50 protein-coding genes, 1 tRNA gene and 5 pseudogenes (1 of these 56 running past the window's edge) are annotated in these 56,066 nt (G+C 67.2%); 37 read left to right on the top strand and 19 right to left on the bottom strand.

Going from position 1 to position 56,066, the window contains the following annotated elements; all coding sequences use genetic code 11:
* Positions 1–990 carry the 3' portion of a GTP 3',8-cyclase MoaA gene (gene moaA / locus BLV97_RS16305; protein ID WP_035838311.1) on the top strand. The gene continues 15 nt to the left of window position 1, outside the view, so only the last 990 of its 1,005 coding nucleotides appear in the window; its start codon lies off the left edge, out of view; the stop codon is at positions 988–990.
* 262 nt (positions 991–1,252) lie between these two features.
* Here the strand turns inward: moaA and BLV97_RS16300 are convergent, their stop codons facing one another.
* Entirely contained in the window at positions 1,253–2,419 is a 1,167-nt protein-coding gene (locus tag BLV97_RS16300; protein WP_035838309.1) for a M20 aminoacylase family protein, read from the bottom strand.
* A gap of 306 nt (positions 2,420–2,725) precedes the next feature.
* Entirely contained in the window at positions 2,726–3,481 is a 756-nt protein-coding gene (locus tag BLV97_RS21655) for a VPLPA-CTERM sorting domain-containing protein (protein ID WP_051645841.1), read from the bottom strand.
* A 419-nt stretch (positions 3,482–3,900) separates the two neighbouring features.
* On the opposite strand from BLV97_RS21655, the gene BLV97_RS16290 reads away from it, so the two are divergent.
* The 11 genes and pseudogenes from BLV97_RS16290 (at position 3,901) to BLV97_RS21870 (ending at position 13,389) form a co-directional block, all read left to right on the top strand.
* Positions 3,901–5,148, top strand: coding sequence for a malonyl-CoA decarboxylase (locus BLV97_RS16290; protein WP_035838307.1), 1,248 nt, complete (start codon positions 3,901–3,903; stop codon positions 5,146–5,148).
* A 433-nt stretch (positions 5,149–5,581) separates the two neighbouring features.
* Positions 5,582–6,031, top strand: coding sequence for a hypothetical protein (locus BLV97_RS16285; protein ID WP_035838306.1), 450 nt, complete (start codon positions 5,582–5,584; stop codon positions 6,029–6,031).
* Between the two features lie 270 nt (positions 6,032–6,301).
* Entirely contained in the window at positions 6,302–7,282 is a 981-nt protein-coding gene (locus tag BLV97_RS16280; RefSeq protein WP_081824896.1) for an ABC transporter substrate-binding protein, read from the top strand.
* Positions 7,283–7,483: 201 nt separating this feature from the next.
* Positions 7,484–8,697, top strand: a pseudogene (locus BLV97_RS16275) (CmpA/NrtA family ABC transporter substrate-binding protein); the annotation flags it as partial.
* A gap of 69 nt (positions 8,698–8,766) precedes the next feature.
* On the top strand, positions 8,767–9,474 hold the full coding sequence (locus BLV97_RS21650; RefSeq protein ID WP_092164153.1) for an ABC transporter ATP-binding protein: 708 nt from the start codon (positions 8,767–8,769) through the stop codon (positions 9,472–9,474).
* Positions 9,474–11,710: pseudogene (gene nirB, locus BLV97_RS16265) on the top strand (nitrite reductase large subunit NirB). Before BLV97_RS21650 ends, nirB begins: the two are co-directional and overlap by 1 nt.
* Positions 11,707–12,024 (top strand): annotated as a pseudogene (gene nirD / locus BLV97_RS16260) (nitrite reductase small subunit NirD); the annotation flags it as partial. The pseudogenes nirB and nirD, both read left to right, overlap by 4 nt.
* Before the next feature lie 21 nt (positions 12,025–12,045).
* Positions 12,046–12,279, top strand: a complete 234-nt coding sequence (locus BLV97_RS21885; protein ID WP_308430855.1) for a hypothetical protein — start codon at positions 12,046–12,048, stop codon at positions 12,277–12,279.
* On the top strand, positions 12,228–12,521 hold the full coding sequence (locus tag BLV97_RS21880; RefSeq protein ID WP_035838304.1) for a hypothetical protein: 294 nt from the start codon (positions 12,228–12,230) through the stop codon (positions 12,519–12,521). The genes BLV97_RS21885 and BLV97_RS21880 overlap by 52 nt, the downstream gene beginning before the upstream one ends.
* Positions 12,518–13,042 carry a molybdopterin-dependent oxidoreductase gene (locus tag BLV97_RS21875; protein WP_035838301.1) on the top strand — a complete coding sequence of 175 codons (525 nt, stop codon included), beginning with the start codon at positions 12,518–12,520 and terminating at the stop codon, positions 13,040–13,042. Before BLV97_RS21880 ends, BLV97_RS21875 begins: the two co-directional genes overlap by 4 nt.
* On the top strand, positions 13,039–13,389 hold the full coding sequence (locus BLV97_RS21870) for a molybdopterin dinucleotide binding domain-containing protein (RefSeq protein WP_081824893.1): 351 nt from the start codon (positions 13,039–13,041) through the stop codon (positions 13,387–13,389). The genes BLV97_RS21875 and BLV97_RS21870 overlap by 4 nt, the downstream gene beginning before the upstream one ends.
* Here BLV97_RS21870 and BLV97_RS16250 read toward each other — a convergent pair.
* Positions 13,358–14,122 (bottom strand): SDR family NAD(P)-dependent oxidoreductase, encoded by a 765-nt coding sequence (locus BLV97_RS16250; RefSeq protein WP_035838297.1) that lies wholly within the window; start codon positions 14,120–14,122, stop codon positions 13,358–13,360. The genes BLV97_RS21870 and BLV97_RS16250 overlap by 32 nt on opposite strands.
* Before the next feature lie 110 nt (positions 14,123–14,232).
* Here BLV97_RS16250 and BLV97_RS16245 point away from each other — a divergent pair, with 110 nt between their 5' ends.
* From BLV97_RS16245 to BLV97_RS16195, 11 genes are all read left to right on the top strand, one after another.
* Positions 14,233–15,864: a long-chain fatty acid--CoA ligase gene (locus tag BLV97_RS16245; RefSeq protein WP_035838295.1), complete on the top strand. Its 1,632-nt coding sequence runs from the start codon at positions 14,233–14,235 to the stop codon at positions 15,862–15,864.
* Positions 15,854–16,759, top strand: coding sequence for an alpha/beta fold hydrolase (locus BLV97_RS16240; RefSeq protein ID WP_035838293.1), 906 nt, complete (start codon positions 15,854–15,856; stop codon positions 16,757–16,759). Before BLV97_RS16245 ends, BLV97_RS16240 begins: the two co-directional genes overlap by 11 nt.
* Positions 16,760–16,918: 159 nt before the next feature.
* On the top strand, positions 16,919–17,740 hold the full coding sequence (locus BLV97_RS16235) for an SDR family oxidoreductase (protein ID WP_035838291.1): 822 nt from the start codon (positions 16,919–16,921) through the stop codon (positions 17,738–17,740).
* Positions 17,737–18,210 carry a MaoC family dehydratase gene (locus tag BLV97_RS16230; protein ID WP_035838289.1) on the top strand — a complete coding sequence of 158 codons (474 nt, stop codon included), beginning with the start codon at positions 17,737–17,739 and terminating at the stop codon, positions 18,208–18,210. Before BLV97_RS16235 ends, BLV97_RS16230 begins: the two co-directional genes overlap by 4 nt.
* Entirely contained in the window at positions 18,207–19,091 is an 885-nt protein-coding gene (locus tag BLV97_RS16225; RefSeq protein ID WP_035838287.1) for an SDR family NAD(P)-dependent oxidoreductase, read from the top strand. The genes BLV97_RS16230 and BLV97_RS16225 overlap by 4 nt, the downstream gene beginning before the upstream one ends.
* A 21-nt stretch (positions 19,092–19,112) precedes the next feature.
* Entirely contained in the window at positions 19,113–20,111 is a 999-nt protein-coding gene (locus BLV97_RS16220; protein WP_035838286.1) for an NAD(P)H-dependent flavin oxidoreductase, read from the top strand.
* A 1-nt stretch (position 20,112) separates the two neighbouring features.
* Complete coding sequence (locus tag BLV97_RS16215) at positions 20,113–21,348, top strand: acyl-CoA dehydrogenase family protein (protein ID WP_035838284.1); 1,236 nt, start codon at positions 20,113–20,115, stop codon at positions 21,346–21,348.
* A gap of 12 nt (positions 21,349–21,360) precedes the next feature.
* On the top strand, positions 21,361–22,023 hold the full coding sequence (locus tag BLV97_RS16210) for a histidine phosphatase family protein (RefSeq protein ID WP_035838282.1): 663 nt from the start codon (positions 21,361–21,363) through the stop codon (positions 22,021–22,023).
* A gap of 8 nt (positions 22,024–22,031) precedes the next feature.
* On the top strand, positions 22,032–23,063 hold the full coding sequence (locus BLV97_RS16205) for a phosphotransferase family protein (RefSeq protein WP_035838280.1): 1,032 nt from the start codon (positions 22,032–22,034) through the stop codon (positions 23,061–23,063).
* Positions 23,056–23,835 carry an SDR family NAD(P)-dependent oxidoreductase gene (locus BLV97_RS16200; RefSeq protein WP_035838278.1) on the top strand — a complete coding sequence of 260 codons (780 nt, stop codon included), beginning with the start codon at positions 23,056–23,058 and terminating at the stop codon, positions 23,833–23,835. The genes BLV97_RS16205 and BLV97_RS16200 overlap by 8 nt, the downstream gene beginning before the upstream one ends.
* A complete protein-coding gene (locus tag BLV97_RS16195) occupies positions 23,832–24,248 on the top strand; it encodes a PaaI family thioesterase (RefSeq protein WP_035838276.1) in 417 nt (138 codons plus the stop codon). The genes BLV97_RS16200 and BLV97_RS16195 overlap by 4 nt, the downstream gene beginning before the upstream one ends.
* Positions 24,249–24,414: 166 nt before the next feature.
* On the opposite strand, the gene BLV97_RS16190 is transcribed toward BLV97_RS16195, so the two are convergent.
* The 4 genes from BLV97_RS16190 to BLV97_RS16175 all read right to left on the bottom strand — a co-directional run bounded on the left by BLV97_RS16190 (position 24,415) and on the right by BLV97_RS16175 (position 28,207).
* Complete coding sequence (locus BLV97_RS16190; RefSeq protein WP_035838274.1) at positions 24,415–25,485, bottom strand: acyl-CoA dehydrogenase family protein; 1,071 nt, start codon at positions 25,483–25,485, stop codon at positions 24,415–24,417.
* A gap of 2 nt (positions 25,486–25,487) precedes the next feature.
* Positions 25,488–26,675 carry an acyl-CoA dehydrogenase family protein gene (locus BLV97_RS16185; protein WP_035838273.1) on the bottom strand — a complete coding sequence of 396 codons (1,188 nt, stop codon included), beginning with the start codon at positions 26,673–26,675 and terminating at the stop codon, positions 25,488–25,490.
* A 146-nt stretch (positions 26,676–26,821) separates the two neighbouring features.
* A complete protein-coding gene (locus tag BLV97_RS16180) occupies positions 26,822–27,748 on the bottom strand; it encodes an acyl-CoA thioesterase (RefSeq protein ID WP_081824892.1) in 927 nt (308 codons plus the stop codon).
* A 72-nt stretch (positions 27,749–27,820) separates the two neighbouring features.
* Positions 27,821–28,207, bottom strand: coding sequence for a DUF6477 family protein (locus BLV97_RS16175; protein WP_176992663.1), 387 nt, complete (start codon positions 28,205–28,207; stop codon positions 27,821–27,823).
* A gap of 227 nt (positions 28,208–28,434) precedes the next feature.
* Here BLV97_RS16175 and BLV97_RS16170 point away from each other — a divergent pair, with 227 nt between their 5' ends.
* Complete coding sequence (locus BLV97_RS16170; protein WP_035838272.1) at positions 28,435–29,574, top strand: DUF6456 domain-containing protein; 1,140 nt, start codon at positions 28,435–28,437, stop codon at positions 29,572–29,574.
* Here the strand turns inward: BLV97_RS16170 and gluQRS are convergent.
* The 3 genes from gluQRS to gyrA form a co-directional block, all read right to left on the bottom strand.
* Entirely contained in the window at positions 29,571–30,437 is an 867-nt protein-coding gene (gene gluQRS / locus BLV97_RS16165; protein ID WP_035838270.1) for a tRNA glutamyl-Q(34) synthetase GluQRS, read from the bottom strand. The two genes, BLV97_RS16170 and gluQRS, sit on opposite strands and share 4 nt — an antisense overlap.
* Before the next feature lies 1 nt (position 30,438).
* On the bottom strand, positions 30,439–31,779 hold the full coding sequence (gene trmFO, locus BLV97_RS16160; RefSeq protein WP_035838268.1) for a methylenetetrahydrofolate--tRNA-(uracil(54)-C(5))-methyltransferase (FADH(2)-oxidizing) TrmFO: 1,341 nt from the start codon (positions 31,777–31,779) through the stop codon (positions 30,439–30,441).
* Positions 31,780–32,003: 224 nt separating this feature from the next.
* Positions 32,004–34,751, bottom strand: coding sequence for a DNA gyrase subunit A (gyrA, locus tag BLV97_RS16155; RefSeq protein WP_035838267.1), 2,748 nt, complete (start codon positions 34,749–34,751; stop codon positions 32,004–32,006).
* Positions 34,752–34,943: 192 nt separating this feature from the next.
* Here gyrA and BLV97_RS16150 point away from each other — a divergent pair, with 192 nt between their 5' ends.
* On the top strand, positions 34,944–35,213 hold the full coding sequence (locus BLV97_RS16150; protein ID WP_035838265.1) for an usg protein: 270 nt from the start codon (positions 34,944–34,946) through the stop codon (positions 35,211–35,213).
* A gap of 76 nt (positions 35,214–35,289) precedes the next feature.
* Here BLV97_RS16150 and BLV97_RS16145 read toward each other — a convergent pair whose 3' ends face one another.
* The gene (locus BLV97_RS16145; protein WP_035838263.1) at positions 35,290–35,778 is read right to left on the bottom strand and encodes a disulfide bond formation protein B; all 489 of its coding nucleotides are present in this window, start codon (positions 35,776–35,778) and stop codon (positions 35,290–35,292) included.
* Positions 35,775–36,353, bottom strand: a complete 579-nt coding sequence (locus tag BLV97_RS16140; protein ID WP_035838261.1) for a YqaA family protein — start codon at positions 36,351–36,353, stop codon at positions 35,775–35,777. Before BLV97_RS16140 ends, BLV97_RS16145 begins: the two co-directional genes overlap by 4 nt.
* 270 nt (positions 36,354–36,623) lie before the next feature.
* On the opposite strand from BLV97_RS16140, the pseudogene BLV97_RS16135 reads away from it, so the two are divergent.
* The 3 genes and pseudogenes from BLV97_RS16135 to BLV97_RS16125 form a co-directional block, all read left to right on the top strand.
* Positions 36,624–37,208, top strand: a pseudogene (locus tag BLV97_RS16135) (TRAP transporter large permease subunit); the annotation flags it as partial.
* 41 nt (positions 37,209–37,249) lie between these two features.
* A tRNA-Leu gene (locus BLV97_RS16130) sits at positions 37,250–37,333 on the top strand.
* Between the two features lie 857 nt (positions 37,334–38,190).
* On the top strand, positions 38,191–40,026 hold the full coding sequence (locus BLV97_RS16125) for a Hint domain-containing protein (RefSeq protein ID WP_092164151.1): 1,836 nt from the start codon (positions 38,191–38,193) through the stop codon (positions 40,024–40,026).
* A 219-nt stretch (positions 40,027–40,245) separates the two neighbouring features.
* Here BLV97_RS16125 and BLV97_RS16120 read toward each other — a convergent pair whose 3' ends face one another.
* The 3 genes from BLV97_RS16120 to BLV97_RS16110 all read right to left on the bottom strand — a co-directional run bounded on the left by BLV97_RS16120 (position 40,246) and on the right by BLV97_RS16110 (position 43,930).
* Positions 40,246–40,857 carry a nucleotidyltransferase family protein gene (locus tag BLV97_RS16120; protein WP_035838214.1) on the bottom strand — a complete coding sequence of 204 codons (612 nt, stop codon included), beginning with the start codon at positions 40,855–40,857 and terminating at the stop codon, positions 40,246–40,248.
* Between the two features lie 105 nt (positions 40,858–40,962).
* Positions 40,963–43,380: a GcvT family protein gene (locus BLV97_RS16115; RefSeq protein WP_035838212.1), complete on the bottom strand. Its 2,418-nt coding sequence runs from the start codon at positions 43,378–43,380 to the stop codon at positions 40,963–40,965.
* Between the two features lie 136 nt (positions 43,381–43,516).
* Positions 43,517–43,930 carry a DUF6314 family protein gene (locus BLV97_RS16110; protein ID WP_035838210.1) on the bottom strand — a complete coding sequence of 138 codons (414 nt, stop codon included), beginning with the start codon at positions 43,928–43,930 and terminating at the stop codon, positions 43,517–43,519.
* Positions 43,931–44,003: 73 nt separating this feature from the next.
* On the opposite strand from BLV97_RS16110, the gene purB reads away from it, so the two are divergent.
* From purB to BLV97_RS16095, 4 genes are all read left to right on the top strand, one after another.
* Positions 44,004–45,311, top strand: coding sequence for an adenylosuccinate lyase (gene purB, locus BLV97_RS16105; RefSeq protein ID WP_035838220.1), 1,308 nt, complete (start codon positions 44,004–44,006; stop codon positions 45,309–45,311).
* A gap of 134 nt (positions 45,312–45,445) precedes the next feature.
* On the top strand, positions 45,446–45,601 hold the full coding sequence (locus tag BLV97_RS21255; protein WP_160169142.1) for a hypothetical protein: 156 nt from the start codon (positions 45,446–45,448) through the stop codon (positions 45,599–45,601).
* 58 nt (positions 45,602–45,659) lie between these two features.
* Complete coding sequence (locus BLV97_RS16100) at positions 45,660–46,736, top strand: flagellar motor switch protein FliG (protein WP_035838218.1); 1,077 nt, start codon at positions 45,660–45,662, stop codon at positions 46,734–46,736.
* A 406-nt stretch (positions 46,737–47,142) separates the two neighbouring features.
* On the top strand, positions 47,143–47,520 hold the full coding sequence (locus BLV97_RS16095; protein ID WP_035838208.1) for a hypothetical protein: 378 nt from the start codon (positions 47,143–47,145) through the stop codon (positions 47,518–47,520).
* A 193-nt stretch (positions 47,521–47,713) separates the two neighbouring features.
* Here BLV97_RS16095 and guaA read toward each other — a convergent pair whose 3' ends face one another.
* Positions 47,714–49,279, bottom strand: a complete 1,566-nt coding sequence (gene guaA, locus BLV97_RS16090; protein WP_035838206.1) for a glutamine-hydrolyzing GMP synthase — start codon at positions 49,277–49,279, stop codon at positions 47,714–47,716.
* A 161-nt stretch (positions 49,280–49,440) separates the two neighbouring features.
* On the opposite strand from guaA, the gene BLV97_RS16085 reads away from it, so the two are divergent.
* The 5 genes from BLV97_RS16085 to nagA all read left to right on the top strand — a co-directional run bounded on the left by BLV97_RS16085 (position 49,441) and on the right by nagA (position 55,209).
* Positions 49,441–50,988 (top strand): trimethylamine methyltransferase family protein, encoded by a 1,548-nt coding sequence (locus tag BLV97_RS16085; protein WP_035838204.1) that lies wholly within the window; start codon positions 49,441–49,443, stop codon positions 50,986–50,988.
* Between the two features lie 114 nt (positions 50,989–51,102).
* A complete protein-coding gene (locus BLV97_RS16080) occupies positions 51,103–52,170 on the top strand; it encodes a methylglyoxal synthase (protein WP_035838202.1) in 1,068 nt (355 codons plus the stop codon).
* Between the two features lie 113 nt (positions 52,171–52,283).
* Positions 52,284–53,492, top strand: a complete 1,209-nt coding sequence (locus tag BLV97_RS16075; protein WP_051645838.1) for an MFS transporter — start codon at positions 52,284–52,286, stop codon at positions 53,490–53,492.
* 132 nt (positions 53,493–53,624) lie between these two features.
* Positions 53,625–53,942 (top strand): UTRA domain-containing protein, encoded by a 318-nt coding sequence (locus BLV97_RS16070; protein ID WP_035838200.1) that lies wholly within the window; start codon positions 53,625–53,627, stop codon positions 53,940–53,942.
* Between the two features lie 109 nt (positions 53,943–54,051).
* Positions 54,052–55,209, top strand: coding sequence for an N-acetylglucosamine-6-phosphate deacetylase (nagA, locus tag BLV97_RS16065; RefSeq protein WP_373296466.1), 1,158 nt, complete (start codon positions 54,052–54,054; stop codon positions 55,207–55,209).
* A gap of 52 nt (positions 55,210–55,261) precedes the next feature.
* On the opposite strand, the gene BLV97_RS22010 is transcribed toward nagA, so the two are convergent.
* The 3 genes and pseudogenes from BLV97_RS22010 to BLV97_RS16055 form a co-directional block, all read right to left on the bottom strand.
* On the bottom strand, positions 55,262–55,411 hold the full coding sequence (locus BLV97_RS22010; protein ID WP_210184802.1) for a hypothetical protein: 150 nt from the start codon (positions 55,409–55,411) through the stop codon (positions 55,262–55,264).
* Between the two features lie 30 nt (positions 55,412–55,441).
* The gene (locus BLV97_RS22005; RefSeq protein ID WP_280138206.1) at positions 55,442–55,606 is read right to left on the bottom strand and encodes an ATP-binding cassette domain-containing protein; all 165 of its coding nucleotides are present in this window, start codon (positions 55,604–55,606) and stop codon (positions 55,442–55,444) included.
* A gap of 37 nt (positions 55,607–55,643) precedes the next feature.
* A pseudogene (locus BLV97_RS16055) lies at positions 55,644–56,066 on the bottom strand (transposase); the annotation flags it as partial.

Genomic DNA, 56,066 nt, shown 5'->3' with positions numbered 1-56,066 from the left:
ATAGACCCATTCGCCCGTGCGATCTCTTACCTGCGTGTCTCGGTGACGGACCGTTGCGATTTCCGCTGCACCTATTGCATGACCGAACACATGCAATTCCTGCCCAAGAAGGAATTGCTGACGCTGGAGGAGTTGGACCGCCTGTGCAGCGCCTTCGTCGGCCTCGGCGTCGAGAAGCTGCGCATCACCGGCGGAGAGCCGCTGGTCCGGCGCGGCATCATGACCTTCTTCGAGGCGATGGCGCGGCATCTCGAAACCGGCGCGCTGAAGGAGTTGACGCTGACGACCAACGGATCGCAGCTAAAGCGTTTCGCCGCCGATCTGGCGGCCTGCGGCGTGCGGCGCGTCAATGTCTCGCTCGACACGCTGGACGACGCGAAATTCGCCCGCATCACCCGCTGGGGCCGCCTGGCGCAGGTGCAAGAGGGAATCGCGGCGGCGCGGGACGCGGGGCTGCGGGTCAAGATCAACGTGGTCGCGCTGAAGGGCGTGAACGAGGACGAGCTGTTCCCGATCGTCGAATGGTGCGCCGATCAGGGCCATGATCTGACCTTCATCGAGGTCATGCCGATGGGCGACATGGGCGAGGAGGACCGGATCGACCAGTACTGGTCGCTGAAGGATCTGCGCGCCCGCCTGGCCGAACGCTACAGCCTGACCGATCTGGCCGAGCGCAGCGGCGGTCCGGCCCGATATGTGCGCCTGGAAGAGACCGGCCAGAAGATCGGCTTCATCACGCCGCTCAGCCACAATTTCTGCGAAAGCTGCAACCGCGTGCGCCTGACTTGCACGGGCGAGCTTTACATGTGTCTGGGCCAGGAAGACCGCGCCGATCTGCGCGCGCCGTTGCGCGCCAGCGACGACGATGCGGCGCTGGAGGACGCGATCCGCGCCGCCATCGCGAAGAAGCCCAAGGGCCACGATTTCGACTATTCGCGCCAGCAGGTCGCGGGCCAGGTCACCCGCCACATGAGCCATACCGGCGGCTGAAAGGGCCGAACGGCGCAGCCCCGCCATGGCGGCGCAGAAACCGGGCAAGGCCAACGGCGGCGCAAACAGGGCGCGCGCCTGCCCGTGGGGGGCGCCGCCCGGCGGCGAAGCGTCGCCATCTATTGTTCAGCATCCCCCTGGCGCACGCGTGATCGAAGGTTGCAAGGCGCCGGCCCGTGGCGACGGGCAGGCGCGCGCCCTGCGCCTTCGGCGCGCACCGGGCGAAAGAGGGCGGGGTTCGGGGCCGATGCGCCCGCCGGCCTCAGGCCGCGGGCATCCGGCTTTCGACCATTTCGGCGTACCAGCTTGACCCGAAGGGGATCGCGTTGTCGTCGAAATTATAGGCCGGATGGTGCACCATCGCGGTATCGCCGTTGCCCAGGAAGATATAGGCGCCGGGCCGCGCGTTCAGCATGAAGCTGAAATCCTCGGCCCCCATCATCGGATTGATCGAGGTATCGACATTGCCGGCCACCGATTGCGCCGCCTGCAGCGCGAACTCGGTGTTCTCCTCGGCGTTCATGGTCACCGGATAGCCGCGCCGGTATTCGATCTGCGCGGTGGCGCCGAAGGTCTGGGCGGTGCCGGTGACGATCTGCTTGATGCGCTCCTCGACGAAATCCTGAACCTTGGGGTCTAGCGTGCGGACGGTGGCGCGCAGGGTCACGGTCTGGGGTATGACGTTGAAGGCCTCGCTTTCGGTGCGGAAGCTGCAGACAGAAACCACCACCTGTTTCAGCGGATCTACGTTGCGGCTGGCGATCGATTGCAGCGCCACCACGATATGCGAGGCCACCAGCGTGGTGTCGATGCAGTCGTGCGGCTTTGCTGCATGGCCGCCCTTGCCGGTGATCACCGCCTCGAACTGGTCGGCGGCCGCCATCATCGGGCCCGGGCGGATCGCGAATTTGCCGACCGGAATGCCCGGCATGTTGTGCATCCCATAGACTTCCTGGATGCCGAAACGGTCCATCATGCCGTCGCGCACCATCTCGTCTCCGCCGCCGCCGCCTTCTTCGGCGGGCTGGAAGATCACCACCGCGGTGCCGTCGAAATTGCGCGTCTCGGCCAGGTATTTCGCGGCCCCCAGCAGCATCGCCGTATGCCCGTCATGGCCGCAGGCATGCATCTTGCCCGGCACCTTCGAGGCATAGGGCAGGCCGGTCGCCTCTTTGATCGGCAGCGCGTCCATGTCGGCGCGCAGGCCCACGACGCGGCCGGCCTTGTCGGTCTTGCCCTTGATCACGCCGACGACGCCGGTGCGGCCGATGCCCTCGACCACCTCGTCGCAGCCGAATTCGCGCAGCCGATCCGCCACCAGCGCCGAGGTGCGATGGGTGTCGAACAAGAGTTCCGGGTTTTCGTGCAGGTCGCGCCGCCAGGCGGTGATCTCGGGCAGCAGTTCGGCGAAACGGTTCTTGACTGGCATGGTTTGCTCCCTTGAGGGCCGTCCACGCGCGGGTGCGGGGCGGATCCAACGCATCGGTCGATGATTTCGTCTGAGGGCGGGTTTCGGGCCGCCCGGCGGCGGGGATCGTGGCGCGAAACGACCGGGGCCGCAAGCCCCCGCCGCCCCTGCTGATGCACCCGGCGCGGCCTGGCCGACCGGAGCCGGTCGAAACGGCCCCGGCCATAAGACAAGGGGACCGGCCTTGCGGGCGGTCCCCTTCGATCGCATGTGATCTGTTCGGCGGCCCGGCCACGTCCGCGTGGCCGGGCCTGGCGCCTGAAGCAGTCAGGCCTTGCGGCGACGCAGCGCGAAAAGCCCGCCGATCCCGGCGATCAACGCCCATCCCGCGGCCGGCAGCGGCACCGGCGCCGTCGGCGACAGCGACCCCTGCTTCAGCAGCGCATATCGCACCTGCCCGCCAGCCACGAGATATTCGCCGTTCCCGTTGCCCCAGAACGACACCTTGGTGAAAGAGCCGGTATCGTCGAAAGCGGCGACGAAGATCTCATAGACGTTCGACCCCGGGTTGCTTTGCGACGGGAAACGCCCCTGCGAAGAAGTGCTCGCGCTTGCCACCTTGATCGGTGTGCCGCCGTCGAAGGAGATGAACAATTCGGTCACCGGACTGAAGCAGCAGGTCGCCCAATCCCCCACTTCGAAGCCGACCGCATTGACCGCGCTGGCGAAGGTCAGCGTCATTCCGCTGTTGAAATAATCCATCGGGTTGGTGCGCGGGTTGCTGCCGCCGCCGGTGGGGTTGATGCCGATCACCTGACCCGACATCGTGCCGTAGGTCGTCGCCCCGAGGCTGCCGCCGTCGTTGTTGGTGATCGTATAGGCCCCGCGGTTGATCGAGGTGCCGCCGCCAAGGCCGGTCCAGGTGTCGGAGCTGACGATCCCGCCGGCGCCCGTCACCGTGCTGTCGAAAGAGGCCCGGCCGGCCGCGATGCCGTCATAAACCGTCGCGATCGTCGCGTTCGCCGCACCGGCAAAGCCGACCGCGAAGGCGACGACAGCCAAAAATTTGCATTTTCTAAGCATGGAATCCTCCAAACAATATCCGAAGTCATGTGCCGCGTGGAGAAATCTCCGTGCGCGCAGCTGGAAAAACGTGAATTCAGAACAAGCACTCTATCACTAATATGTGATCACTTTAGCACTAATTGTGATCGCCGCAACACCAATTCGGGCGGAAATAGGGCGCGTTTGCGGCAAGCATGCGGCCCGGATCGCCCTCGTGCGGCGCTTCCTCCGGGCCGGCCTGACGGGGCAATGCGGGATCGGTGCACGGGGCGAAGGGCACGCGCGGCAATATGCGACGCCCCCACGGCGGGGCTTGACCTGTTCGTGATGCCTGCCATCGTCGGCAGGCGGGGCGGGCGCTGTGCGGCGCGCGCCGCCGCCCTAGGTAAAGCGACGCGGGCCCGCCTCGGGGCCCCGAACACGGAGCGACACGCGACATGAGCCTGCTGGCTGATCTGCTTTCCACCGTCTTCGAGCGGCGGCTGATGCCCTGGTCCGCGGTGCCGGGTGACGGGCGCACGCTGCGCGAGATGTGCGCCGATCTTCTGGACCGCACCGGCGAGGTGACCGGTCAGAGCACCGCGCGCCAGATCCTGGATCTTCACGCGACGCTGGGCGATGATCAGAAGCTGGACTTCTACCGTCATCTGGCGACCGATCTGGGCGTCGACACCGCCGCGCTTCGGGCCGCGCTCGACGCCTATGAAGCCGGGCAGAATCGCGACAGCTATGGCGCGCTGATGGCCGCGTCCGAACCGCCGCGGCAAGAACTAATCCGCCGGCTGAACCGCGCGCCGGGCGGCACCGGCGCGCTGGTCAAGATGCGCGCGGATCTGCTGCGTCTGGGCCGCAAGGATCCCGAACTTCGCGCGCTGGACCTGGATTTCCAGCATCTCTTCGCCTCGTGGTTCAACCGCGGCTTTCTGGTGCTGCGCCCGATCAACTGGGAAAGCCCCGCCCATATCCTGGAGAAGATCATCCAGTATGAGGCAGTTCATGCGATCGACAGCTGGGAAGACCTGCGCCGCCGGCTGGAGCCGGGCGACCGGCGCTGTTTCGCCTTCTTCCACCCCGCCATGCCGGACGAGCCGCTGATCTTTGTCGAGGTGGCGCTGACGCGGAAGGTCCCCGGCTCGGTCCAGGCGCTGCTGGCCGAGGACCGCGCCCCGCTGGCCGCGCATGAGGCCGACACGGCGGTGTTCTATTCGATCTCGAACTGCCAGTCGGGGCTGGCGGGGATCTCGTTCGGCAATTCGCTGATCAAGCAGGTGGCGGCCGATCTGGCGCGCGAATTGCCGGGATTGACGACCTTCGTCACGCTGTCGCCGATCCCGGGGCTGATGCGCTGGATCGGCGACCAGGGCCTTGCGGTCGACCCCGAGGACGATATCGCGCTGCGCCGGCTGGCGGCGCGCTATCTGCTGGAGGCAAAGCGCGAGGACGGGTTGCCGCTGGATCCGGTGGCGCGGTTCCATCTGGGCAATGGCGCACAGGTGCATCAGGTCCATGCCCGCGCCGATCTGTCCGGAAACGGCCGGGCGCAATCGGGCGGCGTGATGGTGAACTACCTTTACGCGCTGCCGCGCATCGCCCAGAACCACGAGCGCTTCATCACCTCCCGTACAATTGCCGCCTCGTCCGAGATCCGCACGCTGTCGAAAGCGGCGGACCTGACTGTGGCCTGATCCGGACCTGATCCGGGCCTGGCCGGGGCCCTGAAGGGGGTCGCTTGGGGGTGGGCGCCGTCGCCGGCCAGACCTGCCGCGCGGCGGGGTTCGGGCGCGCGCGTTCAGCCTCGGTTCAGCTACTTCAAACGGCTGTGAAATATAGGTTTTTTTGCGGAACCCGGCGGATGGCGCGGCGTTGGTCTCGCGGATGCCGAGACGGCGGGCCCCGGAGGGGCCCCGGCCTCTTTCAGGGCATCCGGTCAGGCCTTCGACCTGGCCAAAGTTTGATCGGCGCGTCAGCCGCCCTGTCGGCCTGGTCCGCGGGGTGTCTTCGCGCAATCGCCACGCCGGTGTCGGTCATGCCTTGGCCGGTGCCGCGCGGCGGGGTTGCGCGGGACCCGCGGTGCGGCCCACCCGCCGGTGGCCGGTCAAGTTGCGAAAGGAAACGACAATGAAGACCCGTCTCACGAAGATCGCAGCCATCGCCGCGATTGCCTTGAGCGCCGCCGCGCCGATGGCGATGGCAGATGCTTTCCAGACCGGCACGGTGACCGCGATCAACCGCGACCGCGCCACCGTCGCGATCAACGGCGAAAGCTACAGCCTGCGCGGCCACGCGGTCGCCAGGCCGGGGGTTGGCGAAAAGGTGCTTTACAAGACCGATTCCGACGATGCGACGCCGCCGGTGGTGGCGGTGAAGGCCGCGCCGGACAGCTATGTGGCCGACGCCTCGATGACGGTCGTGCCCTATCATGCGCTGCGGGTGCCCCTTGGCCTGAACCAAAGCAGCCACCCGAACCAAAGCGCCACCTCGGCAAGTGAGCCGGTCGGCCTTGCGGGGTCGGTGTCGGGCGGGCTGTCGGCCGGTATCGGTGGCGGCCTGGGCAGCCAGAACCACTGACCCCTGCGCGAACGCCGCCGATCGCGGCGCGTGATCGTCTTGGGCCCGCCGGCCGATATGCCGGCGGGTCTTGTACTTCGGGGCTTGCACCCCGCGCCGCCGGCCGGCCGTGGGACGGCAGCTTTTCCTTGCTGAAGAAACGGGCGCGGCGCCCAAGCTTTCGGCGCGATCGGGGCGAAAGCCTCTGACCGGGCCGGCGCCGTGGCGACGCCGTCCATGGGGCGGCCCGGATCGGTTTGTCGTCTGCCCGAGTCCAGATCGCCGGGGATCATGCCGAACCGTCTTTCCATCGTCGTCGTCGAGGCCGATCGCACGCGGGCGCTGCTGATCGTCGACCGCCGGCGCGAGGTGGGCGAATTCGACATCTCGGTGCTCGCCGAGGTCACCGGCCTGGCGCGCCATATCTCTCGCCATGATCCGGATGTGGTGTTGGTCGACATCACCAGCCCCTCGCGCGACATGCTCGAGGAATTGGAACTGGCGTCCGGCCCGCTGGAACGACCGGTGGCGATGTTCGTGGACCGATCCGACGATGGGCTGACCAAGGCGGCGGTAGAGGCCGGGGTGTCGGCCTATGGGGTGGACGGGCTGCGCGCCGACCGCATCAAGCCGATCCTCGACGCGGCGATCGCGCGGTTCCACATGTTCCAGCGCCTGCGGGTGGAGTTGGAAACCACCAAGCGTGCGCTCGAGGGACACAAGGTGATCGACCGCGCCAAAGGGCCGCCGCTGATGAAGGCGCGCGGCCTGGCCGCGGACGAGATCGACGCCTTCTGCATCGGCGCGCCCTGGGGTTCCATCGCGGTTGAGCAGGGGGTGGGGAAATTGCTGCTGCCTGGCACCGCGATCCGCGCCTTCGCCCCCGAAAAGGTGCTGGCCGCGCGCCACGACTGGACCGAGGCGGAACCCGATCTGGCCCGGCGTCTGATGCGCGCCGCCTGGCGGGCCGGGCGCTGGGTCGCGCGGCCCGAGAACCATGTCACCGTCTCCGCGATCCTGTCGCGCCCCGGATATCTGGACCTGCCCGCCGAGGTGATCGAGCGGTCGCTGTCGGGGCGGCTGGTGATCTCTCCGCGCGGAGAGATGCGCCGGAGGGCTATCCCTGGCGCTCGCAGGGACGCGGATTCTGCGCCCCGATCGTTTTTTCGATGGCTATGTTTTCGACCCGGACAGTCCGGAATGATGCCAAAACGGGCATTCCCGGGCCCCGCTGCCGCAATGCGGCGCCCTCCGGCCTGCCAACCCGCCTGACGCGTTGACAGCCATACCCGCCTTGGTTGTCACAGGGGCATGTCCGGGGCAATGGCGTCCCGTTCCCGACATCCACCCACAAAGCCGCGGGTAGCCGAACAAAGCCGTTCGACCCCTCTGCCAGATCCGGCAGGGCAGGTTGCGCGGCTTTTTTGTCATTTCCGGCCCATGCCGTCGGGCCTTGGACAGGACGCATCCCAGATGAAACCGCCCCTTTCCGGGGCGGTTGTGCCCTCTTTCGTTGCTGCCGCGCTGCTGGCCGGCCCGGCCTTATTAGCCGACATGCTGAACGTCGAGAAGCCCCAGCTGAAGCTGGGCTTCATCAAGCTCACCGACATGGCGCCGCTGGCGATCGCCAAGGAAAGGCATTTCTTCGAGGACGAGGGGTTGAACGTCACGCTCGAGGCTCAGGCGAACTGGAAGGCGCTGCTGGACCGGGTGATCTCGGGCAAATTGGGCGGGGCGCAGATGCTGGCCGGGCAGCCGCAGGCGGCGACGCTGGGCTATGGCACCAAGGCGCATATCGTCTCGCCCTGTTCGATGGATCTGAGCGGCAATGCGATCACCGTGTCGAACGGCTTCTGGAAGCAGATGCTGCCCGATCTTGCCAAGGGGCCGGACGGCAGGCCGCTGCATCCGATCTCGGCCGCCGTGCTGAAGCCGGTGGTTCAGAAATATCGCGATCAGGGCAAGCCGTTCAACATGGGCATGGTGTTCCCGGTCTCGTCGTACAATTACCAGCCGCGCTACTGGCTGGCGGCGGCGGGGATCGACCCGGCCTTCTACAGTCCCACCGATTCCAGCGGCACGATCGACGCCCAGGCGCTGCTGTCGGTCACCCCGCCGCCGCAGATGCCGGCGACGTGCGAATCCGGCACGATCTACGGCTATTGCGTGGGCGAGCCGTGGAACGAGGCGGCGGTGGCCAAGGGCATCGGCATGCCGGTGGTGACATCCTACGAGATCTGGAAGAACAACCCCGAACAGGTGTTCGGCGTCACCGCCGCCTTCGCCAGGAAATACCCCAACACCACGATTGCCCTGACCAAGGCGCTGATCCGCGCGGGCATGTGGCTGGACGCGGATCACGGCAGGAACCGTGCCGAAGCGGTGAAGATCCTGGCCGAGCCGCAATATGTCGGTACTGATGCCCATGTGATCGCCAATTCGATGATGGGCACGTTTGAGTACGAGAAGGGCGACACCCGCAAGATGCTGGATTTCAACGTCTTCTTCCGGCATGGGCGACCTATCCGTTCTATTCCGACGCGATCTGGTACCTGACCCAGATGCGCCGCTGGGGCCAGATCGCCCACGCCCATCCCGACAGCTGGTATGTCGATGTCGCCAAGTCGGTCTACAAGCCGAAGATCTACCTGAAGGCCGCGAAAAGCCTGATCCAGGACGGCGCGGCGCCCCGGTCGGCCCGGGCAAGGCCCGCCAGCAGGTTGATCAGCGTCGGCTTGCCGGGCCCCGAGCGCGGGATGGTGTTCCAGTCCTATTCGCTGATGCCGTGGCTTACGGTGCAGGGCAATGTGGGCCTTGCCGTCCGGCCGCGGCAAATCCACCGTGCTGACCATGACGGCGGGGCTGAACGCGGTGTCGAAGGGCGGAAGGGCGGCATCAAGCTGGACGGCTTCGAAGTGTCCGGCGCCGATCCCGAACGCGCCGTGGGGGTAGAGCGGGTCTATCCCGACGCCACCCGGGCCGAGCGCCAGGACGTGGTGGAATACTACCTGGAACGCGTCGGCCTGTCTGACGCGATGGACCGTCCCGCCGCGCAGATGTCGATGGGTATGCAGCAAAGGATGGGGATCGCGCGCGCCTTCGCGCTGTCGCCGAAGCTTTTGTTGCTGGATGAACCCTTCGGGATGCTCGACAGCCTGACGCGCTGGGAATTGCAGGATGTGCTGATGGTGGTCTGGTCGCGCACTCGCGTCACCACCGTCTGTGTCACCCATGACGTGGACGAGGCGATCCTGCTGGCCGACCGGGTGGTGATGATGACCAACGGCCCGCGCGCCACGATCGGAAACAGCATGAAGGTCGACCTGCCGCGCCCGCGCCCGCGTTCGCGCAAGGCGCTGCTGCAGCATCCCGATTACTACGCCTACCGCGAAGAGTTGATCGGCTTCCTGGCCGACCACGACCGCCACGCGCGGAAGGGCGCGCGCAAAGAGGAGGCCGCATGATGGCCCAGAAACTTGTCGTCATCGGGGCGGGCATGGCCTCGGGTCGGGTGCTGGAACATCTGACCGAGGCCGCGCCGGACGCCTTCGACATCACCCTGTTCAACGCCAAGCCGCGGGGCAATTACAACCGCATCATGTTTGGCCCCGTGCTGGCCGGCGACAAAAGCTACGACCGGATCGTCACCCATGACGATGCCTGGTATGAGGCGCATGACATCACCTGCCGCTTCGGCGCGCCGGTGACGCGGATCGATCGCGCGGCGAAGCGGGTGATCGCGGGTGGGCAGGCGACACCCTATGACAAGCTTGTCATTGCCACCGGCTTGGCCCCGTTCATCATTCCGGTCGCCGGGCGCGATCTGTCCGGCGTGGTCAGCTTCCGCAACCTCGACGATGTGGAACGAATGCAGGCGGCCGCGGCGCCAGCAAGGCGATCCTGGGCGAGGCGCGCGCCGAGGCGGTACTGCTGGAGGACGGCACCGTCTATCCCGCCGATCTGTTGGTGATGGCGGTGGGCATCCGCCCCGAGACGCGCCTGGCGGTCGATGCGCATCCGGAGGTCGAGCGCGGCATCGTCGTGTCGGATCGGATGGTGACCTCGGATCCCGATATCCTGGCGGTGGGCGAATGCACCGAACATCAGGGCCAGCTATTCGGCCTGGTCGCGCCGCTTTACGATCAGGCGTAGGTGGCGGCGCAGGTGCTGCTGGCCGAACCCGCCGCCTTCCGGCCGCGCCAGACCGCGACCAAGCTGAAGGTCACCGGCTGCGATCTGTTCAGCGCCGGCGATTTCGCGGAGGGAGAGGGCCGCGAAGAGATCGTCTTTCGCGACCCCGCGCGTGGCATCTACAAGCGGCTGGTGTTGCAAGACGACCGTCTTGTCGGCGCGGTGATGAATGGCGACACCGCCGATGGCAACTGGTTCTTCGGGCTGATGCGCGCAGGCACCGACCTGTCGGACATGCGCGAGACGCTGATCTTCGGCCCGGCCTTTCAGGGGGGCGCCCCGGCGGACCCTATGGCGGCCGTTGCAGCCTTGCCGGATGAGGCAGAGATCTGCGGCTGCAACGGCGTCAACAAGCGCCGCATCGTCGCCGCGATCCAGGGCGGGGCCGGAACGCTGGAGGCGGTGCGCGCCTGCACCAAGGCCGGCGGGTCCTGCGGCACCTGCTCTGGCCTGGTCGAGCAGCTTCTGGCGGTCACGCTGGGCGACGCCTTCGCCGCGCCTGCCGCGCGTCCGGTCTGCGGCTGCACCGATCTGACGCACGAGGACCTGCGCCGTCTGATCAAGGCGCGGGCGCTGAAATCCATGCCCGCGGTGATGCAGGAACTGGGTTGGAAATCCTCCTGCGGCTGCCATGTCTGCCGCCCGGCGCTGAACTTCTACCTGCTGGCCGACTGGCCGCTGGACTACCGAGACGACCCGCAATCGCGGCGGGTGAATGAACGCAACCACGCCAATCTCCAGAAGGACGGCACCTATAGCGTGATGCCGCGCATGCGGGGCGGCATGACCAACCCCGCCGAACTGCGCGCCATTGCCGACGCGGCCGAGAAATTCGGCGCCGCGGTCAAGGTCACCGGCGGCCAGCGCATCGACCTTCTGGGCAGCGCCAAGCAGGACCTGCCCGAGATCCGGGCCGATCTGAATGCCGCCGGCATGGTGTCGGGACACGCCTATTCCAAGGGGCTGCGCACGGTGAAGACCTGCGTGGGATCGGATTGGTGCCGGTTCGGGACGCAGGATTCGACCGGCCTGGAGATCAAGCTGGAAAAGCGGCTGCGGGGGGCCTGGACCCCGCACAAGGTGAAGCTGGGGGTGTCGGGCTGCCCGCGCAACTGTGCCGAGGCCACCTGCAAGGATGTCGGCGTGGTCTGTGTCGACAGCGGCTATCAGATCGGCGTCGCCGGGGCGGCGGGCATGGATGTGAAGCCGACCGAATGCCTCGCCGATATCGCGACCGAGGAGGCGGCAGTGGAATGGATCGTGGCCTTCGTCCAGCTTTACCGCGAACATGCCAAGTATCTGGACCGGCGCTACAAATGGGTGGTCAATGTGGGGCTAGACTGGGTGAAGGAGGTGCTTTCGAACGACATCCGGCGCGCCGATCTGGTGGCCGGGTTCGACCTTTTGCGGACGGGCTATCAGAAGGATCCCTGGGCCGCGCGCACCGATGCCGCCACCCGCCGCGCCTGGGCGCCGCTGGCCGATCTGGCCCGGGAGGCCGCGGAATGAGCTGGATCGACATCGGCGGGCTTGACGACATCCCGCGTCGCGGCGCGCGTGTGCTGAAGACGGCGCAGGGCTGCGTCGCGGTGTTCCGCACCCAGGATGACCGGGTCTTCGCGCTGGACGATCGCTGCCCGCACAAGGGCGGGCAATTGTCCGAAGGGCTGGCGCATGGCCTGCGCGTGACCTGCCCGCTGCACAATTGGGTCTTCGATCTGGAAACCGGGCTGGCCCAGGGCGCCGATGAAGGCGCTGTCGCCACCTTCGCCGCGCGGATAGAGGGCGGGCGGCGGGCGGATCTGGCTGGACGCGGCGCGGCTTTTGCGGCGCGGGGCGGCGTGATGGGGGACGCGCTGCGCACCACATGCCCCTATTGCGGGGTGGGCTGCGGGATCCTGGCGCGGCCCGACGGGCGCGGCGGCGTCTGCGTGGCGGGTGATCCCGATCATCCGGCGAACCGTGGCCGGCTGTGTCCCAAGGGCGCCGCCCTGGCCGAGACCACCGGCCCCGAGGGGCGGCTTTTGTGGCCGCGCATCGGCGGTGTGCGGCCAGTTGGGTCGCGGCGCTTGACCTGATCGCGGCGCGTTTCGGCCAGGCGGCCGCCGCGCGCACGGATCTGTCGGTCACCGGGCTGAGGCGCGCCGCGTTGCGGGAATTCTTCGACATGTGGATCGGCTGCGAACGGGTGGTGACGGTCTATAGCCAGGGGGTGAACCGATTGCCCTCGGGGACCGACAAGGTGAACGCGATTCTCAATTGTCATCTTGCCACAGGACGGATCGGGCGGCCTGCGATTTCGCCGTCGTCTCGGATGTGACGGCCGATGCCGATACAGATACCGCGCGGTTGGCCGATGTGCTGCTGCCCGCCGCCGGTTGGGGCGAAAAGGACTGCACAGTGACCAATTCCGAACGCCGCATCTCGCGCCAGCGGCGGTTCCGGGCGGCCCCGGGCGAGGCCCGGCCGGATTGGTGGGCGTTGGCCCGGCTGGCGCGGCGCCTGGGCTGGGGGGCGGCGTTCGATTGCGACGGCCCGGCGGCGATCCTTCGCGAATATGCGGCCATGTCGGGGCCGCGGGCGCGCTGGGGGGGCGATTTCGACATCTTGGCGCGGGCCGGGCGGACGGCGGCGCAATACGATGCCATGGCGCCCTTCACCTGGCCCGTGCGCGCGGACGGGCAGGGCGCGCGGGCCAGCGCGCGCTTCTTTGCCCGGGGCGGTTTCTTCACTCCGGACCGGCGCGCGCGGATGCTGCCGAGCCGCCGGCGGCGCAGCCCTGCGCGGCCTATCCGCTGCGGCTCAACACCGGCCGGGTGCGCGACCATTGGCACACCATGACACGGACCGCGAAATCGCCGCGCCTCAGCCAGCACATGGCCGAGCCCTATCTGGAAATCCACCCCGCCGACGCCGCGCGCCTGGGGCTGGAGCCGGCGACCATCGCCGAGGTCACCAGCCCGACGGGGCGGGCGCTGTTGCGTGTCATGGTGAGCGATCGGGCCGCGCCCGGGCAGGTCTTCGCGCCGATACGCTGGAGCGGCGAAACCACGTCCGCCGGTCGGGTGGATACGCCGGGGCGGTCGCTGACCGAACGCGGCGCGACCGACCGGGTGGTGCTGGCCACCGGCACCTGCCGCGCGGCCGGCCGTGGCCCTAGCCCTTCACCGACCAGCCGCCGTCGATGATCAGCGTCTGGCCGGTCATCCAGGCCCCCGCGCGCGAGGCCAGGAACACCGCGGCGCCGGCGATATCGTCAGGTTCCCCCAACCGGCCCAGGGCATAGCTTTTCGCCGCCCGCTCGGCGTTCTTGGGGTCTTCCCACAGCGCACGCGCGAAATCCGTCTTCACGATTGCCGGGGCAATGCCGTTGGCGCGGATGTTGTCGCGCCCGTAGGCCACCGCCAGGTTGCGCACCAGCTGCGCATCGGCCGCCTTGGTGATCGCGTACATCCCCAACTCGTCCGAGCCCTTGAAGGCCGCGATCGACGAGACCACCACGATCGCCCCGCCGCCGGCCGCGCGCATCCCCGGCACCACGCGCCTGGCCAGCCGCATGTTCGAGCGGATGTTCACCCGCACCGTCTTGTCGAAGGCGTCGTCGGGCGTGTCCAGGAAAGGGCCGAAATAGGGGTTCACCGCGGCATTGCAGACCAGGATGTCCACGGGGCCGAGTTCGGCCTCGGTGCGGTCGATCAGGGCGTCGACCGCCGCGTCATCCGAGATGTTCGCCGCGATCGGCACCGCGCGCGCGCCGGTGGCCGCGATCTCGGCCGCCACCGCGTCGCAGGCATCGGCCTTGCGAGACGAGATGACCACCCGCGCGCCCGCCGCCGCCATCGCCCGCGCACAGGCCAGGCCGATCCCCTTGGTTGAGCCGGTTATCAGTGCGGTCTTGCCGCTCAGGTCGAACAGGTCCATCTTTCCTCCGCAGCGTCATGCTTGTGATGCGCGAGATTTAGCGCCAGGCAACTTTGGCACGCAATGAAAAATGCCCTAGATCACATGGGCAGACAGGGAGGAGGGATCTGATGAAAGGCCAGATGATGATGCGTCCGCTGCGTATAGCGGACATCCTGGAATATGCCGCGCTCGTCCATCCGTCGGGAGAGATCGTCTCGGCGCGGGTCGAGGGCGACCGCCATCGCCAAAGCTATGCCGAGACCGCGGCGCGCACCCGCCAATTGGCCAACGGCCTGCGCGCGCTGGGGATCGAGCCCGGCGACCGCGTGGCCACACTGGCCTGGAACGGATACCGGCATTTCGAACTGTACTACGCCATATCGGGCATCGGCGCGGTCTGTCACACGATCAATCCCCGCCTCTCGGCCGAGCAGATGATCTATATCGTCGCCCATGCCGCCGACCGGATCCTGTGTCTTGATCTCACCTTCGTGCCCCTGGTCGAGAAGCTGAAGGACCATCTGCCCGGCGACCTGCGCTATGTGATCATGACCGATCGCGCGCATATGCCGGAAAATTCCCTGAATGCCTTGTGTTACGAAGAGATCCTTGCAGATCAGCCAACCACGATCGACTGGCCCGAATTCCCCGAGGATACGGCCGCGGCCTTGTGCTATACCTCGGGCACGACGGGCAACCCGAAGGGCACGCTCTATACCCATCGCTCGACGGTGATCCACGCGATGCTGATCGCGATCTCTTTGTCGGCGGCGCTGAAGCCGGGATCGAAGATCCTGCCGGTGGTGCCGCTGTTCCACGTCAACGCCTGGGGCCTGCCCTACGCGGCGCCGCTGACGGGGGCGTCGCTGGTGATGCCGGGGCCGGGGCTGGACGGCGCCAGCCTGTTCGATCTGATGGATGACGAAGCGGTGTTCTCGGCCTGGGGGGTACCCACGGTCTGGATGGGCCTGCTGGCCGAGGTCAAGAAGCGCGGGCGCCTGCCCGAAGGCTTCAAGGATGTGGTGATCGGCGGTTCGGCGGCGCCGCGCCCGATGATCGAAACCTTCGAAGATCGCGGCGTAAATGTCTGTCATGCCTGGGGAATGACGGAAATGAGCCCGGTCGGAACCCAGGGCAATCTGCCGGTGCACCTGAATGATCTGCCGCGCGAGGACCGTATGCGCCTGAAGGCCAAGCAGGGCCGCCAGGTCTTCGGGGTCGATCTGAAGATCGTCGACGAGGACGGCCGGCGCCAGCCGCATGATGGCGAACACGCGGGCATTCTTTATGTGCGCGGCAACACCGTCACCTCTGGCTACTATAACAACCCAGAAGCCAACGCCGAGGCTTTCGACGATGAGGGCTGGTTTGCCACCGGCGATATCGCGACGATCGACGCGCATGGCTTTCTGACGATCACCGACCGGGCCAAGGATCTGATCAAGTCGGGGGGAGAGTGGATTTCCTCGCTGGATCTGGAAAACATCGCAATGGGGCATCCCGACGTTGCCAATTGCGCGGTGATCGCGGTGCCGCATCCGAAATGGGACGAACGCCCCCTGCTGGTCGTGGTGCCGGAAGAGGGAAAGACGCCGAAACTAAGCGAAATCAATGCGATGTTGGCCGAACATTTCGCGAAATGGCAACTTCCCGACGCGATGGAGATCGTCGAGTCCCTGCCGCTGACCGCCACGGGGAAGGTGTCGAAACTGACCTTGCGCAAGCAGTTCGCGGATTACAAGCTGGCCGATGCGGTCTGAGTTCCGCTCGGCCGAGGTGCGGCTGGGCGGTCAGTCATTCCATGTTCGGCTGGCCGGGCAAGAGGGGCGCCCCCTCTTGCTCTTCCTTCACGGTTTTCCTGAATATTCAGGCGCTTGGGATGGGATCTTGCCAGATTTCGCGTCGCGGTATTTCTGCGTCGCCCCCGATCAGCGCGGCTATGGCAGATCCTGGCGGCCTGAAGGTGTGGGAAACTACCGCGTCTCGGCGCTGGTGGGCGATGCGGCGGGGCTGATCGCGCGCTTCGCGCCGCAGGGCCGCGCGGCCGCGGTGATCGGCCATGATTGGGGCGCCTCGGTGGCCTACGCGCTGGCGATCCGGCTGCCCGAGCTTGTCGACCGGCTGGTGATCCTGAACGGCGTACATCCGGCGATGTTTCAACGTGCGCTGGCGCGCGGTGGGGCGCAGACCGAGGCCAGCCAATACATCACATGGCTGCGGCGAGAAGGGTCGGAAAATCTTTTGGCCGCGGATGATTACGCCAAGCTCTTCACGCTGTTCGGGGCAGGGATGAGCCTCGATTGGCTGACGCCCGAGCGCCGCGCTGCCTATACCGAGGCCTGGGGCGGCGTCGCGGGCCTGAGGGCGATGGTAAACTGGTACCGGGCGACCCCGCTGCTGGTGCCGCCGGTCGGGGCGGAGCTGCCCGATGAGGCGCTTCCGCATATGGATCCGGCGGCATTGCGGGTGATCATGCCGCATCTGCTGCTTTGGGGACAGCGCGATACCGCCTTCGCCGACGAGGCCCGCGCCGGACTGTCGGAGTTCTGCGACGATCTGCGGGTGGTCGACTTCCCCGATGCTGATCACTGGATCGTGCATCAGAAACCTCGCGAGGTGGCTCAGAGGATCCAGGATTTTCTAAACCTCAGTTAGGGGTTAGGGCAGGCAGCGAAGGTTTTTCCGCCTCGATGGGCGTGCACGATTCGGGGTGATGTTGCGGCGCGGCGCGGGTTTTAGGCGAAGTCGCCCTTGCCTTCGGTTGCCGCCCGGGCTTTGCTGTCGCCGAGGAACCAATGAGATAGGGGGGGGAGAATGACGCCGGAGGAATTGTTCGGGCTGTCGGGCAAGGTGGCGCTGGTCACCGGCGGCGCGTCGGGCATCGGCCGGATGGCGGCCGAGGCGCTGGTGCGCGCTGGTGCCCGGGTGCTGATCGCCAGCCGCAAGGGCGACGCCTGCGAGGCCGTCGCGGCCGAGTTGAACGCGCTGGACGCGCCGGGCCGGGCCGAGGGCTTCGCCGCCGATCTTTCTACCGAGGCCGGCGTCGATGCGCTGGCCGCCGAGGTCGGCAAACGCTGCGATGCGGTACACATTCTGCTGAACAATTCCGGCCGCTCCTGGGGCGCGCCGCTGGGCGAATTCCCCTATGACGCCTGGGACAAGGTGCAGCGCCTGAATGTCACCGCGGTGTTTCATCTGACCCAACGCCTGCTGCCGCTGCTGGAGGCCGCCGCGACCGAGAACGACCCGGCGCGGGTGATCAACCTTGGCTCGGTCATGGGCGAGGTGCCGATGGGCGAGAACGTCTATGCCTATGCGGCCTCGAAAGCCGCGGTGCATCACCTGACGCGGGTGTTGGCGAAGGAACTGGCGCCGCGGCAGATCACCGTGAACGCGCTGGCGCCGGGGCCGTTCCCGTCGAAGATGACCGCCTTTGCCACCGCAGATCCCGAGATGCGCCGCAAGGTCGCCGCCACCGTGCCGATCGCCCGCGTCGGCCGCCCCGAGGACATCGCCGGCTGCGTGCTGTTCCTGGCCGGGCGCGGCGGTGGCTATGTCACCGGTGCGGTGCTGCCGGTTTCGGGGGGCGTGAACGTCACCACCGGGCCGAACCTCTTTGCGGAGGCCCAGGAATGAACCCGGCCGGGGAACACAGCTTCGACGATCTGCGTGCCCGTCTGGGGCAGGAGGTCGGCGTGTCGCGCTGGTTCGTCATCGACCAGGCCAGGATCGACGCCTTCGCCGACCTGACCGAGGACCACCAGTATATCCATGTCGACCCCGAGCGCGCGGCCGCCACCCCGTTCGGCACCACCATCGCGCATGGCTTCCTGACGCTTTCGATGCTGTCGGCCATGGCCTATGACGCCCAACCCAGGCTGGCCAATCTGCGCATGGGCGTGAATTATGGGTTCGAGCGGGTCCGCTTCGTTTCGCCGGTGCCGGTGGGGGCGCGGATCCGGGGACGTTTCGTGCTGGACGCGCTGGAGGAACGCGCGCCGGACGAGGTGCAGCTGACCTATGGCGTGACCGTCGAGGTCGAGGGACGGGAAAAGCCGGCGCTTGTGGCCGTCTGGCTTGGCCGGCGTTATCTGGAGGCCGCATGATCAGATTCGACGATCGCGTCGCCATCGTCACCGGCGCGGGGGCCGGGTTGGGGCGGGCACATGCGCTGGGGCTTGCGGCGCGCGGCGCCCGTGTCGTGGTGAACGACCCCAAGGGCGCCGCCGAGGTGGCCGAGGAGATCCGCGCAATGGGCGGCGAGGCAATTGCCCATGCGGGCGACGTGGCTTCGGAATTCGATGTGACCGATATGGTGTCGCGCACCATGGCACGGTGGGGGCGGATCGACATATTGGTCAACAATGCCGGCATCCTGCGCGACCGCAGCTTCGCCAAGATGAGCCATGAGGATTTGCGCCGGGTGATCGCGGTGCATCTTCTGGGCTCGGCGATCTGTTCCCACGCGGTCTGGCCGATCATGCGCGAACAGCGTTACGGGCGGGTTGTGTTCACCACCTCGTCCTCGGGGCTTTACGGCAATTTCGGCCAGGCGAATTACGGCAGTGCCAAGGCCGGCATGATCGGCCTGATGAACGTGCTGCATATCGAGGGCGAGAAATACGATATCCGGGTGAACGCCCTGTCCCCCACTGCGCTGACGGCGATGACCGAAGGTCTGTTCGAAGAGGCCGCATCAGAGGTTCTGACGCCAGAGTCGATCGCCCCGGGGCTGTTGTGGCTGGTCTCGGACGAGGCCCCCAGCCGCTTTGTCCTGGCCGCGGGCGGCGGCTGTTTTGCCCGCGTCATGGTGGCCGAGACGCCCGGCATCTGCCTGACCGGCGACGATCTGACACCCGAAGCCGTCGCCGCCCAGGCCGACCGCATCGCCGATGCCACAGGCGCACAGGAATTGCAGGGCGCCTTCCTGCAGACCGAGAAATTCGCCCGCCAGGCGCTTGCGGCGCTGGGGCGGGATGGCTCCTGAGCTGCGCAAGTGGAGACAGGCATGACACGACCCCTTCCCAAGGCATTGACGGGCCTGCGGCTGCCCGCGGTCGCCTCGCCGATGTTCCTGATCTCGGGGCCCGATCTGGTGATCGCGCAATGCAAGGCCGGGATCGTCGGATCCTTCCCCGCACTCAACGCACGAGAGGCCGATGGCGATCCGATCATGCTTGACGCCTGGCTGAAGCGCATCACCGAGGAGCTGGACGCCTGGAACCAGGCCCATCCAGACCGCCCCGCCGCACCTTTCGCGGTGAACCAGATCGTGCATCGTTCGAACACAAGGCTGGAACGCGATCTGGAGATCTGCGCGCGCTGGAAGGTGCCGATCTGGATCACCTCGCTCGGCGCCCGGCCCGAGGTGAACGAGGCCGCCCATTCCTGCGGCGGCATCGCGCTGCATGACGTGATCAACAACACCTATGCCCGCAAGGCCATCGACAAGGGCGCGGACGGGCTGATCGCGGTGGCGGCGGGGGCGGGCGGCCATGCCGGGCCGCAATCGCCCTTTGCGTTGATCCATGAAATCCGCAGCTGGTTCGACGGGCCCTTGCTGCTGTCGGGGGCGATCTCGACCGGCGGGGCGCTGTTGGCGGCGCAGGCGGCGGGGGCCGATCTGGGCTATATCGGATCGCCCTTCATCGCGACGCAAGAGGCCAACGCGCCGGATGACTACAAGCAGATGATCGTCGACTCGGGGGCCGAGGATATCGTGACATCTTCCCTGTTTACGGGCGTTTCGGGGAATTATCTCAAGCCCTCGATCGCGCGCGCGGGGCTTGATCCCGACGCGCTGGCAAGTGCCGATCCAAGTTCGATGAACTTCGGCGCGGGGCGGTCGAAGCCGAAGGCATGGAAAGAGATCTGGGGCGCGGGCCAGGGCATTGGGGCGGTACAAGATGTGCGCCCCGCCGCCGCGCTGATCGACCGGATCGCAGGGGAATACCAGGACGCGCTGGAACGCATGGTGGCGCTGGCTGCCGCACGAAAGGGAGAATGAGATGGAACTGGGCATGAGCGACCGCGTCAAGCCGCTGGTCGAGAAGGTGCGCGCCATGGTACGCGACGAGATCGCGCCGCTCAGCGCGGAATTCGACGCCGAGGTGGGCAAGCATCCCACTGGCGACCGCTTTAAGCATACCGCGCGACAGCTTGAAATCCTTGATACTTTGAAGGCCAAGGCAAAGGAGCGGGGGCTGTGGAACTTCTGGCTGACGGGTAGCGAAAAAGGCTATGGCCTGACCACCGTCGAATATGCCTATCTGGCCGAGGAGATGGGCAAGGAGAAGATCGCGGCCGAGGTCTTCAATTGCGCCGCCCCCGACACCGGCAATATGGAAGTGTTCGAGCGCTACGGCTCGGCCGCACATAAGGAACGCTGGCTAAAGCCTTTGCTGGAAGGCGAAATTCGATCCGCCTATCTGATGACAGAGCCGGGCGTGGCCTCGTCCGATGCGACGAACATGGCGCTGAAGGCCACGCGCGACGGTGACGCCTGGGTGCTGAACGGCGAGAAGTGGTGGGCCTCGGGCGCCGGCGATCCGCGCTGCAAGGTCTATATCACCATGGCCTGCACCGACCCCGACGCCGCCAAACACGCCCGCCATTCGATGTTCGCCATCGCCGCCGACACCCCCGGCATCGAGGTGCTGCGCCCGATGCAGGTCTTCGGCGAAGACGACGCCCCGCATGGCCACATGCACATCCGCATGACCGACGTGCGCGTGCCCGCCGAGGATCTGATCCTGGGCGAGGGCCGCGGATTTGAGGTCGCGCAGGGGCGGCTGGGGCCGGGGCGCATCCACCATTGCATGCGTGCCATCGGCCAGGCCGAAAAGGCGCTGGAGCTGATGTGCCGCCGCGCGCTGACGCGCGAGGCCTTCGGCAAGAAGCTGGCGGAACTCGGCGCCAATTACGACATCATCGCCAACGCGCGGATGGAGATCGAGATGGCGCGGCTTCTGTGCCTGAAGGCCGCCCATATGATGGATACGGTGGGCGTGCGAGAAGCCCAGCCCTGGATCAGCCAGATCAAGGTGATCGCGCCGCAGGTCGCGCTGAAGGTGATCGACGAGGCGATGCAGATCCATGGCGCCATGGGCATCAGCCAGGACACGCCGCTGGCCAACATGTGGACCCATGTGCGTACCCTGAGGCTGGCCGATGGGCCCGACGCCGTTCACCGCCGCCAAGTGGCCCGGACCGAGTTGAAGCGTTACATGAACCAGCAACCGTAAGAATTTACGATAATGCGTGAACTTGTCCTTCTTCGTCATGCGCAGGCCTCTTTCGGGGCGGCGGATTACGATGTGCTTTCGGACCTCGGTCACGACCAGTCGCTGGCCTTGGGCGAGGCCCTGGCGGCACAGGGCCTGCGCCCCGATCACCTGTGGATCGGGGCGCAGCGGCGCCACCGCGAGACGCTGGAAGGGGTGGCACGGGGCCTTGGCCTGGATCCGGCGCAGGCCCGCATCCATCCGGGCCTGAACGAATTTGACTTCACCGGCCTTCTGAACGCGCGCTACCGCGACCGCGCGCGACCGGTGGGCCTGCACGACGACCGCGCCACGCATTTCCGCGAGTTGCGCGACACGGTGCTGGCCTGGCAGCGAGACGAGATCGAGGATCCGCCCGAACCCTGGCAGGCATTCGCGGCCCGCGTCCGCGACGCCCGGCGCGCGATGCTGGCGGCCGAGGGCACGACGCTTGCGGTGTCGTCCGGCGGCGCGATCGGGCGAATGGTGGCCGAGGTTCTGGAGGCGCCCGAGGCGCAGATGATCCATCTGCAGTTGCAGATCCGAAATTGCGCCGTGGCCCGCTTCATCGGCGGCCATAGCCGCGACTATCTGGCCGGGTTCAACGAGACCCCGCACATCACCGCGCAGACCGCGCATCTTCTGACCTATAGCTGAGAAAGAAGATGAACAATAACGCCCAATCTCTTGATATAAATTCTGTTTCCGCCTGGATGCGCGCACATGTTCCCGGTTTTTCCGGCGATCTGACCGTACGGAAATTCCAGACAGGCCAGTCGAACCCGACCTTTCGGTTGCAATCCTCAAGCGGTACTTACGTTCTGCGCCGCAAGCCACCCGGAAAGCTGTTGAAATCTGCCCATGCGGTCGATCGCGAATTCCGCGTGCAACAGGCGCTGGCGGCCACCGGCGTGCCGGTCGCGAAGATGTATGCGCTGTGCGAGGATGACGATGTCATCGGCTCGGCCTTCTATGTGATGGAATGTATCGACGGGCGCAACTTCGACGACCCGACGATGCCGGGCCTCGATGCCACGACCCGCGGCGCGGTGATCGACGAGATGAACCGTGTGCTGGCGGCGATCCACTCGGTCGATCTTCAGGCCACGGGGCTTGCCGATTACGGCCCCGAGGGCAATTACTACCGCCGCCAGATCGACCGCTGGACCAAGCAGTACCGCGCGTCCGAGACCGAGACGATCGCGGCGATGGATGAATTGATCACCTGGCTCGACGCCAATGCGCCCGGCGATGACGGGTTGCGCACCCTGGTGCATGGCGACTACCGCATTGACAACATGCTGTTTTCCAGAACCGGGCCGGGATGCGTGGCGGTACTGGATTGGGAATTGTCGACCACGGGCCACCCGTTCGCGGACCTCGCGGCGGTGATCATGCAATGGCAGAACCCGCCGGGCGCGGAAGGGCGCGGCCTGGCCGGCGTCGACCGCAAGGCACTGGGGCTGCCGTCGGACGAGGAATTCATCGCCGCCTATTGCGAGCGCATGAACCTGCCCGGTATTCCGCGCTTCGGCTTCTATCTGGCCTTTTGCTTCTTTCGCATGGGGGCGATCATCCAGGGGGTGAAGAAGCGGGCGCTGGACGGCAATGCGTCGAACCCGGAAAGGGGATTGAAGATGGGGGCTTATGTGCCGCAATTCGCGCAAGCAGGGCTGAGGGCTGCAAGCGATGTCTGAGGCACGTTTCCAGGGAAAGGTGGTCCAGATCACCGGCGCGGCCAGCGGCTTTGGTGCGCTCGCGGCGCGGCGCTTCGCGGCCGAGGGTGCGCGGCTGGCCCTTTCCGACCGCGACGGCGAGAAGCTTGCGGCGCTGGCCGGGGCGCTCGATGCCGAGGTGCTGCATGCCGAACTCGACGTCTCGGACGCCGCGGCCCAGGCCGCCCATGCACGGGCCATCGCGGCGCGGTTCGGGCGGCTCGACGTGGCGGTGAACAATGCCGGCGTCGGGCATCACATGGCGCCGCTGCACAAGCTGCCGCCCGAGGAATTCGACCGCATGATGGCGGTCAACGCACGCGGCGTCTTCCTTGGCATGCAGCAACAGATCACGCTGATGCTGGCGGGCGCGGGCGGCGCGATCCTCAACGTGGCCTCGGCCGCGGGGATCGTCGGCGCGGGTCATCTTTCGGCCTATGCGGCCTCGAAACATGCGGTGGTCGGGCTTACGCGCGCCGCCGCGGACGAGGTGGCGAAGAAGGGCATAAGGGTGAACGCGATCTGCCCCTCCTTCGCCGCGACCCCGCTGTTCGACGAGATGGCCGATGCCGTCGCCACCCGCCACGGCGCCAGCCGCGACGAGGCCTCTACCCGCATCGCCGCCCGCGTGCCGATGGGCCGCGTCGCCCGCCCCGAAGAGGTGGTGCAGGCGATGCTGTGGATCTGCGACCCCGCCAACAGCTTCATGACCGGGCAGGCGATCGCCATCGACGGAGGCCTTAGCGCGATATGACATTGCCCGATATCGACCCCGCCCTGATCGAGGATCCCTATCCACTGCAACGCCATCTGGGCTTTCGCATCACTGGCTGGCGCGCGGATTGGGCGCGCTTCGAGATCGCGCTGGAACCCTTCCTGATGAACCGCTACGGCATTCCGCACGGCGGTATCTATGCGACGATGCTGGACACGGTGATGGGGTATGCCGGCTGCTATACCGGCGATCCGGCAGCGCGCCGTCTGGCGATGACGCTGACGCTGACCACCAGCTTTCTCGCACGCCCCGAGGGCGAACTGCTGATCGCGGAAGGCACCCGCATCGGCGGCGGCCGCTCGACCTTTTTCGCCGAAGCGGAAGTGCGCGACCAAGGCGGCATGATCTGCGCTAAGGGCTCTGGTGCCTTTCGCTATAGGAAAACCTCCTAAGCCCTTCATCTTGGTGAAAATACTCCACGGGGGTGCGGGGGTGTGAAACCCCCGCGGAAAGGTGCGGGCGCGGGGGTGTGAAACCCCCGCGGAAAGGTGCAGGTGCGGGGGTGTGAAACCCCCCGCGGAAAGGTGCGGGTGCGGGGGTGTGCCCCCCCCCCGCCGCTCAGGCCTGCAACCCTTCCATCACCCGGGTCAGGTGGAAATCCGTATCCCCCAGCTGCGCGTCGATCATCACCAGCCGCTTGCCGTAATGCGACACCGCGGCCTCCCAGGTCATGGCGATGCCGCCGTGCATCTGGATCGCCTCTTCCGCCACCAGCCGCGCCGCGCGGCCGATCAGGTTCTTCGCCATCGACGCACGGCGCCCGGCCTCGGGCCCATCCAGCGCGTCGGCGGCGAGGATGGTGATCGAACGCGCCTGCTCGATCTCGGTCACCAGATCGACGGTGCGGTGCTGCAACACCTGGAACGACCCGATCGTCCGGCCGAACTGCTTGCGGGTACGCAGGTAGTCCAGCAGCAGATCCTTCGTCGCGTCCATCGCCCCCACGGCCTCGGCGCACAGCGCCACGCGGCCGGCGTTCAGCGCGGAGTCGAACGCATCCCGTGCGTCAGCGATCAACAGCCGCGCCGGGGTCGCGTCCAAAAAGATCTCGGCCGCGCCGCCGCCGTCGATCATGCCATAGGCGGTGATCTCGGCGTCGCCCGCCCGGACCTCGAAAAGGCCAAGGCCGCCATCCGCCCGCGCCGCGACCAGCAGCCGGCTGGCGACATGGCCGCCATAGACGACCGACTTGCGCCCCGTCAGCACCCAGCCGTCGCCGGCTGTCTCGGCGCGGGTTTCCAGCGCGTCCAGATCCCAGGGCGCCTCGGGCTCTCCGATCGCGACGGCCAGCATCTCGGCCCCCGTCAGCGCCGGCTCCAGATCCGCGCCCGCGGCGGCCAGCAGGCGCAGGCCCATCAGCGCCGGCAGCACGGGTTCGGGGCAAAGCGTGCGGCCCAGTTCCTCGAACACCGTGGCGATGTCAAAGCCATGGCCGCCCATGCCGCCATGATCCTCGGACACCAGCGCATGCAGGATGCCCAGTTCCGCCATCTCGGCCCAGCGTTCGGGCGAATGGTAGGGCGCGTCATAGGCCAGCTTAATGCGGGTGGCCACGTCGTAGCGATCGGCAAGGTAGCGCGAGAGGGTCTCGGCCAGCATCCGGCGATCTTCGCTCTGGTCGAAATCCATCTTTACAGCTCCAGCATGGCTTTGGTGAGGATGTTGCGCTGAATCTCGTTCGATCCGCCGAAGATCGACAGCTTGCGATTGTTGAAATAGCGCGCGGCATCGGCGCGGTGTTCCTCGGGGGCGACGGCGGCGTTGCCGGCCAGCGCCTCGGCCGGAAAGGGCGCCGCGGCGGGGCCGAGGGCGCGGCGGGCCAGATCGTTCAGCTCCTGCCGGATCACCGTGCCCTTGATCTTCAGGATCGAGCTTTCGACGCCGGGCTGGCCGGTCTTCTGCGCCCGTGCCAGCATCCGCAGGTTGGTGATCTTCATCGCCTCCAGGTCGATCTCCACCTGCGCCAGCCGCGCGGCGTAAAGCGGGTCGTCGATCAGGCGGCGGCCGTTCACCCGGCGCGCGCGGGCCAGTGCCTTGACCTCTTCCAGCGCCTGGGTCGAGAAACCGGTGCCGGCGATGTTGGTGCGTTCGTGCGTGAGCAGGAACTTGGCGATCGTCCAGCCGGAATTTTCTTCTCCGACAAGGTTTTCCACGGGAACCTTAACGTCAGTGAAGAAGACCTCGTTAACCTCGTGCCCGCCCTCGATCAGCTTGATCGGCCGCATTTCGATGCCGGGCGTGTCCAGATCGACCAGGATGAAGGAGATCCCGGCCTGCGGCTTGACCTGCGGGTCGGTGCGCACCAGGCAGAAGATGCGGTTCGCGTGCTGGCCCAGCGTGGTCCAGGTCTTCTGGCCGTTGATGACGTAATGGTCGCCCTCGCGCACCGCGCGGGTGCGCAGGCTGGCCAGGTCCGATCCGGCGCCGGGCTCGGAATAGCCCTGGCACCACCAGTCGGACCCGTCCAGGATGCGCGGCAGGTATTCCTCCTGCTGCGCCTTCGAGCCGAAGCGGATCAGCACCGGGCCCAGCATCGCCAGGCCAAAGGGCACGATCCGGGGGGCGTGGGCGCGGGCCGATTCCTCTTCGAAGATGTGGCGCTGCACCGGGGTCCAGCCGGGGCCGCCGAAATCGACCGGCCAGGTCGCGGCAAGCCAGCCCCGCGCGTTCAGGATCGCGTGCCAGCGGTCGTGATCGGCCTTTTCCAGCGTCGCACCGCGGCGCACCTTGGCGGCCAGTTCCGCCGGCAGTTCGGCCGCCAGAAAGGCGCGCACCTCGTCGCGGAAGGCAAGTTCTTTATCGGTAAATTGCAGATCCATCCGGTCCTCCCACTCGGTGTCACGATCGCCGTGCGGCAGATCTTCGGCCCCGCCGGGGCGAAGTCAAGCCGCGGGGCGGGTGCTTCGTGTCGCAGAACGTAACGTAATTCCGCTGCGTGGAACAGAGGCCTATTTTTCGCGCCCGGTCAGTCGCGCGTGATCGGGCGCACCAGGCCTTCCTGCGCGACGCTGGCGACGAGGGTGCCGTCTTGGGCATAGAGCGCGCCACGGCAAAATCCCCGCGCGCCGCCGATATTGGGCGCATCCATCTGGTAAAGATGCCATTCGTCGAAATTCACCGGCCGGTGGAACCACAGCGCATGGTCAAGGCTTGCGGTCATCACCCGGCCGCTCAGCCAGCTTTCGCCCAGCGGTCGCAGCGCCGAGCCCAGCAGATGCAGATCCGAGGCATAGGCCAGCAGGCAATGCTGCAGCCAAGGCGGCGCGCCGGCGGGGCGCAACAGCCGCACCCAGACGGCGTGGCTGTCGGGCGCGGGGACCGGATCGAGCAGGTCATAGGGCGCGACCTCTCGGATCTCGATCGGGGAATCGCGCAGGAAATCCGACCGCCGCTGCGCCGCGATGCGGCCCTCCATCCGCCGGGCCAGATCGGCGCGGACCTCGGCGCGCGATGGCAGGCTGTCGGGATCGGGCAGGCCCTGGGGCATCGGGTGTTGCAGCGCGGGGCCGTCCTCGTCGATCTGGAACGAGGCCGCAAGGTTGAAGATCTGCCGCCCGTGCTGGATGGCGATCACCCGCCGGGTGGTGAAGGAGCCGCCGTCGCGAGCGCGGTCGACTTCGTAGATCACCGGGATCTCGGGGTCGCCGGGGCGGATGAAATAGGCGTGCAGCGAATGGCAGGCGCGGCCCTCGACCGTGTGATAGGCGGCCGACAGCGCCTGGGCGATCACCTGGCCGCCGAAGATCCGTTTCGAGGTTTCCCCGCCCGAGCCGCGGCCGCGAAACAGGTTGATCTCCAGCCGCTCGATCTCGAGCAGATCAAGCAGCGCGGCAACCGGGTCGTCGGCTCGGGGATCGGTTGCGGGCGGGTCCTGGGGGTCGGTGTCGGGCATGGGCGGCCTCCTTGCGATGCACCGGGTATAGGCAAGCGCCTGGCCCGGTGCAATCGCCGCCCGCGCGGGGCGCTAGCGCGCGGCCAAAGGCGCCGCCGCGGGCCTGGCCTCTGGCGTGGTCCGGGCTGCGGTTCGGGCTGCGGTTTCGGGCGCGGTTCGGGGCATCGGGGCAGGGGCGGGGTCTTGAACGCGGGGGATCATCTGCGCCTCTGCGATCATCGCGATGATGATTTCCAGATGGCGGCGCAGATCGTATTCGGCAGCGCCTTCGCGCCGCTTCGCATCCATCCGCGTCTCTTCCGCGATCAGTTGGGCAAGCGACGATTCAGGGCCCGGCACCGCGCCCAGCAACCGCTTCAGGTCGCGGTCGCGCCGATAGTCGGCCATGCCCAGACGGGCGGCGCGGATCAGAAGGCGGGGGCGGCGAAGTTCGCCCATCTGGTGGTGCAACGCATGCATGTCGGTCTCCGGTGTTGGGATGCCTTGGGGTGAACGCCCAAGTTTCACATGACACAACCAGGCGTTGCGTTTTCGGAAGACCAGCGTGCGCAGCTTTCAGAAAGGTTTAGGTATTGAATACAATTATCCCATACCAGGCGGATATTAACGGGCTGGTAATAAATATTACCAAAGGTTGAGTCCGCCTTCGCGACAAAGGTTAACGACAACGGAGGTCCCAGGGCGACATGCGTGGCAACCTGACGGCGAATTTCACTTTCCCTGCCTGGCTGCCCGACGCCGCCCGCCTTTATCTGGGGCATACCGAAATCGGACTGTCGCTGCGCGAGCTGGCGCGGCAGCGGGGGATTCACGCATCGACGGTACTGCGCCGGGTTCGGCGCTACGAGAACCGTCGCGATGATCCTCTGGTGGACGAGGCTCTGGCCAGAATAGGCCGCGCCTGCAGCGAGCGTGCCCACCACCTCCAGCAAAAGGAAGCGAAAATGACCGCCCCCATCCGTTCCGACGCCTCGATCGAAGACGACGCCACCCTGCAGCGCGAGGCCCGCCGGATCCTGCGCCGCCTGGCCGAGCCGGGCAGCGTGCTGGCAGTGGCGCCGGACATGGACAAGGCCGCCGTGCTGCGCGATCTGCCCGAAGGCCGCACCGCGCGCACGGCGGTGGTGGCGCGCAATATCGCGCAGGCCTTCGCGCTGCGCGACTGGATCGCCTGCCGCAAGCAGGGGCGCGTCGCGACCTATGAGATCACGCCCGCGGGCAAGGCCGCGCTGAAGCGGATGCTGGCGGCGGACGGTGGGGCCGGCGGGGCCGTCGAGGGCGCAGCGCGCGGGCCGGGTTTTGCCGAGGCCGCCACCCCCTTTGGCGACCAGCACCGCGATTGGGAAGAGCGCGACACGGTGGATAATGGCCGCCGCCAGCGCATCCGTTACAACCTGGCCGAAAGCCCGGTCGCCGCCCTTGCGCGGCGCCGCGACCGCGACGGCAAGCCGTTTCTTTCGGCCGATCTGGTGCGTGCGGCCGAACGGTTAAGGGAAGATTTCGAAATCGCCCAGATGGGTCCGCGGGTGGCGCAGAACTGGGACCGTTTCCTGACCGGCGGGGACCGCGGCGGATTTGCCCAGACGCGCGGCCCGGCCGAGGGCCCGCGCGCGGCCCGCGACCGGGTGGCCGCGGCGCTGCGCGACCTGGGGCCCGGGCTGGGCGACATGGTGCTGCGCTGCTGCTGCTATCTGGAAGGGCTGGAGGGCGCCGAAAAGCGCCTGGGCTGGTCGGCGCGTTCGGGCAAGATCGTGCTGCGCATCGCGCTGATGCGGCTCAAGCGTCATTACGACGAGACCGGCGGCAATGACGTGCTGATCGGCTAGGGGGCCGGATCCCGGGCCGGAGGCAGCCCCACCATCCGGCGGATATCGGCCGGGTCGGCACCGTCTGCGCGGTATCTTGCGATCGCGCGGGCGTCGTCGCGCTTGGCCAGCCGCTTGCCGGCTTCGTCGCGGATAAGCCTGTGGTGGTGGTAGGTTGGGGTCGGAAGGTGAAGCAGTTTCTGAAGCAGAACCTGAAGAAAGGTGATCTCGAAAAGATCGGCGCCGCGGATGACATGGGTAACCTCCTGCATCGCGTCGTCAAGCACCGATGCCAGCACATAGGAAACGGTGCCGATCTCTTTGCGGCCCAGCACCGCATCACCCTGCGTCGCGGCGAGCAGTTCTTCCGAAAGCGCGTGACCTCCGGGATGTACCGGCCCGGTGTCGGTGAAGCCGCCCAGCCCGCCGGGCAGGGCCGCGATGGCCCGCCCGAGGTTCAGCCGCAACGCGTCGCCCGGCTTGCGGTCCGAGATCGGGCGGTGGCGGCAGGTGCCGGGATAGGGCGGCGGCGCCGCGACACCCTCCTGCGGCGCCGAAAGGGCCGCGCGGATGTCGGCGCGGGTACAGCTGCAGGGATAGATCAGCCCGCGCGCCGCCAGCTCGTCCAGCGTCCGGTCGTAACGTGCCAGATGTTCGGATTGTCGCAGGACCGGTTGCGGCCAGGTCAGGCCCAGCCACCGCAGATCGTCGAAAATCCGCGCCTCCCATTCGGGCCGGGCGCGGGCGGTGTCGGTATCCTCGATGCGCAGCAGAAAGGTGCCGCCGGCGGCGCGGGCCATGTCATGGGCAAGCAGGGCGGAATAGGCGTGTCCCAGATGCAGCGGGCCGGTCGGCGACGGCGCGAAGCGGGTTACGAGGCCCATCTTAGCCCTGGATCGCAAGCCATTGCGAAAAAGCCTCTTTGGCGCGGTCGGTATAGGCCTTGTAGCGATCCTTGCGGCCCTTGCGCCCGCCCTTGGCGTCGATCGGGGGGAACAGCCCGAAATTCACGTTCATCGGCTGGAAGGTCTTGGCATCGGCGCCGCCGGTGATGTGGGTGACCAACGCGCCCATCGCGGTTTCGGGCGGCGGTGGGGCCAGGTCGCGGCCCTGCGCCTCGGCCACCGCAAGCCGCGCGGCCAGAAGCCCCATCGCGGCGCTTTCCACATAGCCCTCGACCCCGGTGACCTGGCCGGCGAAGCGGATATGGGGCCGCGAGCGCAGCCGCAGATGGTCGTCGAGCAGCGTCGGCGAGTTCAGGAAAGTGTTGCGATGGATCCCGCCCAGACGTGCAAAACTGGCGTTCTCCAGCCCCGGAATCATCCGGAAAACATCCACTTGCGCGCCGTACTTCATCTTTGTCTGGAAGCCCACGATATTATAGAGCGTCCCCAGCGCATTGTCGCGGCGCAGTTGCACCACCGCATAGGGCTTGTTCGCGGGATCGTGGGCGTTGGTCAGCCCCACCGGCTTCATCGGCCCGTGGCGCAGGGTTTCGCGGCCGCGTTCGGCCATCACCTCGATCGGCAGGCAGCCATCGAAATATTTCGCCGTCTCGCCGTCGTGGAACTCGGTCTTGTCGGCGGCCAGCAGCGCGTCGATGAAGGCGTCGTACTGGGCCTTGGTCATCGGGCAGTTCATATAGGCGGTCTGTTCCTCGACCGTCGCGCCCTTGTCATAGCGCGACTGCATCCAGGCGACTGACATGTCCACGGTCTCGGCATAGACGATCGGCGCGATCGCGTCGAAGAACGCCAGGCTCTCGGCCCCGGTTTCGGCCCGGATCGCCTCGGCCAGCGTGCCCGAGGTCAGGGGACCGGTGGCGATGATCCAGTTTCCGGAGGAGGGAAGCTCGGTAACCTCTTCTTCCGACACGGTGATCATGGGATGCGCGCGAAGCCGCGCCGTCACCGCCTCGGCGAAGGCCTCGCGATCGACGGCCAGCGCGCCGCCGGCGGGCAGTTGGTGGGTATCGGCCATCTCCATGATCAGCCCGCCGGCCGCGCGCATTTCCCAATGCAGAAGGCCCACCGCATTCTGTTCGTCGTCGTCCGAACGGAAGGAATTCGAGCAGACCATCTCGGCCAGGTTGCCGGTCTTGTGGGCGAAGGTGCCGACATGGGGGCGCATCTCGTGGATCACAACGGGCAGGCCCGCCTGTGCCGCCTGCCAGGCGGCTTCGGAGCCGGCCATGCCGCCGCCGACGATATGAAGTGGTTCTGTCATGGCCGCGATCTAGGGGTTTTGGGCCGGAAAGGAAAGGGCGGTTTTCAGCGCCGCGGCGGGGGCTCTGCCCCCTGCACCCCCGGAGTATTTCCGCCAAGATGAAGGTGGAAAGGATCCCCCGTTCCTTCTGTTTGGTGCAAATACCCTGCGGGGTGGCGATCGTTGCGCCCCCGGCCCGAGCGAGGATGGGGACGGGGGCGACCCCCCCGGCCGCCGAATTTGGCCTAGGCCTCGTCGCCGTCCCCATCCTCGCCCTGATCGGCGATCCGGGCGACCGAGACGACCTCTTCGCCCTTGGCGGTGTTGAACACCCGCACCCCGCCGGCCGAGCGCGAGCGGAACGAGATGCCCTCGACCGGGCAGCGGATCGACTGGCCGGTGGAGGTGGCCAGCATCACCTGATCTGCCATTTCGACCGGGAAGGAGGCGACGAGGCGGCCGCCGCGCAGCGCCTTGTCCATCGCCATCACGCCCTGGCCGCCGCGGCCGCGCACCGGATAATCGTGCGAGGAGGAGATCTTGCCCGCGCCCTTCGCGGTGATCGTCAGGATCAGGTCCTCGCAGGCCGACATCTCGGCATAGCGTTCGGGGGAAAGCTGGCCCTCGGCGACGGCTTCTTCGTCCTCGTCGGGCTCGGCCTCGTCCTCGGTCACGCCGGCCATCAGCCGGCGCTGCTTGAGATAGGCCGCGCGTTCCTCGGACGCGGCCTCGAAATGGCGGATGACGGACATCGACACGACCTCGTCATCGCCCAAGAGGCGGATGCCGCGCACCCCCACCGATGCGCGCGAGTTGAACACCCGCACCTCGGGCACCGGGAAGCGGATCGCACGGCCCTTGGCGGTGACCAGCATCACGTCGTCGTCCTCGGAGCAGATGCGCGCGTTGATCAGGCGCACGCCCTCGTATTCGTCCTCGAACTTCATCGCGATCTTGCCGTTGCGCATGACGTTGGTGAAGTCCGACAGCCGGTTGCGGCGCACCGTGCCGGCCGAGGTGGCGAAGACGATCTGCAGATCGTCCCATTCCGCGTCGGGGCGGTCGACGGGCATGATCGCGGCGATGGACACGCCCTGCGCGATCGGCAGGATGTTGACGATCGCCTTGCCCTTGGCATTGCGCCCCCCCAGGGGCAGACGCCAGGTCTTCAGCTTGTAGACCATGCCGTCGGTGGTGAAGAACAGAAGCTGCGTGTGGGTGTTGGCGACGAACAGCGTGGTGACGGTGTCGTCCTCTTTCAAAGAGCCGCCGGCCAGCCCCTTGCCGCCACGCTTCTGCGCGCGGAAATCGGCCAGCGGCGTGCGCTTGATATAGCCGCCCTCGGTGACCGTCACGACCATGTCCTCGCGCTCGATCAGGTCCTCGTCGTCCATGTCGCCGGCCCAATCGGCGATCTCGGAACGCCGCGGCACGGCGAACAGCGCCTTCACCTCGCGCAGCTCATCCGAGATGATCGCCATGATCCGGTCGCGCGAGCGCAGGATGTCGAGGTAATCCTTGATCTTCGCGGCCAGTTCTTCCAGCTCGTCGGTGATTTCCTTCACGCCCATCGCGGTCAGGCGTTGCAGGCGCAGATCGAGGATCGCGCGGGCCTGGGTCTCGGAGAGGTTGTAGGTGCCGTCGTCGTTCATCGTGTGGCCCGGGTCGTCGATCAGCCGGATATAGGCGGCGATGTCGGCGGCGGGCCAGCGCCGGGTCATCAGCTTGTCGCGCGCCTCGGCCGGATCGGCAGAGCCGCGGATCGTCGCGACCACCTCGTCGACATTCGACACGGCGACCGCCAGGCCGCACAGCACATGGCTGCGCTCGCGTGCGCGGCGCAGCTCATACGCCGTGCGGCGCGCCACGACTTCCTCGCGGAAGGTGATGAAATGCGACAGGAAATCGCGCAGCGTCAGCTGTTCCGGCCGGCCGCCGTTCAGCGCCAGCATGTTGCAGCCGAAGCTGATCTGCATCGGCGTGAAGCGGAATAGCTGGTTCAGCACCACTTCGGGCGTCGCGTCACGCTTCAATTCGATCACCACGCGCACGCCGACCCGGTCGCTCTCATCCGCGATGCCGCTGATCCCCTCCAGCTTCTTCTCGCGTACAAGCTCGGCGATCTTCTCGATCATCGATGCCTTGTTCACCTGATAGGGGATCTCGTCCAGCACGATCGCGTAACGGTCGCGGCGGATTTCCTCAACCCTTGTCTTGGCGCGGATGATCACGCTGCCGCGCCCTTCCAGATAGGCCTTGCGCGCGCCCGAACGCCCCAGGATCAGCCCGCCGGTGGGAAAGTCCGGCGCCGGGATATGCTCCATCAGCGCCTCGGTGGACAGGTCCGGCTCTTCGATCAGGGCCAGCGTCGCGTCGATCACCTCGCCCAGGTTGTGGGGCGGGATGTTGGTGGCCATGCCGACGGCGATGCCGCCCGCGCCGTTGACCAGCATGTTGGGAAACCGCGCCGGCAGCACCGTGGGCTCGCGGTCCTTGCCGTCGTAATTGTCCTGGAAATCGACGGTTTCCTTGTCGATGTCGGCCAGCAGGTAGTTGGCCGCCTTGGCCATCCGGACCTCGGTGTAGCGGAAGGCCGCGGCCTTGTCGCCGTCCATCGAGCCGAAGTTGCCCTGGCCGTCCAGAAGCGGCAGCGACATCGAGAAGGGCTGTGTCATCCGCACCAGCGCGTCGTAGATCGCGGCGTCGCCATGCGGGTGATACTTGCCCATCGCATCGGCCACGGGACGCGAGGATTTGCGGTAGGGCTTGTCGAAAGTGTTGCCGACCTCGTGCATCGCGAACAGGATGCGGCGGTGCACCGGCTTCAGCCCGTCGCGCAGATCGGGGATCGCGCGGGAGACGATCACGCTCATCGCATAGTCGAGATAGGCGGTGCGCATCTCATCGGCGATCGACACGCTCGGGCCATGGTAGGCCGGGCGCTCGGGGGCGTTTTCGTCTTCGCTTTCAGGGGGTTCTGGCGTGTCGCTCACGTAAGCCGCTCTTTCGTTCCGGGCCTGCTATATCTGGTTGGCGGCACTATAGCTTAGCCTAGGTATGGGGTGCAATGGCGAAGGTCGCGGCAATTGGCAGCCACGGCGGGAGGCTGCCAACACACTGTTTTCATTGCAAATTAATTCCTCTCTGGCAGGATTGAATTCGGGGGCGCAGAGCAGGAGGTAAGGATGTCTACGCATGAGACCGAACTGATGCTGAAGGGCTACGGGCTGACGACCGCCGAGCTGTATTACCGGATGCCGGATTATCGCAATGTTCTCAATAGCTTCGTCTGGCAGGAATATGATGTCGCGCCGGATTATCCGCGACTGTTCAAGTTCATCGAGTTCTGGCAGGAGAAGATCGAGGGGCCGCTGCATTCGGTGCGCTTCACCCATCGCAAGATGATCCGGCCGGGCGAATGGCGCAACGTGGTGGGGGAATTCCCGATCCATTAGGCCGCAGCCGCCAGCCGGGGCCGGCGCCAGTTCCTGCGTCTGTTCCTGTGCCCGGGACCGGTCGATGCCCGTGGGGTCAGCTGCGAAATTCCAGCGCCGGGCGGGGTTTCTTCAGCGCGGCGGCGACCCACACCGCGATCAGCAGGATCGACAGCACCGCGTTCCAGGCCGGCATGGTCAGGCCCAGGAACTGAAAGTGGATCTCGTTGCAGCGCTCGATCGGGGCCGACATCAGCTTGGCCAGCGCGTCTTTCGACGACATGCCGCCAAAGCTTTGGGTTGCCGTGCATTCGGTGAAGCCGGTCCACCATTTCATCTGCGTGCCCCATTGATAGATGCCGGTGGCGGCGCCCGCCAGCATCGCCAGGGCGCCCAGCCAGCCGATGCCGCGATAGGGCAGGATCAACCCGGCGATGGCGATCAGGATGGCGCCGCCATGGGCATAGCGCTGGGTCATGCACAATTCGCACGGCGGAAGCCCGCCGAAGATCTGGAACCCGAAGGCACCGGCCAGCAACGCGGCGGATCCGAGGCCGGCAAGAAGGTATAGGCGATCGCGTGTCATAGATACCTCACGGTTGCGAAACCCCCGATCAGCAGGAGGACGGCAAGGGTGAACACTAGCCCCAATCGGCGCTCGATGAAATCGCGGACTGGCGCGCCGAAGACGCGCAGCAGGGCGGCGATGACGAAGAACCGCGCCCCGCGCGCCAGCACCGAGGCGATCATGAAGACCCACAGGTTCAGATGCGTCCAGCCCGAGACGATGGTGATCACCTTGTAGGGGAAGGGCGTGATGCCGGCGATCAGCACGGCCCAGGCGCCGTAATGATTGAAGCGCGCGGCAAATTCCTCGGCGGCATGCATCTTGCCGTAGAATTGCAAGATCGGCTCGCCCAGCTGCTGGAACAGCACGGCCCCGATCGCATAGCCCAGCATCCCCCCCAGTACGGATCCCACCAGCGCCACCGTCGCCACCCGCCAGGCATGGTGCGGCCGGGCGATGATCATCGGGATGATCAGCACGTCGGGCGGGATCGGAAAGACCGAGCTTTCGATGAAGGCGACGACAAACAGCGCCCAATAGGCGTGCCGGGATTGCGCCAGCGAGATCGTCCAGTCATAGGTCTTGCGCAGCATCCGGGCCTCTTTCGGGTCCGCAAGGGTTCGACCACGGCGGCGCCCAAAGGTCAAGATCGCGCGCGTGGCTGGCGCCGCGTTTGAGTATTTGGACCAAGATGAAGCCAGTAGAGGTTTTTCGGGTCTCAGGCTGGCGGCGAGGGAGGCGTTGTCCGTAGCGCCCACGCGATTTGCCGCCCCTCAAGAAAACGCTGGTCAGCCTGTCGTCACGAAAAGTAATGTTGTGCGTGATCACGAGTGATCGACGCCGGTCGCGAAGACAGCAAAGGCGGCGCAGCGCTGGCGACGGCTTCGACCATGGGGCAGGTGGCGCTGCCCGAGATGCGCAAGCGCGGCTATTTCGATGCGCTGTCGACCGGCGTTCTGGCCGCTGGCGGTACGCTGGGAATCCTGATCCCGCCGTCGGTGGTGCTGGTGATCTATGCGATCCTCGCGCTGACCCGCGCCCCCGAGGCGCTGACCGATTGGGTCACCCATGCAGGCCTGAGCCCCTACATGATATTGCTGGCGATCCAGCTGTGCTATCTGATCTTCGGCTGCGTGATGGACAGCGTGTCGATGATCCTGCTGACCATCCCGATCTTCTTTTTGATCGCCGCGGGGCTGGATTTCGGCCTGACGCCCGAGGAAACCGCGATCTGGTTCGGGGTGCTGGCGCTGATCGTCGTCGAGGTCGGGCTGATCACGCCGCCGGTGGGGATGAACCTGTTCATCATCAACAATGTCGCGCGCGGCATCCCGATCAGCCGCACCTATCGCGGCGTCGCGCCCTTCGTGCTGTCGGATCTGGTGCGCGTGGCCCTGCTGGTGGGCTTTCCGGGCCTCACCCTGTGGCTGGTGCGGCTGATGTTCTGAGATTGACGCGACGCCGAGGCAAGGCTATTTCCGCCCAAGGGGCCCGAGTGGCGGAATGGTAGACGCAGCGGATTCAAAATCCGCCGCCGCAAGGCATGTCGGTTCGAATCCGACCTCGGGCACCAAGCCCCCCCAGGATAAGCGCTGCGCCGAGGCGCATTGTAACACCCAGAAGCCGGTTCATTTGGCGGAATCTGGCCGGCCCCTCGTGCCCCGGCGCTTGGATGATTCGGAGCGGCCGTGGCGAAAGGTTTCAACAATAGTAGAGTTTTCAAAATATTGGCGCGTCTAGCTGAATTGTGTGGTGCCGCAGTTTCGCCTTATTTGCGCAAATTTGTCGCACGATATCGCGCCATATTGTCGTCACGCATTGGGAGAGGCTGGGAAACAAACGCTTGTCGCCTTGCCGCGGGCAGGCACACCGGCCGGCAGTCGTTGAGCGCACACATTCTTGTGAAAATGCAGGATTATTTTGCGAAATCAGCGGCCACATACGCCCTTCGTTCACTCGCGTGTTGATGTCGAGCAGGCAACAATCGGCAGCCTGAAGTGGTCCTCGTAGGCTGGTTTCCTTGCCCAAATTGGCCGCCGCGGCGCCCTTGTTGCGCCACGGTTGCGCCATTTTTCCCTTTGTTCGGCCCTCAGCAAACGGTAAATACATTCTTGTCCGACTGGGGACATCTTGGCCGTGGGGGCGGCCTGTAAGTGGTGTGGTACCGAAAGGGTATCGAAATCGAGTATGCGTGAGCTGCCAGGACGGGTCCAATCTCAAATGACCGTCCATGAGGGCTAACATGCCGATCTGGCGTGTTCTTTGGGTTGCGCCCCGGATTTCGATATTCGCCAACACGATCAGGCTCGGCTTCCGCCGTCGCGGGGACGGCACTGTCGCATAGGGACCCACGGGTAGGGCCGGCGACGGAAGGGTTGAGGTGGTCCATCTCGCAAGAGGCCGGACCGGGCGTATTGGGAGCTTGGGACTATGACGGATCGGTACGAAGACGACAACGACGGCCACCGCGAAGACAGCTACGGCAAAAGCCACGACGACGGCCACGGCAAAAGCCACGACGACGGCCACGGCAAAAGCCACGACGGCACCTACGGCGAAAGCCACGACGGCCACGGCGAAAGCCACGACGGCCACGGCGAAAGCCACGACAGCCACGGCGAAAGCCACGACGACAGCTACGGTGAAAGCCACGACGGCCACGGCGAAAGCCACGACGGCACCTACGGCGAAAGCCACGACGACGGCCACGGCGAAAGCAAGTCGGACGACCATTCGGGCGAAGATTGCCCGCCTGACTCCAACAACCCGGCGCCCACGCCCGACGGTATCGTTTCCGGCACCTCGGGCAACGATGTGATCGACTATAATTACACCGGCGACCCGGATGGCGACCGGATCGATCACAACGACGCCATCCTGCCCAGCGCCACCACGTCGCAGGACGATTTCGTCAATGCCGGCTACGGCGACGACACCGTCTATGCCGGTCAGGGCAACGACATCGTCCACGGCGAAAACGGCAATGACGTGCTCTACGGGCAGGACGGCAACGACACGCTGCTGGGCGAGGCGCAGAACGACACGCTCCATGGCGGGGCGGGCAATGACTCGCTCGAGGGCGGCACCGGCGACGATTCGCTGGACGGTGGCACCGGCAACGACACGCTGGTCGGCGGCGACGGCAACGACACGCTGGACGGCGGTCCCGGGGCGGATACGCTGGACGGCGGCAGCGGCGACGACTCGATCAACGCGGTCGATCCCGAAGGCGCCTGCGACACCGAACCGACGGGCGACAGCGTCTCGGGCGGGGCGGGCAACGACACCATCGCCTTCGACGACAATGACACCGTCCATGGCGGCAGCGGCAACGATACGCTGATCGACGCCGGCGACGGTTCGGCGACGGTCTCGGGCGACGGCGGCAACGATACGTTCAAGCTGGACAGCGGCGCCCCGGTGCATGCCTACGGCGGCGACGATCGCGACACTTTCGATGTCGGCGCCGCGCCGTCGTCGGAGGATCACGGCGACATGTTCATCGACGGCGGCGAGGGCGGCAACGATTACGACACGCTGGATCTAAGTGGCTCCGGCCCGCTATCGGTCGATTACGATCCGAACAACCCCGAGAACGGCACCGTCACCTTCTACAAGCCCGGCAGCCACAAGAGTGAGGTCACCGGCCATCTGACCTTCAAGAATATCGAGAACTGCGTCCCCTGCTTCACCCCGGGCACGCTGATCGCCACCCCACGCGGAGAGGTTCCGGTGGAATCGCTGGTTCACGGCGACAAGGTGATTACCCGCGACAACGGCATTCAGGAAATCCGCTGGGTCGGCCGCCGCAAGCTGGATGGCAAGGAATTGCGCGCCAACAAGCATCTGCAGCCGATCCTGGTGCGCGCCGGCTCGTTGGGCGACAGCCTGCCCGAGCGCGACATGATGGTCTCGCCCAATCACCGCCTGCTGGTGGCCAACGAGCGCACCGCGCTTTACTTCGACGAGCACGAGGTTCTGGTGGCCGCCAAGCATGTGGTCAACAACCGCGGCATCCATGCGGTCGAAAGCCTGAGCACGACCTATATCCACTTCATGTTCGACCGTCACGAAGTGGTGCTGTCGAACGGCGCCTGGACCGAAAGCTTCCAACCCGGCGACGTCACCCTGAAGGGGATGGACAATTCGCAGCGCTCGGAGATTTTCGAGCTGTTCCCCGAACTGAAAACCGCCCAGGGGGTTGAAGGCTACGGTGCCGCGCGCAAGACGCTGAAGCGCCATGAGGCGGCGCTGCTGGGGCCGTGACGGACGCAGCGGATGCCGGGCCTGATCAGCCCGGCGTCCCGGCTCGCCCATGAATGGTGGGACAATCGTGAGGCTAGAGCCGTTATGGCGAACCGTGGGGGCGGTTCGCCGTTTCGGCGTTTCGGGGGGGGGGCGGATCCGCGCGCGCCGGGCGGGCCAAGGGGCGCGGTAGCCTCGGGCCGGGACAGGGAACGCGCCGCGGTTCCCCGGGGGCTCGGCCTACTGACGCGCGCGCCAGGCCGCCCAGGCCTCGGGGGTGTCGAGATCCGTCAGCGCGCGGTCCCCGGCCAGGGCCAGGTGGCGCACCCGCCCGGCCTGGGCTTCGGCCGCGACGATCGCGCGCGCGCCGGTATCGCCCTTCAGCCGCGCCAATTGCCCGAACAGCCGGCGCGGCAGGATCACCGGATGGCCGGGCCGGCCGTCTTGCGTGGTGGCGCGCAGGATGTGGTCGGGCTGTTCCAGGAAGGACGCGATCAGCGCTTCCAGATCGGTCTCGACCAGGTCGGGCAGATCGGGCAACAGGATCATCAGGCCCAGCGTTTCCTCCCCGATCGGCAGCAGGCCCCGGCGCAACGAGGCCGCCAGGCCTGACGCCGCGTCGGGGACTTCCTCGATCACCACCGGAAGGCCTGCCAGCGCGGCCAGGCGTCCGGCATGATGCGGATGGCCCGAGGGCGGCAGCGTGACGACCACCTGCTGCCCGGTCGCCAGCGCGGCGCTGGCCTGGCGGTGAAGCAGCGGCAGGCCGCCGGCCTCTTGCGTCAGCTTGTCGGTGCCGCGCATCCGGCGGGCATCGCCCGCGGCTGGGATCAGGAGGGTGAGGTCGCTCATGGTGCGATCATGGGCGGGGTTCGCCGGGTGCGCAAGCGATGTTTGGGCGGGTCGGGGGGCCAGCCCCCCGGACCCCCCGGCGTATTTGGGGAACAATGAAAGGGGTCAGCCGCGCAGCCGGGTGGCGTCCGGGTCCCACAGTGGTTGCGTGGTCAGGCGGGCGGGGCGTCTTTCACCGAGGATTTCGATTTCGATCTGCAAGCCGTCGCGGATGCGGTCGGCGGGCAGGAAGCCGATGGCGACCGATTGGCCGGTATGGTGCGAGTAGCCGCCGGAGGTGCAGTAGCCCGCCACCGTGCCGTCGAGCCAGATCGGCTCCCATGCCACCACGTCGGAATCGTCTGCCTCGACGATGAAGTTGGCGAGGCGGCGTCTGGGGCCTTCGGATTTTTCCTTCAGCGCCGGGGCCTTGCCGATCCAGTCGGCCGCCTTGTTCCAGCGGATGAAACGGTCAAGGCCGGTCTCAAGCGGCGTGTAGTCGGGGCTGAACTCGCGCCCCCAGGAGCCGAAGAAGCGATCGAGCCGGAGCGACATCATCGCGCGCATTCCGAAGGGGCGGAGGCCGAAGTCCTGCCCCGCCTGCCATAGCACCGACCACAGGTGACGGACGGACATGTGATCGCAGAAGATCTCGAACCCCAGGTCGCCGGTGTAGCTGACACGCTGCACCAGGCAATCGGCCATGCCGATGGTCAGGCGGCGGATATCCATGAAGCGGAAGGCCTCTGGCCCGACATCGGCGTTGTGGACGACGCGGGCCAGCAGATCGCGCGCACGGGGGCCCGCGATGGTGAAGCCGGTGCGCGCGTCGGAGATATTTTCCACCTGCACGCCGTCTTCGAGATGGGCGTTGAACCAGCGCATGTGCCAGCCCTGCGCGCCATAGCTGGCGGTCAGTTGGAATTCCTGCTCGGACAGGCAGGAGACGGTGAAATCGCCATAGATCTTGCCGCTGTGCGACAGCATCGGGTTCAACGCCAGACGCCCCGGCCGCGGGATCAGTCCGGCCATGATCCGGTCAAGCCAGGCGCGGGCGTTCGGGCCGGTGACGCGATACTTGCCGAAGTTCTGCAATTCGTTGATGCCGACGCCTTCGCGCACCGCGCGGACCTCCTGCGCGGTGGCCTCCCAGGCGTTGGAGCGGCGGAAGGTGGGGGTCTCGAACGTCGGCTCGCCCGGCAGGGCGAAGTAGTTCACGACCTCCAGCCCGTATTGCTGGCCCCAGACCGCGCTCATGCCATCGAAGATGTCGTACATCGGCGTGGTGCGGAAGGGACGCGCGGCGGGCTTTTCCTCGTTCGGGTAGGCCACCGAGAAGCGCGTCTGATAGTTCTCGATCACCTTGGGCACGGTATAACCGGGCGTCGTCCACCCGCCGAAACGCGCCACGTCGAAGCCGCGCGGATCGCGCTCGGTCTCGCCCTCTATCATCCATTGCGCCAGCATCAGGCCCATGCCGCCGCCCTGGGAAAAGCCGGCCATCACCGCGCAGGCGGACCAGTAGTTGCGCAGGCCCGGCACCGGACCCAGCAGCGGGTTGCCGTCGGGCGCGAAGGTGAAGGGGCCGTGGATCACCCGCTTGACGCCCGCGCGTTCCAGTACCGGAAAGCGGCGGTAGGCGAATTCGATCGAATCCGCGATCTTGTCGAGGTTGTCGGGCAACAGCTCATGCCCGAATTCCCACGGCGTGCCGGAAATAGCCCAGCCCTCGCAGGGCTTTTCGTAAAAGCCGATGCAAAGGCCGCGGCCCTCCTGGCGCAGGTAGCTTTCGCCGCCCGGATCCATCACATGGGGAAATTCGGCGCCGCGTTCGTAGATCTCGGGGATGTCGTCAGTCACGACATATTGGTGCGCCATCGGCAGAAGCGGCAGATAGACGCCCGCCATCGCCCCCACCTCGCGCGCCCAGAGGCCGCCGGCGTTGACCACGTGCTCCGCGATCACCGTGCCCTGTTCGGTGACCACCTCCCAGCTTCCGTCGGGGCGGGGGTTGGTCTCCAGCACGCGGTTGCGCTGCACGATCTCGGCCCCGCCCATCCGTGCGGCGCGGGCATAGGCATGGGTGGTGCCCGACGGGTCGAGATGACCGTCGAGCGGGTCGTAGAGCGCGCCGATGATGCCGTCGGTGTTCACGATCTCGGCGAATTCCTTCACCTCGGAAGGGCCAAGGATGCGGGTGTCGAGGCCCATGTAGCGGTGCTTGGCGCGTTCGGCCTTGAGCATGTCGAACCGTTCGCGCGTGTCGGCCAGGGTGATGCCGCCGACATGATGCAGCCCGCAGGACATGCCGGTGATCTCTTCGAGTTCGCGGTAAAGCCGGATCGTGTAGCCCTGCAGCGCCGCCATGTTGGTATCGCCGTTCAGCGTGTGAAAGCCCCCCGCCGCATGCCATGTCGACCCCGAGGTCAGTTCCGAACGCTCGATCAGCATGACATCGGACCAGCCCAGCTTGGTCAGGTGGTAAAGCACCGAACAACCGACGACGCCGCCGCCGATCACCACGACTCGGGCATGGGATTTCATGAGGGTCTCCTATCTGGTCCGCGGTCAGAGTGTCGGGCGCCGGGGGGCGATTCATGTCGGGAAACGACAGATCGTGTCGCGAAGGGACGGATCGGGGCGGCGGGGAGGGCGCCGCCGCGCGCCCAGGGCGGGGGCCTCAGCCCCGGCGGTAGGTGCTTTCCATCCGGTAGGCCTTGCGCGGGCCGGTGACGTTCCAGACCGCGCGCCATTCCGGCCAGAGGCTGAAATCGTAAAGCACGTTGTAGCTGTCGGGATCGCAGGCGTGATCGGCGGCGGGGTGGGCGAGGGTCGGATCGAAGCGGTGAAACAGCCGATCGTCCTCGAAATGGACCGCGATCGCGGCCCCTTCGGCGCGCCACAGATAGCTGCGGGTGGCGTTCATCGCAGGGGCTGCGCCCAGCCGCAGCACGCCCTCTTCGCGGTAGCGCAGGCCGCCCGCACAGGGCGTCAGCCGCGCGATCCCCTCGAACCGGCCGCTCTGCCGGTCCAGGCGGTCGTCGATCCGCCGAATGATGCGCCACGTGCCCTCGAACGCCGCCAACCCGCGCATGCCGAACCCCTGTTGCCCCTTTGCGACCCGCAGTCTAGATATCGCCGCGCGCCCGCAAACGAAAGGCTTGCCGATGATCCCCCGCTATTCCCGCCCCGAGATGGTCGCCATCTGGTCGCCCGAGACCAAGTTCCGCATCTGGTACGAGATCGAGGCCCATGCCTGCGACGCCCAGGCGCGGTTGGGGGTGATCCCGAAGGAAAGCGCGGAAGCAGTGTGGAAAGCGCGTGACGTGGAATTCGACGTGGCCCGCATCGACGAGATCGAGGCGGTGACCAAGCATGACGTGATCGCCTTCCTGACCCATCTGGCCGAACATATCGGCCCCGCCGAGGCGCGCTTCGTGCATCAGGGGATGACCTCGTCGGACGTGCTGGACACCACGCTGAACGTGCAGCTGGTGCGCGCCGCCGACATCCTGCTGGCGGATCTGGACAAGGTGCTGGCGGCGCTGAAGACGCGCGCCTATGAGCACAAGGATACCGTGCGCATCGGGCGCAGCCACGGCATCCATGCCGAACCTACCACCATGGGCCTGACCTTCGCGCGTTTCTACGCCGAGATGGATCGCAACAAGAACCGGCTGGAAAAGGCAAGGTGGGAGGTCGCCACCGGCGCGATTTCGGGCGCGGTCGGCACCTTCGCCAATATCGACCCGGCGGTCGAGGAACATGTCTGCGCCCGGATGGGCCTGCGGCCCGAGCCGATCAGCACCCAGGTGATCCCCCGCGACCGGCATGCGATGTTCTTTGCCACGCTGGGCGTCATCGCCAGCTCGATCGAGAACATCGCGACCGAGATCCGCCACATGCAGCGCACCGAGGTGCTGGAGGGCGAGGAATTCTTCGCGCCCGGGCAGAAGGGGTCGTCGGCGATGCCGCACAAGCGCAACCCGGTGCTGACCGAGAACCTGACGGGCCTTGCCCGCCTGGTGCGCTCGGCGGTGGTGCCGGCGCTGGAAAACGTGGCGCTTTGGCATGAGCGCGACATCTCGCATTCCTCGGTCGAGCGCGGGATCGGGCCGGACGCCACGGTGACGCTGGATTTCGCGCTGAACCGGCTGGCGGGCGTGATCGAGAAGATGGTGATCTATCCCGACAACATGCTGGCCAACATGAACAAGTTCAAAGGCCTGGTGATGAGCCAGCGGGTGCTGCTGGCGCTGACCCAGGCGGGCGTCAGCCGCGAGGACGCCTATCGGCTGGTGCAGCGCAACGCGATGAAGGTCTGGGAACAGGGCCGCGACTTCAAGGAAGAACTGCTTGCCGACGCGGAGGTGACCGCGGCGCTCGGCCCGGCCGAGATCGAGGAGAAATTCGACCTCGGCTATCACACCAAGCATGTGGATACGATCTTCAGGCGGGTGTTCGGCGAAGGCTAGGGCCGCCTTTCGGGCCGGGTCGGGTCGGGTCGGCGCCGCTCCGCCGATCCGGGCGGGGCAGGGGCCAGGGCAAGTTGCGGCGACTCACGTTTTCGTGTTCTCTTTCGGGATCCATCACAGACGGGAGACCGAAGATGAAGCTTACCGCGCTTGTCCTTGCGGCCCTCACCGCATTCGGGGCGCTGGCCGCCCCCGCCATGGCCTGCGAACGCCATGAGGCCGCCGCCTGCGGGGCGGGCCAAAGCTATGACGCCGCCACCCATTCCTGCCTGCCCAAGACCGGCAGCTAGGTAAGCCGGCCTTAACCGGTGCATGCCATCCTCTGTGCCAACGGAATCGGAGGATGTGGTGTCTCAGGCGCTTGCCCAACTTAACCTTGATGCCCCGGCGGTCGGTGGCGGTCTGCCATTGCCCCCTGGCGGGCCGGCGCAGCTTTCGAACCGGCAGAAGGCGGCGGTGATCGTGCGGCTTCTGCTGTCCGAAGGGGTCAGTCTGCCGCTGTCGGGCCTGTCGGTCGATCTGCAGGCCGCTCTGACCGAACAGATCGGCACGATGCGCAGTGTCGATCGTGGCACGCTGCTGGCGGTGGTCGAGGAATTCCTCGGCGCGGTCGAGGGGATCGGGCTGTCCTTTCCCGGCGGGCTGGAGGGGGCGCTGTCGATGCTTGACGGCCATATCAGCGACGGCGCGGCGCTTCGGCTGCGGCGCCGGGCGGGGATGGCGCTGTCGAGTGACCCGTGGGAACGGATCACGCCCTTGCCGCCCGAGCTACTGCTGCCGGTAATCTCGGAGGAATCGGTCGAGGTCGGCGCGGTGGTGCTTTCGAAATTGCCGGTACCCAGGGCCGCCGATCTGCTGGGCCGCCTGCCGGGGGACAAGGCGCGGCGCATCGCCTATGCGATGTCGCTGACCGCGAATGTCGACCCCGAGACCGTGCTGCGCATCGGCCAGGCGCTGGCCTGCCAGCTGGATCAGCAGCCAGTCAAGGCGTTCTCGGCCGGGCCGGTCGAACGGGTTGGCGCGATCCTCAATGTCTCGGCCGCGGCGACCCGTGACGAGGTGCTCGAAGGGCTTGAAGCCGAGGACAAGGATTTCGCGGAAGAAGTGCGCCGCGCGATCTTCACCTTCGTGCAGATCCCCAAGCGGGTCGAGCCGCGCGATGTCCCGAAAATGTTGCGCGGCATCGAGCAGGCCGAACTGGTCACCGCGCTGGCCGCCGCCACGACCGACGAACTGGCGCCGGTGGCGGATTTCATCCTGGGCAATATCTCGCAGCGCATGGCGAACGGCCTGCGCGAAGAAGCCACCGCGCGCGGCCGGGTGAAGGAAAAGGAGGGCGAGGAGGCGATGAACGCCCTGGTCGGCGCGATCCGCGCGCTCGAAGCCCAGGGCGAGATCGCGCTGATCGAGGACGAAGAGGAATAGCGGCAAGACGCCCGGGCCGCGCGCCTGCGGCCCCGGCCATTGACTTCCGGCCCGGAGGCCGCACCCTCGCAACGCCCTTGCCGCCCGGCGCGCCCCGCCGGGCCCGCCCCGCCCACATCCACCGCCGGTCCGACCGTGCCGAAGGCCGTCGGCGACATGCCGGGCGGGGATTTGCGCTGTCCGACCCCGGATCGTTTTGGGGGCGAGCGGTCGCCTCTGGTGAGGGCCCCTGCGTCGCTTGCTTGGCATCCGGCCCCTTGCGGATCGTCGGCGAGGGGCGTAGGACACAACAGAGATACGCGCCGATTTGAGCATCAGCTTGCGGGCGCGAAACAAGTGCAGCTAAAGCGAAGGAAACCCCCGCGTTTTCCTTCCCAAGATCCGCGCCCGGCGCGAAGGAGACGTGATGACAGCGCAACCGCAGACCGTGGCCCTGCCCGCAACGCAGCCGCAGACCGTGGGCCTGGCAACCGGTGTTCCCGCCGAACAGATCGCCGCCACCCGGCGCGCCTTTCCCGCGGTCCGCCTTGGATACGAGCTGGAATTGCAGGCCGCCGATCCCTGGACGGGCCTGGCCGCGATCAGCACGGCGCTGCAGGCGGCGGGGCTGCGGCTGGGGCTGATGCGCTGCACGGCAGAGGGCGCGATCTTCCTGCGCGTCGAAGAGACGGAAACACCCGATCTGGAAGGGCTGCGCCAGCGCCTGGCCGCGCAGGGCCCGGTCGAGCTGCGGCGCTGGGTCACCGTGCTGGGGGTCGGGACGGCGAGCACCTCGGGGGGGTAAGGCCCCGGCATCCGCGCAAGCGCGGGGCGCCGACAAAGCAGGTTTCGCTGGCCGTCCGCCGGGCGGAGCGATCCGTCAAAGGCGGTCGGTGTTTGCGGTGAAACACTTCGGAAGGGCCGCGCGCGCGCCGCTGCGCCGGCCGGCCCCCGTCAGGGCTGTTATCCCGGCAGGACCGGTCGCCCATCACAGGGCGTCATTCCCATTCGATCGTTCCCGGCGGCTTCGAGGTGATATCATAGGTGACCCGGTTGATCCCCTTGACCTCGTTGATGATCCGCGTCGCGGTCTCGCCCAGGAATTCGTGGCTGAACGGGTAGTAGTCGGCGGTCATGCCGTCGACGGATGTCACGGCGCGCAGGGCGCAGGCGAAATCATAGGTGCGCCCGTCGCCCATCACCCCGACGGTGCGCACCGGCAGGATGGCCACGAAGGCCTGCCAGATCTCGTCGTAAAGCCCGTGCTTGCGGATCTGGTCGATATAGACCGCATCGGCGCGGCGCAGGATCTCCAGCTTTTCGCGGGTGATTTCTCCGGGGCATCGGATCGCCAGGCCGGGGCCGGGAAAGGGGTGGCGGCCGATGAAACTGTCGGGCAGGCCAAGCTCGCGGCCCAGCGCGCGGACCTCATCCTTGAACAGTTCGCGCAGCGGCTCGACCAGTTTCAGCCCCATCTTCTCGGGCAGGCCGCCGACATTGTGGTGGGACTTGATCGTGACCGAAGGGCCGCCGGAAAACGACACCGATTCAATCACATCCGGGTATAGCGTGCCCTGCGCCAGATATTCGGCGCCCTCGATCTGGGCGGCGTATTTCTGGAACACGTCGATGAACAGCCGGCCGATCGTCTTGCGCTTGACCTCGGGGTCGGAAACCCCTTCCAGCGCGCCGAGGAACAGCGCGCTTTCATCGGCATGGATCAGCTTGATGTTGTAATGGTCGCGAAACATCGTGACCACTTCGTCGGCCTCGTTCATCCGCAGCAGGCCATGATCGACGAAGACGCAGGTCAGCTGATCGCCGATCGCCTCATGCAGCAGAATGGCGGTGACCGAACTGTCGACCCCGCCCGACAGGCCGCAGATCACATGCGCGTCGCCGACCTGTTCGCGGATCTGGCGGATTGCCTCATCGCGGTAGCCCGCCATCGTCCAGTCGCCCGTAAAGCCCGCCATGCGCACGAAATTCTCGTAGAGCGTCTTGCCGTTCGGGGTATGGTGGACCTCGGGGTGGAACTGCACGGCGTAGAAATTGCGCGCCAGATCCGCAGTGATCGCGAAGGGCGCGCCGGGCGAGGTGCCGCAGACCTCGAACCCCGGGGCCAGCTTGCTGACGTGATCGCCGTGGCTCATCCAGACCTGTTCGCGCCCGGTGCCGTCCATAAACCAGCCGTTGAGCAGATCAACGCGGCGCTCGGCAGGCGTCACATAGGCGCGGCCGAATTCGGCGGTGTGGCTTTGGCCGGCTTCCACCAACCCGCCAAGATCCTGCATCATTACCTGCTGGCCGTAGCAGATGCCCAGGATCGGCACGCCCATCTGATAGGCTGCCTTCGGCGGGCGCGGGCTGCCTTCGCGCGTCACGCTGTCGGGCCCGCCCGAGAAGATGATCGCGCGCGGGGCAAAGTCCTTCAGGAAGGCGTCGGTGACGTTCTGATAGGGGTGGATTTCGCAATAGACGTTCAGCTCTCGCAGGCGGCGCGCGATCAGCTGCGTCACCTGGGATCCGAAGTCGATGATGAGAAGGCGGTCGTGCTGGGTCATGACTTCCCATAGGGGCGCGCGCGGGCGGGTGCAAGAGGGCAGGGCGGCCCGCTGCGGGGGCCATGCTGCAAGGATGTCGGTTTTTCGCCTCAGGCGCCGCAATCCGGTGATGACGGCGCGCGCAAAGCGGTAAAAGGAGGCCATCGAAGCGGAGGCTAGGCATGAGCGAAGAGGCTGTCAGGGGACGCAGGGCGCGGGGCGGTGGCGGTGCGGCGCGCCGGGCCGAGCGCACGGCGGTGCATTTCGAAACCGCGCGCTACATCACGCGCAACATTCCCGATTTCGAGCTTCTGAACGACGAGGCTCTGGAGATCATCGAGGCGAACGCCGAGACGGTGCTGGAAGAGATCGGCGTCAATTTCGTCGAGAACCCGGCGGCGCTTGCGCGCTGGCGCGAGGCCGGCGCCGAGGTGCGCGGCGAGCGCGTGCATATCCCGCGCGGTTTGGCGCGCAAGCTGTGCGCCACGGCGCCGTCGCAATTCACCCAGCACGCCCGCAACCCCGCCAGATCGGTCGAGATCGGCGGCCGCAACCTGGTGCTGGCGCCGGTCTACGGCCCGCCCTTCGTGCGCGACGCCGAGCGCGGCCGCCGCTATGCCACGATCGAGGATTTCCGCAATTTCGTGAAGCTGGGCTATATGTCGAAATGGCTGCACCATTCCGGCGGCACGGTGTGCGAACCCACCGACATTCCGGTGAACAAGCGCCATCTGGACATGCTGCTGGCGCATATGACGCTGTCGGACAAGCCGTTCATGGGATCGGTCACCGAACCGGTGCGCGCGGCGGATTCGGTCGAGATGGCGAAGGTGCTGTTCGGCGCCGATTTCGTCGACGCGAACACGGTGATGACCTCGCTGATCAACATCAACTCTCCTCTGACCTTCGACAGCACGATGATGGGCGCGCTGGAAGTCTACGCTGCCGCCAATCAGGCGGCGATCATCTCTCCGTTCATCGTCGGGGGGGCGATGGCGCCGGTCACCGTCGCGGGCACGCTGACCCAGGTGCTGGCCGAGGTGCTGGCCGGTGTCGCCTACAGCCAGCTGGTGCGCCCCGGCGCGCCGGTGATCTTCGGCGCCTTCGTGACCTCGATCGACATGAATTCCGGCGCCCCCACCTTCGGCACGCCGGAGGCCGCGCATATCACCTATGGCGCCGGCCAGCTGGCGCGGCGGCTGGGCCTGCCCTACCGCTCGGGCGGGGCCTTCTGCGGCTCGAAACTGCCCGATGCGCAGGCCGGGTATGAAAGCGCCAACAGCCTGAACATGGCGCTTCTGGCGGGGGTGAACTTCATGCTGCACGCCTGCGGCTGGCTGGAAGGCGGGCTGGTGTCGTCCTACGAGAAATTCGTGATGGATGCCGATCAGCTGGGCACGCTGCACCATCTGGCGCAGGGTATTCAGATTGACACCAACGGCCAGGCGATGGATGCGATCCGAGAGGTCGGGCCCGGCGGCCACTACCTTGGCTGCGCCCATACCCAGGCGAATTTCAAGACCGCCTTCTGGCGCAGCGAGATGCTGGATTACAAGCCCTTCGAGACCTGGGACGAAGAAGGCGCGCGCGACACCCAGACGCTGGCGGGGCGCCGGGTGGCGAAGATGCTGGGCGATTATCAGGCGCCGGCGCTCGACCCCGCGGTCAACGACGCGCTGAACGATTACGTCGCCCGCAAGAAGGCGTCCGAACCCGACGCCTTCCTTTAGACGCGGGGTCTTGTAGGTGCGGGGTCCGGAAAGCACGGGGGCGGGCGTGAAGGGCCGGGTTGGATCGGGCGGTCGCGCGGGGTAGCATGGCGGCGCAAACCAAAAGGTGCCGCCATGGCCTTCAACTTCATCCTGATGCTGACCGAGAACGACCGCACCATCCCCGAGGCGCGGGCGCGGCTGGAACAGGCGCTGGAGGGCGGCGTACGCCATATCGGCTTCAAGGACGTCGGCCTGCCGTTCGACGATCTGCGCGGGCTGGCGCAGACCATCTGCGCGGCGGGCGGACGATCCTATCTGGAGGTCGTCAGCCTCGACGAGGACAGCGAGCTTGCCTCGGCCCGCGCGGCGGTGGATCTGGACGTGGATTGCCTGCTGGGCGGCACCAGGGCCGCGGCGGTGACCGAGGTCACCCGCGACCATCCCCTGCGCTATTATCCCTTTCCGGGGCGGATCACCGGCCATCCCAGCGTGCTGGAGGGCCCGGCGGAAGAGATCGTCGCCTCGGCCCGCGGGCTGGCGGATCTGGAACATGTCCACGGGCTGGATCTGCTGGCCTACCGCTTTCAGGGCGATGTGCCGGATCTGATGCGGCGGGTGGCGGCGGCGGTGACCAAGCCGGTGATCGTGGCCGGCAGTATCGACAGCGCCGAACGGATCGCCACCGTCGCGGGGGCGGGTGCGGCGGGGTTCACGGTGGGCACCGCGGCCTTTGCCGGTGCCTTCGAGCCCGGCGGCGATTTCGTGCGCCAGATCCATGCGATCCTGGGGGGCTGCGCGCGGGCCCAGGCGGCCTCGACCGCGCCGCGCAAGATCGCCCTGGTCGCCCATGACGGACGCAAGGCGCATCTGCAGGCCTGGGTGGCGCGCCACCGCGCGGCGCTGGCCGGGCACCGGCTGGTCTGCACCGGAGGCACCGGGCGGCTGCTGTCGGGCGCGTTTCCCGACCTCAACATCCAGCGCCTGCAGCGCGGCGCGCGCGGTGGCGATCAGCAGCTGGGCGCCCTGGTCGCGACCGCAGAGCTGGACGCGGTGATCTTCTTCGCCGATCCGATGTCGCCGCATGGCAGCGATGTCGATCTGCAGGCGCTGACACGGCTGGCAATCATGCACGACATTCCCATCGCGCTCAGCAGCGCGGCGGCGGATCTGGTCGCGGCCGCCTTCTGGGGCCAGGGCTAGCGTTAGGCGGCGCGATCCTCGCCGCTGGGGGGCTGGTCAGCGCCTGGCGGCGCCCTAGGTAAGGCGGGTCCCGGCGTCCTGCCGGGCCTTCCCAAGCTTTCACGGATTTGGACATGGCGACTGATACCACCACGCCGGCGGCGGGTAGGCCGGCGATCTCTGCGGCCCTGACCCTGCTTCTGGCCACGGCTTGCGGCATGATCGCGGCCAACCTTTACTATGCGCAACCGCTGGTCGACCCGATCCGCACGGCGCTGCATATGCCGCCCGCGGCGGCGGGGCTGATCGTGACGCTGACGCAGGTGGGTTTCGGCCTGGGGCTGCTGCTGCTGGTGCCGCTGGCCGACAAGGTGGAGAACCGCGCCCTGGTGCTGGGGCTGATCGGGCTGGCGGCGGCTGGCCTGCTGGTGCAGGCGATGGCGCCGAGCGCCGCGATCTTCCTTGCCGCCGGGCTGGCGATCGGGCTGGGATCGGTGGCGGTGCAGGTGCTGGTGCCCTATGCGTCCCACATGGCGCCCGAAGCGGTGCGGGGCCGGGTGGTCGGCAATGTCATGAGCGGGCTGATGTTCGGCATCATGCTGGCGCGGCCGGTGGCCAGCTTCGTCACCGAAAGCCTGTCGTGGCACGCGATCTTCCTGATCTCGTCGCTGGCGATGGTGGCGCTTGCCGGCGTCCTGGCCCGCAGCCTGCCGCCGCGCCGCCCCGCCAGCCGGCCCAGCTATGCGGAACTGCTGGTCTCGATGGGGCGTCTGGTGCGCGACGAACCGGTGCTGCGCCGCCGGGCGCTGTATCAGGCGGCAATGTTCGGGGTTTTCACGCTGTTTTGGACCTGCGTGCCGCTTCTGCTGCTTGGGCCCGCCTATGGGCTTAGCCAGAATGGCGTGGCGCTGTTCGCGCTGGCGGGGGTTTCGGGTGCGGTCTCGGCGCCGATCGCGGGCTGGCTGGCCGACCGGGGGCTAGGCCAGCCCGGCACGGTGGCGGCAATGCTGGGGGCAGGGCTTGCGGTGCTGGCGACGCTGGCGGCGCCGCATGGTACGGCGCTGGGGCTGGGGATCCTGGTCGCGGCGGCGGTGATGATCGACTTCTGCACCACCGCCAACATGGTCATCAGCCAGCGGATGCTGTTCGTGCTGCACCCCGATCTGCGCGCCCGGATCAACGGCATCTACATGGCCACCTTCTTCATGGGCGGCGCGCTGGCCTCGGGCGTCGGCGGCTGGGCCTATGCCAGCGGCGGCTGGCCCCGCGTGGTGCTGATCGGAGTGATCGTGCCGCTGGCCGCGCTGGCCTATTTCGCCACCGAACGCCGCGCGGCAAGCTAGGCCTGTCCGGTCGTGCAGGCGCTCTGGCCCGCCGGGGCTTTTCTTCAGGGGCCAACTTGGTATCGTCCGTGTGATCCAAGCCGGCGCCAACCGTGGCGCGCCCGGTCGGAGCGATGGCACGAAGGACAGGTGATGGACCAGGAGGCGCAGACCGGCCCCGCCGGGTCAGAGATCTACGCGCCCACGGCTTTGCGCAATTCGCTTTCTGACCATCTCGGCCCCCGGGGGCTGCGCCCGGTGCGGGCGGTGCAGCGGATCTTGGCCGTCGATGTCGGCGGGGCGCGGCCTTTGCAATTGCCGCGGGGCGCCGCCGGGCTGAGGGTCGAGCGGACCTGCTTCCTTGCTTCGGCGCGGGTGGTCGAGATCGTCGATTCCGTCTATTGCTGCGATGTCCATGATATCGTGGACGCATTGGGCCCGTCGGTCGAAACCGTCGGAGGCGCGGCGTGACCGGGATTTCGCGGAAACGATGGCGGAGCAAGGCCTTCGCGGCCATTGACGCTGGCGGCCGCCCGGCGACGGCGCGGCACCGCAAATGCGCAAAGGGGCGGGGATGACGGTGCTTACGATCTACAGCGGCGCGCGGATATTCGACGGCGAGCGCCTTCACGACGGCATGGCGCTGGTTGTCGAGGCCGGCCATGTCGCGGCGATCCTGCCCGAGGTCGCCGCCCCGCCGGGACGTGGCGTGGCGCTGGACGGGGGCGTACTGGCGCCGGGGATGATCGATCTGCAGGTCAACGGCGGCGGCGGGGTGATGCTGGGCGCGCGGAACCCGGCGGAGGAAATCAGGACGATCTGCGCCGCCCATGCGCGGCTGGGCAGCACCGGCCTGCTGCCCACGTTGATCACCGCGCCGCGCGCTGTCACCCGCGCCGTGCTGGAGGCCGGCGTCGCCGCCGCGCGCGCCGGGGTTCCGGGTTTCCTTGGCCTGCATCTGGAAGGCCCCCATATCGACCCGCGCCGCAACGGCGCCCATGCCGCCGATCTGATCCGCCCGATGGACGAGGACGATTTGCAGATGATCTGCGCGGCCGCCGCGCGGATGCCGGCGCTGATGGTGACGGTGGCGCCCTCGGCCGCGACGCCCGACCAGATCGCGCGGCTGGCGCGGGCGGGGGTCACCGTAGCCCTGGGCCATAGCGACTGCACGCTGGAAGAGGCGCGCGCGGCCTTCGCCGCCGGGGCGCGCGGCGTCACCCATCTGTTCAACGCCATGAGCGGGCTGTCGCATCGCGCGCCGGGCCTGGTCGGGGCGGCGCTGGACGAGGGCGAGGTCTGGGCCGGGCTGATCGCAGATCTGGTGCATGTCGCCCCCGAGGCGCTGCGCATCGCGTTGGCGGCCAAGCGCGGGCCGGGCAGGCTGTTTCTGGTCAGCGACGCGATGGCCGTGGCCGGGACCGACCTGGAAAGCTTCACCTTGGGCGGGCGTGAGATCCGGCGTGAGACGGGCGAGGGCGCGGGCCGGCTGACGCTGGCGAACGGCACGCTGGCGGGGGCCGACATCACCTTACCGCAGGCGGTGGCCAACATTCATCGCGCGGGCGGGCTGGACCTGGCCCCGGCATTGGCGATGGCGACCAGCCTGCCCGCCGCCTGCGTCGGTCTGTCGGGCCAGCGCGGCAGGCTGACGCCCGGAACGCGCGCCGATTTCGTGCATCTGGACGCGGATCTGGCGCTGAAGGGCACCTGGATCGCCGGCCGGGCGGTTGTCTAGCGGGCTCGGTGCCGCGCGGCGCAAGGCCGCCCGGCGCCGCCCGGCCGCGGCCTCAGGTCTTCAACTCGCCCAGATAGGCGTGCCTGATCATGTCGTTCTCGCGCATCTCGGCGGCCGACCCCGACAGCACCACCTGACCGGTCTGCAGCACGTAGGCCCGTGTCGCGATCGACAGCGCCATACTGGCGTTCTGCTCGACCATGAAGATCGTCGTGCCCTGCGCGGCGATGGTCTAGATGATGTCGAAGACCTGTTCCACATAGGCCGGCGACAGGCCCATCGAAGGCTCGTCCATGCACAATAGCCTGGGCCGCGCCATCAGCGCCCTTCCGAGCGCCACCATCTGCTGCTCGCCCCCCCCCGAAAGGGTGCCCGCGAAAGGCTCTGCTGCGCGAATCGGATGACGGGCGAGGCTCTCCTTTTCCCGGAGGGATTTATCCCACGGTCTCGGTGACGGGTCTGCCGAGGGCGGGGTAGCCGTTCAGGATGGCAATGCGGGCCTGGATCTCGGCGACCTGCCGATCGAAGTCCCGGGCCATGAGCCGCTGGCCCAGCAGTTTCACGCAGTGCATCCAATCGCCGCAAAAACGATCCCCGGGGATCGTTTTCTGATCCGGCTCTTATCTCGACGCGGCTTCGGCGGTGATCTCTGCTCCATCGTCGTCAGAGTGCCCGGTCAGGGTATCTCGCGGCGCGCAGGGCCTCATTGCGTGCCCTGGCACCGGCAGTGATCAGCTTCCGGGGCTTGGCGTTCCCGCGGGGCGGAATGACGGCATGAGCGCCGCGGCCGGCGATGGCGTCATGGCATTTCCGGGGGTCATACGCGCCATCTGCCGTGACGCTGCCGATCTCCTGAT

The sequence above is a fragment of the Allgaiera indica genome (assembly GCF_900106675.1).
Taxonomy (GTDB): Bacteria; Pseudomonadota; Alphaproteobacteria; order Rhodobacterales; family Rhodobacteraceae; genus Acidimangrovimonas; species Acidimangrovimonas indica.
The sequence above is the reverse complement of the archived record's forward strand: the minus strand, read 5'-3'. Positions and strand labels throughout refer to the sequence as shown.

Bases quoted from the DNA above. Each gene is read 5' to 3' on its own strand.
- BLV97_RS16095 (WP_035838208.1), top strand. From the start codon at position 47,143: ATGACAGCGCAACCGCAGACCGTGGCCCTGCCCGCAACGCAGCCGCAG.
- BLV97_RS16125 (WP_092164151.1), top strand. From the start codon at position 38,191: ATGACGGATCGGTACGAAGACGACAACGACGGCCACCGCGAAGACAGC.
- BLV97_RS21650 (WP_092164153.1), top strand. From the start codon at position 8,767: ATGGTGTTCCAGTCCTATTCGCTGATGCCGTGGCTTACGGTGCAGGGC.
- BLV97_RS16175 (WP_176992663.1), bottom strand. From the start codon at position 28,207: ATGCATGCGTTGCACCACCAGATGGGCGAACTTCGCCGCCCCCGCCTT.
- BLV97_RS16245 (WP_035838295.1), top strand. From the start codon at position 14,233: ATGAAAGGCCAGATGATGATGCGTCCGCTGCGTATAGCGGACATCCTG.
- BLV97_RS16285 (WP_035838306.1), top strand. From the start codon at position 5,582: ATGAAGACCCGTCTCACGAAGATCGCAGCCATCGCCGCGATTGCCTTG.
- guaA (WP_035838206.1), bottom strand. From the start codon at position 49,279: ATGACCCAGCACGACCGCCTTCTCATCATCGACTTCGGATCCCAGGTG.
- BLV97_RS16225 (WP_035838287.1), top strand. From the start codon at position 18,207: ATGATCAGATTCGACGATCGCGTCGCCATCGTCACCGGCGCGGGGGCC.
- BLV97_RS16145 (WP_035838263.1), bottom strand. From the start codon at position 35,778: ATGACACGCGATCGCCTATACCTTCTTGCCGGCCTCGGATCCGCCGCG.
- BLV97_RS16235 (WP_035838291.1), top strand. From the start codon at position 16,919: ATGACGCCGGAGGAATTGTTCGGGCTGTCGGGCAAGGTGGCGCTGGTC.
- BLV97_RS16230 (WP_035838289.1), top strand. From the start codon at position 17,737: ATGAACCCGGCCGGGGAACACAGCTTCGACGATCTGCGTGCCCGTCTG.
- BLV97_RS16205 (WP_035838280.1), top strand. From the start codon at position 22,032: ATGAACAATAACGCCCAATCTCTTGATATAAATTCTGTTTCCGCCTGG.
- BLV97_RS16215 (WP_035838284.1), top strand. From the start codon at position 20,113: ATGGAACTGGGCATGAGCGACCGCGTCAAGCCGCTGGTCGAGAAGGTG.
- BLV97_RS16190 (WP_035838274.1), bottom strand. From the start codon at position 25,485: ATGGATTTCGACCAGAGCGAAGATCGCCGGATGCTGGCCGAGACCCTC.
- BLV97_RS16075 (WP_051645838.1), top strand. From the start codon at position 52,284: ATGGCGACTGATACCACCACGCCGGCGGCGGGTAGGCCGGCGATCTCT.
- BLV97_RS16170 (WP_035838272.1), top strand. From the start codon at position 28,435: ATGCGTGGCAACCTGACGGCGAATTTCACTTTCCCTGCCTGGCTGCCC.
- BLV97_RS16070 (WP_035838200.1), top strand. From the start codon at position 53,625: ATGGACCAGGAGGCGCAGACCGGCCCCGCCGGGTCAGAGATCTACGCG.
- BLV97_RS16150 (WP_035838265.1), top strand. From the start codon at position 34,944: ATGTCTACGCATGAGACCGAACTGATGCTGAAGGGCTACGGGCTGACG.
- BLV97_RS21255 (WP_160169142.1), top strand. From the start codon at position 45,446: ATGAAGCTTACCGCGCTTGTCCTTGCGGCCCTCACCGCATTCGGGGCG.
- BLV97_RS16210 (WP_035838282.1), top strand. From the start codon at position 21,361: ATGCGTGAACTTGTCCTTCTTCGTCATGCGCAGGCCTCTTTCGGGGCG.
- BLV97_RS16120 (WP_035838214.1), bottom strand. From the start codon at position 40,857: ATGAGCGACCTCACCCTCCTGATCCCAGCCGCGGGCGATGCCCGCCGG.
- trmFO (WP_035838268.1), bottom strand. From the start codon at position 31,779: ATGACAGAACCACTTCATATCGTCGGCGGCGGCATGGCCGGCTCCGAA.
- BLV97_RS16290 (WP_035838307.1), top strand. From the start codon at position 3,901: ATGAGCCTGCTGGCTGATCTGCTTTCCACCGTCTTCGAGCGGCGGCTG.
- BLV97_RS16110 (WP_035838210.1), bottom strand. From the start codon at position 43,930: ATGCGCGGGTTGGCGGCGTTCGAGGGCACGTGGCGCATCATTCGGCGG.
- BLV97_RS16250 (WP_035838297.1), bottom strand. From the start codon at position 14,122: ATGGACCTGTTCGACCTGAGCGGCAAGACCGCACTGATAACCGGCTCA.
- BLV97_RS16195 (WP_035838276.1), top strand. From the start codon at position 23,832: ATGACATTGCCCGATATCGACCCCGCCCTGATCGAGGATCCCTATCCA.
- BLV97_RS16220 (WP_035838286.1), top strand. From the start codon at position 19,113: ATGACACGACCCCTTCCCAAGGCATTGACGGGCCTGCGGCTGCCCGCG.
- BLV97_RS16140 (WP_035838261.1), bottom strand. From the start codon at position 36,353: ATGCTGCGCAAGACCTATGACTGGACGATCTCGCTGGCGCAATCCCGG.
- BLV97_RS16240 (WP_035838293.1), top strand. From the start codon at position 15,854: ATGCGGTCTGAGTTCCGCTCGGCCGAGGTGCGGCTGGGCGGTCAGTCA.
- BLV97_RS16185 (WP_035838273.1), bottom strand. From the start codon at position 26,675: ATGGATCTGCAATTTACCGATAAAGAACTTGCCTTCCGCGACGAGGTG.
- BLV97_RS21655 (WP_051645841.1), bottom strand. From the start codon at position 3,481: ATGCTTAGAAAATGCAAATTTTTGGCTGTCGTCGCCTTCGCGGTCGGC.
- BLV97_RS21885 (WP_308430855.1), top strand. From the start codon at position 12,046: ATGGGGGACGCGCTGCGCACCACATGCCCCTATTGCGGGGTGGGCTGC.
- BLV97_RS16200 (WP_035838278.1), top strand. From the start codon at position 23,056: ATGTCTGAGGCACGTTTCCAGGGAAAGGTGGTCCAGATCACCGGCGCG.
- gluQRS (WP_035838270.1), bottom strand. From the start codon at position 30,437: ATGGGCCTCGTAACCCGCTTCGCGCCGTCGCCGACCGGCCCGCTGCAT.
- purB (WP_035838220.1), top strand. From the start codon at position 44,004: ATGATCCCCCGCTATTCCCGCCCCGAGATGGTCGCCATCTGGTCGCCC.
- BLV97_RS16180 (WP_081824892.1), bottom strand. From the start codon at position 27,748: ATGCCCGACACCGACCCCCAGGACCCGCCCGCAACCGATCCCCGAGCC.
- BLV97_RS16085 (WP_035838204.1), top strand. From the start codon at position 49,441: ATGAGCGAAGAGGCTGTCAGGGGACGCAGGGCGCGGGGCGGTGGCGGT.
- BLV97_RS16080 (WP_035838202.1), top strand. From the start codon at position 51,103: ATGGCCTTCAACTTCATCCTGATGCTGACCGAGAACGACCGCACCATC.
- BLV97_RS16300 (WP_035838309.1), bottom strand. From the start codon at position 2,419: ATGCCAGTCAAGAACCGTTTCGCCGAACTGCTGCCCGAGATCACCGCC.
- BLV97_RS16115 (WP_035838212.1), bottom strand. From the start codon at position 43,380: ATGAAATCCCATGCCCGAGTCGTGGTGATCGGCGGCGGCGTCGTCGGT.
- BLV97_RS22010 (WP_210184802.1), bottom strand. From the start codon at position 55,411: ATGGTCGAGCAGAACGCCAGTATGGCGCTGTCGATCGCGACACGGGCC.
- BLV97_RS21870 (WP_081824893.1), top strand. From the start codon at position 13,039: ATGACACGGACCGCGAAATCGCCGCGCCTCAGCCAGCACATGGCCGAG.
- BLV97_RS16280 (WP_081824896.1), top strand. From the start codon at position 6,302: ATGCCGAACCGTCTTTCCATCGTCGTCGTCGAGGCCGATCGCACGCGG.